The 50,710-nt window shown below is 42.8% G+C and carries 48 protein-coding genes (1 of these 48 only partly in view); 31 read left to right on the top strand and 17 right to left on the bottom strand.

Annotated features, from left to right (window positions below):
* Positions 1-178 precede the first annotated feature (178 nt).
* On the bottom strand, positions 179-718 hold the full coding sequence (locus RB622_RS06730) for a hypothetical protein (protein WP_308045781.1): 540 nt from the start codon (positions 716-718) through the stop codon (positions 179-181).
* A 252-nt stretch (positions 719-970) separates the two neighbouring features.
* Between RB622_RS06730 and RB622_RS06725 the strand changes: the two genes are divergently transcribed.
* Entirely contained in the window at positions 971-1,393 is a 423-nt protein-coding gene (locus RB622_RS06725; RefSeq protein WP_308045780.1) for an OsmC family protein, read from the top strand.
* A gap of 145 nt (positions 1,394-1,538) precedes the next feature.
* Here the strand turns inward: RB622_RS06725 and RB622_RS06720 are convergent, their stop codons facing one another.
* The gene (locus tag RB622_RS06720) at positions 1,539-2,036 is read right to left on the bottom strand and encodes a DinB family protein (RefSeq protein WP_409021418.1); all 498 of its coding nucleotides are present in this window, start codon (positions 2,034-2,036) and stop codon (positions 1,539-1,541) included.
* 383 nt (positions 2,037-2,419) lie between these two features.
* Here RB622_RS06720 and RB622_RS06715 point away from each other — a divergent pair, with 383 nt between their 5' ends.
* Positions 2,420-3,889 carry a choice-of-anchor A family protein gene (locus RB622_RS06715; protein WP_308045778.1) on the top strand — a complete coding sequence of 490 codons (1,470 nt, stop codon included), beginning with the start codon at positions 2,420-2,422 and terminating at the stop codon, positions 3,887-3,889.
* A gap of 79 nt (positions 3,890-3,968) precedes the next feature.
* On the opposite strand, the gene hemW is transcribed toward RB622_RS06715, so the two are convergent.
* Both hemW and RB622_RS06705 read right to left on the bottom strand, forming a co-directional pair.
* Entirely contained in the window at positions 3,969-5,096 is a 1,128-nt protein-coding gene (hemW, locus tag RB622_RS06710; protein WP_308045777.1) for a radical SAM family heme chaperone HemW, read from the bottom strand.
* Between the two features lie 159 nt (positions 5,097-5,255).
* A complete protein-coding gene (locus RB622_RS06705; protein ID WP_308045776.1) occupies positions 5,256-7,322 on the bottom strand; it encodes a TonB-dependent receptor domain-containing protein in 2,067 nt (688 codons plus the stop codon).
* Between the two features lie 276 nt (positions 7,323-7,598).
* Between RB622_RS06705 and RB622_RS06700 the strand changes: the two genes are divergently transcribed.
* Positions 7,599-8,057, top strand: coding sequence for a hypothetical protein (locus tag RB622_RS06700; protein WP_308045774.1), 459 nt, complete (start codon positions 7,599-7,601; stop codon positions 8,055-8,057).
* A gap of 64 nt (positions 8,058-8,121) precedes the next feature.
* Here the strand turns inward: RB622_RS06700 and ctlX are convergent, their stop codons facing one another.
* The gene (ctlX, locus tag RB622_RS06695; protein ID WP_308045773.1) at positions 8,122-9,078 is read right to left on the bottom strand and encodes a citrulline utilization hydrolase CtlX; all 957 of its coding nucleotides are present in this window, start codon (positions 9,076-9,078) and stop codon (positions 8,122-8,124) included.
* Positions 9,079-9,148: 70 nt separating this feature from the next.
* Positions 9,149-10,600 carry an arginine deiminase family protein gene (locus RB622_RS06690; RefSeq protein ID WP_308045772.1) on the bottom strand — a complete coding sequence of 484 codons (1,452 nt, stop codon included), beginning with the start codon at positions 10,598-10,600 and terminating at the stop codon, positions 9,149-9,151.
* Between the two features lie 264 nt (positions 10,601-10,864).
* Here RB622_RS06690 and sufC point away from each other — a divergent pair, with 264 nt between their 5' ends.
* From sufC to RB622_RS06650, 9 genes are all read left to right on the top strand, one after another.
* Positions 10,865-11,632: a Fe-S cluster assembly ATPase SufC gene (gene sufC, locus RB622_RS06685; RefSeq protein WP_308045771.1), complete on the top strand. Its 768-nt coding sequence runs from the start codon at positions 10,865-10,867 to the stop codon at positions 11,630-11,632.
* Between the two features lie 85 nt (positions 11,633-11,717).
* Positions 11,718-13,037 carry a Fe-S cluster assembly protein SufD gene (gene sufD, locus RB622_RS06680; protein ID WP_308045770.1) on the top strand — a complete coding sequence of 440 codons (1,320 nt, stop codon included), beginning with the start codon at positions 11,718-11,720 and terminating at the stop codon, positions 13,035-13,037.
* Between the two features lie 86 nt (positions 13,038-13,123).
* Positions 13,124-14,350, top strand: a complete 1,227-nt coding sequence (locus RB622_RS06675; protein ID WP_308045769.1) for a cysteine desulfurase — start codon at positions 13,124-13,126, stop codon at positions 14,348-14,350.
* Between the two features lie 62 nt (positions 14,351-14,412).
* Positions 14,413-14,601, top strand: a complete 189-nt coding sequence (locus tag RB622_RS06670) for a hypothetical protein (protein WP_308045768.1) — start codon at positions 14,413-14,415, stop codon at positions 14,599-14,601.
* Positions 14,589-14,879 (top strand): type II toxin-antitoxin system RelE/ParE family toxin, encoded by a 291-nt coding sequence (locus tag RB622_RS30305; protein WP_409021417.1) that lies wholly within the window; start codon positions 14,589-14,591, stop codon positions 14,877-14,879. The genes RB622_RS06670 and RB622_RS30305 overlap by 13 nt, the downstream gene beginning before the upstream one ends.
* 2 nt (positions 14,880-14,881) lie before the next feature.
* The gene (locus RB622_RS06665) at positions 14,882-15,301 is read left to right on the top strand and encodes a SufE family protein (RefSeq protein ID WP_308045767.1); all 420 of its coding nucleotides are present in this window, start codon (positions 14,882-14,884) and stop codon (positions 15,299-15,301) included.
* Between the two features lie 59 nt (positions 15,302-15,360).
* Positions 15,361-15,672, top strand: coding sequence for an SUF system Fe-S cluster assembly protein (locus RB622_RS06660; protein ID WP_308045766.1), 312 nt, complete (start codon positions 15,361-15,363; stop codon positions 15,670-15,672).
* 144 nt (positions 15,673-15,816) lie between these two features.
* Positions 15,817-16,245 (top strand): BrxA/BrxB family bacilliredoxin, encoded by a 429-nt coding sequence (locus RB622_RS06655; RefSeq protein ID WP_308045765.1) that lies wholly within the window; start codon positions 15,817-15,819, stop codon positions 16,243-16,245.
* A 94-nt stretch (positions 16,246-16,339) separates the two neighbouring features.
* A complete protein-coding gene (locus RB622_RS06650) occupies positions 16,340-17,449 on the top strand; it encodes a VWA domain-containing protein (protein ID WP_308045764.1) in 1,110 nt (369 codons plus the stop codon).
* Positions 17,450-17,499: 50 nt separating this feature from the next.
* Here the strand turns inward: RB622_RS06650 and RB622_RS06645 are convergent, their stop codons facing one another.
* Together RB622_RS06645 and RB622_RS06640 are read right to left on the bottom strand one after the other, a co-directional pair.
* Complete coding sequence (locus RB622_RS06645) at positions 17,500-19,977, bottom strand: PIG-L family deacetylase (RefSeq protein WP_308045763.1); 2,478 nt, start codon at positions 19,975-19,977, stop codon at positions 17,500-17,502.
* Positions 19,978-20,011: 34 nt separating this feature from the next.
* Positions 20,012-20,635, bottom strand: a complete 624-nt coding sequence (locus RB622_RS06640) for a 4'-phosphopantetheinyl transferase superfamily protein (RefSeq protein WP_308045762.1) — start codon at positions 20,633-20,635, stop codon at positions 20,012-20,014.
* A 90-nt stretch (positions 20,636-20,725) separates the two neighbouring features.
* On the opposite strand from RB622_RS06640, the gene RB622_RS06635 reads away from it, so the two are divergent.
* From RB622_RS06635 to RB622_RS06565, 15 genes are all read left to right on the top strand, one after another.
* Complete coding sequence (locus RB622_RS06635; RefSeq protein WP_308045761.1) at positions 20,726-22,411, top strand: C45 family autoproteolytic acyltransferase/hydolase; 1,686 nt, start codon at positions 20,726-20,728, stop codon at positions 22,409-22,411.
* A 48-nt stretch (positions 22,412-22,459) separates the two neighbouring features.
* Positions 22,460-23,719 carry an AMP-binding protein gene (locus RB622_RS06630; RefSeq protein WP_308045760.1) on the top strand — a complete coding sequence of 420 codons (1,260 nt, stop codon included), beginning with the start codon at positions 22,460-22,462 and terminating at the stop codon, positions 23,717-23,719.
* Positions 23,720-23,748: 29 nt separating this feature from the next.
* A complete protein-coding gene (locus tag RB622_RS06625) occupies positions 23,749-24,357 on the top strand; it encodes a hypothetical protein (protein WP_308045759.1) in 609 nt (202 codons plus the stop codon).
* 42 nt (positions 24,358-24,399) lie between these two features.
* Positions 24,400-25,029 (top strand): hypothetical protein, encoded by a 630-nt coding sequence (locus RB622_RS06620; protein ID WP_308045758.1) that lies wholly within the window; start codon positions 24,400-24,402, stop codon positions 25,027-25,029.
* A 143-nt stretch (positions 25,030-25,172) separates the two neighbouring features.
* Positions 25,173-25,895 carry a YdcF family protein gene (locus tag RB622_RS06615; RefSeq protein ID WP_308045757.1) on the top strand — a complete coding sequence of 241 codons (723 nt, stop codon included), beginning with the start codon at positions 25,173-25,175 and terminating at the stop codon, positions 25,893-25,895.
* 8 nt (positions 25,896-25,903) lie between these two features.
* A complete protein-coding gene (locus RB622_RS06610) occupies positions 25,904-26,965 on the top strand; it encodes a methyltransferase (RefSeq protein WP_308045756.1) in 1,062 nt (353 codons plus the stop codon).
* A gap of 59 nt (positions 26,966-27,024) precedes the next feature.
* Entirely contained in the window at positions 27,025-27,507 is a 483-nt protein-coding gene (locus tag RB622_RS06605) for a hypothetical protein (protein WP_308045755.1), read from the top strand.
* Between the two features lie 72 nt (positions 27,508-27,579).
* Positions 27,580-28,491 (top strand): hypothetical protein, encoded by a 912-nt coding sequence (locus RB622_RS06600; RefSeq protein WP_308045754.1) that lies wholly within the window; start codon positions 27,580-27,582, stop codon positions 28,489-28,491.
* Complete coding sequence (locus tag RB622_RS06595; protein ID WP_308045753.1) at positions 28,491-29,633, top strand: beta-ketoacyl-ACP synthase III; 1,143 nt, start codon at positions 28,491-28,493, stop codon at positions 29,631-29,633. Before RB622_RS06600 ends, RB622_RS06595 begins: the two co-directional genes overlap by 1 nt.
* A gap of 35 nt (positions 29,634-29,668) precedes the next feature.
* Positions 29,669-30,067 (top strand): hypothetical protein, encoded by a 399-nt coding sequence (locus tag RB622_RS06590; protein ID WP_308045752.1) that lies wholly within the window; start codon positions 29,669-29,671, stop codon positions 30,065-30,067.
* A gap of 4 nt (positions 30,068-30,071) precedes the next feature.
* Complete coding sequence (locus RB622_RS06585) at positions 30,072-31,103, top strand: BtrH N-terminal domain-containing protein (protein ID WP_308045751.1); 1,032 nt, start codon at positions 30,072-30,074, stop codon at positions 31,101-31,103.
* A 31-nt stretch (positions 31,104-31,134) separates the two neighbouring features.
* Entirely contained in the window at positions 31,135-31,884 is a 750-nt protein-coding gene (locus RB622_RS06580; protein WP_308045750.1) for an ABC transporter ATP-binding protein, read from the top strand.
* A 1-nt stretch (position 31,885) separates the two neighbouring features.
* Positions 31,886-33,166: an ABC transporter permease gene (locus tag RB622_RS06575; protein WP_308045749.1), complete on the top strand. Its 1,281-nt coding sequence runs from the start codon at positions 31,886-31,888 to the stop codon at positions 33,164-33,166.
* Between the two features lie 5 nt (positions 33,167-33,171).
* Positions 33,172-33,438: a phosphopantetheine-binding protein gene (locus tag RB622_RS06570; protein ID WP_308045748.1), complete on the top strand. Its 267-nt coding sequence runs from the start codon at positions 33,172-33,174 to the stop codon at positions 33,436-33,438.
* Positions 33,422-34,639, top strand: coding sequence for a beta-ketoacyl-[acyl-carrier-protein] synthase family protein (locus RB622_RS06565; protein ID WP_308045747.1), 1,218 nt, complete (start codon positions 33,422-33,424; stop codon positions 34,637-34,639). The genes RB622_RS06570 and RB622_RS06565 overlap by 17 nt, the downstream gene beginning before the upstream one ends.
* On the opposite strand, the gene scpA is transcribed toward RB622_RS06565, so the two are convergent.
* Together scpA and RB622_RS06555 are read right to left on the bottom strand one after the other, a co-directional pair.
* On the bottom strand, positions 34,636-36,777 hold the full coding sequence (gene scpA / locus RB622_RS06560; protein ID WP_308045746.1) for a methylmalonyl-CoA mutase: 2,142 nt from the start codon (positions 36,775-36,777) through the stop codon (positions 34,636-34,638). The two genes, RB622_RS06565 and scpA, sit on opposite strands and share 4 nt — an antisense overlap.
* Before the next feature lie 25 nt (positions 36,778-36,802).
* Positions 36,803-38,188: a methylmalonyl-CoA mutase family protein gene (locus RB622_RS06555; protein WP_308045744.1), complete on the bottom strand. Its 1,386-nt coding sequence runs from the start codon at positions 38,186-38,188 to the stop codon at positions 36,803-36,805.
* A gap of 239 nt (positions 38,189-38,427) precedes the next feature.
* Between RB622_RS06555 and dnaA the strand changes: the two genes are divergently transcribed.
* Both dnaA and RB622_RS06545 read left to right on the top strand, forming a co-directional pair.
* Positions 38,428-39,882, top strand: a complete 1,455-nt coding sequence (gene dnaA / locus RB622_RS06550; RefSeq protein ID WP_308045743.1) for a chromosomal replication initiator protein DnaA — start codon at positions 38,428-38,430, stop codon at positions 39,880-39,882.
* Positions 39,883-39,890: 8 nt separating this feature from the next.
* On the top strand, positions 39,891-40,895 hold the full coding sequence (locus RB622_RS06545; protein WP_308045741.1) for a GNAT family N-acetyltransferase: 1,005 nt from the start codon (positions 39,891-39,893) through the stop codon (positions 40,893-40,895).
* Here the strand turns inward: RB622_RS06545 and RB622_RS06540 are convergent.
* The 3 genes from RB622_RS06540 to RB622_RS06530 form a co-directional block, all read right to left on the bottom strand.
* Positions 40,861-41,655: a DUF3108 domain-containing protein gene (locus RB622_RS06540; RefSeq protein WP_308045740.1), complete on the bottom strand. Its 795-nt coding sequence runs from the start codon at positions 41,653-41,655 to the stop codon at positions 40,861-40,863. The two genes, RB622_RS06545 and RB622_RS06540, sit on opposite strands and share 35 nt — an antisense overlap.
* 15 nt (positions 41,656-41,670) lie before the next feature.
* Positions 41,671-42,708 (bottom strand): aminopeptidase, encoded by a 1,038-nt coding sequence (locus RB622_RS06535; RefSeq protein WP_308045739.1) that lies wholly within the window; start codon positions 42,706-42,708, stop codon positions 41,671-41,673.
* Positions 42,709-42,969: 261 nt separating this feature from the next.
* The gene (locus RB622_RS06530; RefSeq protein WP_308045738.1) at positions 42,970-43,716 is read right to left on the bottom strand and encodes an acyl-CoA desaturase; all 747 of its coding nucleotides are present in this window, start codon (positions 43,714-43,716) and stop codon (positions 42,970-42,972) included.
* 359 nt (positions 43,717-44,075) lie between these two features.
* Between RB622_RS06530 and RB622_RS06525 the strand changes: the two genes are divergently transcribed.
* A complete protein-coding gene (locus RB622_RS06525; RefSeq protein WP_308045737.1) occupies positions 44,076-45,446 on the top strand; it encodes a hypothetical protein in 1,371 nt (456 codons plus the stop codon).
* Between the two features lie 244 nt (positions 45,447-45,690).
* On the top strand, positions 45,691-46,761 hold the full coding sequence (recA, locus tag RB622_RS06520) for a recombinase RecA (RefSeq protein WP_308045736.1): 1,071 nt from the start codon (positions 45,691-45,693) through the stop codon (positions 46,759-46,761).
* An 80-nt stretch (positions 46,762-46,841) separates the two neighbouring features.
* Here the strand turns inward: recA and RB622_RS06515 are convergent, their stop codons facing one another.
* The 4 genes from RB622_RS06515 to RB622_RS06500 form a co-directional block, all read right to left on the bottom strand.
* Entirely contained in the window at positions 46,842-48,374 is a 1,533-nt protein-coding gene (locus tag RB622_RS06515) for a sigma 54-interacting transcriptional regulator (protein ID WP_308045735.1), read from the bottom strand.
* 16 nt (positions 48,375-48,390) lie between these two features.
* Positions 48,391-49,962: a ribonuclease Y gene (gene rny, locus RB622_RS06510; protein WP_308045734.1), complete on the bottom strand. Its 1,572-nt coding sequence runs from the start codon at positions 49,960-49,962 to the stop codon at positions 48,391-48,393.
* A 168-nt stretch (positions 49,963-50,130) separates the two neighbouring features.
* The gene (gene zapA / locus RB622_RS06505) at positions 50,131-50,442 is read right to left on the bottom strand and encodes a cell division protein ZapA (protein WP_308045733.1); all 312 of its coding nucleotides are present in this window, start codon (positions 50,440-50,442) and stop codon (positions 50,131-50,133) included.
* On the bottom strand, positions 50,439-50,710 hold the 3' portion of the coding sequence (locus RB622_RS06500) for a hypothetical protein (RefSeq protein WP_308045732.1). Its footprint extends 73 nt past the window's final position; the window shows 272 of its 345 coding nt (coding positions 74-345); its start codon lies off the right edge, out of view; it ends in the stop codon at positions 50,439-50,441. Before RB622_RS06500 ends, zapA begins: the two co-directional genes overlap by 4 nt.

The following is a 50,710-nucleotide window of genomic DNA, read 5'->3' as shown; positions in this document are numbered from 1 at the left end:
AAAGTAGGTTGTCTGCGGCCCATTTTTCCTGATTTGCTTATAACTAAAGATAATCAATTCTGAAAAAATAAACAACACTATATACGCAAAAAAAGAGACTGCCCTTTTGAGACAGCCTCTTTATTGGCATTGTCAAAAAATGTGCCGCGGCAATAATCCGTTCCTGCAGGGATAGAAATTAGTTGGCCGAGTACTTTATTATTTTACTGTCATCCAAATTGAACTGCGCTTTTACGGCTTCATAATTGCTGTAATCAACTTCTGCGCTTTTTCTTGCTGTAAAGTCAGATGGGATGACAACGATACGGAAAGTTTGGTTTTGAGTATATCTGTTTGGAAGTGTCGCAAGATTAAAGTTTGCATCTTCTGCTTCAAGAAATACACTGAAATCTATCGGAGAATAGTCGAACTTGTATTGTACACCTCGCACATCCAAAATCGACTGAGGCATCAAACGCCATACGGGAGTTTGAGAATCAATTGTTTCCCAAAGAACGTAAACGAGTACTGCGTCAGATTCCAAAACCTTAACTTTTGTTACATCCGTAAATTTCAGCGTTAGGGCAAATTTATTAGCCGTATTGAAATTTACTTTCTCTACTTCAATGGTGGTTCCTACAACGTTGACGCCATCTGCACCGGGGGCGCCGTCGTCTCCTTTACAGCCTGCAAAAAGAACCGAAATGATAAGCAGCAGGGGAATGAGTTTTTTCATCATGAGTATATTGGCTATGTGATTTTTACTGGTTACAAACGTATGGTATGTTTTTTAATTGCCCTAATAAATTTAGACCGTTAACTTTTCATTTACAAAATAAATTAACCGGGAATGTTCATCAGGCTCTATATCTGGGAGATACTGATCCTGTAAATCATTAATGATTAATTAATTTGCAATGATTAGAGTAAGATGTTATTTTTCAGTCTTGTAATATTAAAGCAATTCATTACTTCAAAAATAAGCAAAGATATGATCAATCGCAGAGCCAATGCCGTTTGGAAAGGTACAGGAAAAGAGGGTGTCGGGGTGATGAGTACACAAAGTACTGTCCTTGACAATACACAGTATTCTTTCAATACACGTTTTGCAGAAGGAAAAGGAACAAATCCCGAGGAATTGGTTGCGGCTGCTCACGCAGGATGTTTTGCCATGCAGCTGAGCTTTCTTTTAAATGAGGCCGGTTTTACAGCAGACGAACTGAATGTTTCTGCCGTGATCACGCTTGATCCTTCTCAGGGTGCAATTACCAAAAGCGCGCTGGTATTAAAGGGTAAAGTGCCTTCGATTACTGCGGAGCAGTTTGACGAAATAGCACACGCAGCGAAAGAAAAATGCCCTATTTCTAAACTGTTGAATGCGGAGAAAACTTTGGAAGTTGAGCTGGTCGCTTAATTTGATCAAAATTTCATAAAAATACCGGATTGAAAGTGTGTAAAACTTTCGGTCCGGTATTTTTTATATAAAGTAGTTGATTAAGCTTACATACCATCCCTTCGGGATTACCTATAAGTTTGAACAACGTCAATAAAAAGTATATTTAAAAGCTCATATCATCGGCACTCGGACCGTAACTGCCCGGTATCGGCACATCTAAAAGTCTTAGAAATACACCCATCTGTGCCCTGTGGTGTACGATCTGGCAGTACGTCATGCGGATAACCTCTGCTTTTGAGGTGTTACTGTAAATTTCCTCACCGTTTCGTAACGTCCAGAGATCATCCAGTTGCTCTTCCAGGGCGCCTTGTAAGGATTCTTTTGCCTCTGAAAGAGTTTTTTCAAAATACTCAAGCAACGCAGGAGTATCCGCAATAACCTCAGATTTGTATGGATTGCTAGCAAAATCAAGTTCATCAGTTGTCAGGGTCATAGGTATCCAGGATGGTAATTCGGCAATGTGCGTGGCCAGTTGCTGCACGGTCATGCTTTTCGGGTGTGGCCGCCAGTCGTAGTGGTCGCTTGGTATTCTGGACAGCATCTTTCGTGTGGTTTGTGCTTCGAGTTCCATTTCTTTCAACAAAATCGGGATCAGTTTCATAGTTTCTTTTTTTTAGTGACGATGCAAATCAAGCATGGTCTAGTGACAACCCTATGTCAGTTGGTTTGAAAAAATTTTAGAAAAGTAAATAAACTACATGGCTTGTAATGGTTACACTACATAATATTTGTGTCTGTCAAAATACTTTATAAGTACAATTGCAATACCTTCTACGAAACGGTTTTTTTGATCTTTTTTCATTAGAAAACAGTGTTTTTTAATCATATGCAAGTGTATATTTGTCGTGTGTAAATCATTACATGTAAGTAGTTTGTGATTTGTAGAAGTGTTTTCCTGAAAATAATTGTCTGTTTAGAACTAATAATTTCAGGTGTAAGATTTTTTCTACAAAATTGAAATAATACAATTTTAACCCATACTCTATGCAAGCTTTTTTTGAAAAATGTACACTTTGGTATTTAAGTTTTATTCTTATTTTTTCTTTTACGCAAATTTCAGCTCCGGCTTTCTCGCAATGTTCAGCGACTGTTGCCCTGACCGTTCCCAATTCATATTTCGGTCCGGGTTTTGTCGGTAATGGGAATTTTAATGCTATCATTTTTGGTGATCTTAATGCGCTGGGGGGAGATACAGAAGGAAGATTGGCCGTTGGGGGTAATTTTAATGCGCCAAACAGTTATAGCGTAGGATCTGCTCCCGAAGGACGCAGCACGACTCCCGGCACCGATAACCTTATTGTGAACGGAAACTTCACAAACAGGAATAACTGGGGAATGATCGGTAATTTTATTTACAACACGCTGAATGCAGGTTCGCAGCTGCCTACCCATCCCGCCGGAACAGGTGTAAACACGGGCGGTATAACGGGACGCCTTTCATTTACGAATCTTAAGACTTATTATGAAAACCTGTCTGCAACACTGGATGCGAAAACCACGACAGGAACGGTAGTTTATAATGTGTATGGAAATTACGTAGAGATCCTTCTGAAAGGTACGGATGCTGCAACCAATGTATTTTCGTTAACCATTCCGGATGGTAAAACTTTTGATCTTAAGTTTCAGAATATCCCGGTTACGTCCGAGGTGTTAATCAATGTGACCAATAAAATTGTAGGGATTAACGGTGGTTCTATCACAACCGGCGCTACTTACCGGGCTAAAACGGTATTCAATTTCCCGAAAGCCACCAGTATTTCATTGGCTAGTTATGCATTGGAAGGAGCTGTTTTGGCACCCTTTGCAAATCTGACGGGTTCTGGCGGCAATATTAACGGGCAAACCATTATTGGTGGTCATGTAGAGCAAACAAATGGTTTTGAGTTCCATAACTTTTGTTCTGCTTTTTTACCGCCTTCCACGACGCCACTTCCGGTAACATTAACTTCTTTCACTGTCAGTAATGAAGGAAATCAGGCTGTTTTAAACTGGGAAACGACACTTGAAACAAACAGCGACCGTTTTGAAATTCAGCATAGCACAGACGCGAAACAGTGGAATTTTGTTGGGACGGTTGTGTCAAAAGGCGAAAGCAAAGAGCTGGCCCATTACCAATTTGTGCATAGCAACCCTGTTAACGGAAAAAATTACTACCGTTTGAAAATGACAGATCTTGACGGGACTTATGCTTTCAGTCGTGTGCGCGATGTTTCCGTAAATGGTGTCGCGGCATTGGCAGTTTATCCGAACCCGGTTATCAACCAGGCAACGATCGCAACGCAGGATTGGAATAATGTGAAAGAAATTTATCTGATCAATGCAGCCGGGAAGCGCATGGCATTGTCAGCTTCTTCTGATAAAATTGATTTGTCGCAAGTAGGAGCGGGTATTTATGTTCTTCAGGTTAACCAGTTGAATGGGGCCACCAGCACTGCTAAAATTGTGAAGCAATAAAGAATTTACCTAATCTAAATTGAACCTGTTAATCAAACCGGGGTACGTAAAATCTGATTTTATGTGCCCCGGTTGATTTTTAATCTTCAAGGAACAATTCGCTGGCAATACGGTCGGCAAACAACTTGCCTGCCTGGGTAAGTAATATTGTTCCGTTATCTACATACAGCCAGCCTTTTTGCGTCATTTCCGACAGCTCAGCTCTGTTTTGTAATTCAAACTTACTGTTTGACATTTGGCTTAGTTTGGCAAGATCGCAGCCCCATTTGGTGCGGAGCCCGGTCAGTAAATATTCATTCGTCTGATCCGAGGATGTGAGAATTTCAATCGTTGCGGGAATATTGTTTTCCTGGATAGTGGCAAGATATTGCGCATTGCTGGAGACATTGTATTGTCTGCTGACCTGGTTATAGGAGTGTGCGCTTGGCCCAACGCCCAGGTAGGAGCGTTGTTTCCAGTACGAACTGTTATGCCGACTATACTGTCCGTTTCGTGCAAAGTTCGAAATCTCATATTGTTCGTAACCCTTGTCTGCTAAACCCGCGATCAGTATCTCAAACTGCTGTGCGGCAAATTCTTCGTCGATCGGCTTGATCTTTTTCTTCTTCAGCCAGCTGCCAAAAGCCGTCTGAGGCTCTATGGTAAGACAATATGCTGAAATATGTGATACATTCAGCTCAAAAGCCCGCTGCAAATCCTGTTCGAGAATACCGTGATCGGGTGCCGGAATGGCATAAATCAGGTCAATGGAAATATTATTGATACCTGCATCCTGCGCAAGTTTTACACAATTCCCGGCCTCAAACGAATCATGGACCCGGTTAAGGAATTTTAAATGAGGCTCATGAAATGACTGAATGCCGATGCTTAATCTGTTAATTCCTGCTGCGCTCAATTGCGCCAGTTTTTCTTTATTCAGGTCATCTGGATTGGCCTCCAGCGTAATTTCAGCACCCGGATCTACCTGGAAATGGGTGTTTATCGTTTCCAGTAGCAAAGAAAGCTCAGAGGCATCCAGTAAAGAGGGAGTGCCGCCGCCAAAATAAATGGTTTGCAATGCGTTTGTCTGCAAGTAGTCTTTTCTCAGAACAATCTCCTTTGCGATGGCCTCCACAATAGCACGTTTGTTTTTCGTATTGGTGCTAAAATGAAAGTCACAATAGTGACAGGCTTGCCTGCAAAAGGGAATATGGATGTAGAGATGCAATTTTTAATGGTTAATTGTAAACGATTCATTGTAAATGACGGCCTGGGAAAACAAGGAAAGGAAATCTGAATCAACGCCAAGCCAAGTCATAATTACAGCCAATAGGGGAATTAAGTTTCAACCTGCCATCATTTACCCCTAAGAACGAACCCTTAACAATTACTTCTTTCCCCATTCCCAGCCAACTTTCACACCCACCCACAGGTTCTTTTTGGGGGCGGAGTTGTAATAACGGCTTCCGAAAGCATTCAGATCGTAGCCTAAACTGTAAATGGCCGCGTTAACTTTTTCAGCAGATGCCGACAATTCACTGTAAAAATGATTTCCCCAGCTTTTTTTCCAGGAAGCACGGGCGGTGAATTGGTTGTATGGCGTGTTTTTAACTGTATTGGCGTCGTTCAGGTAGAGGGAGCTGCCGTGCTGATAAGTTGCATAAAGCGAGAAACCATATCTGAATAAGGCGTCAACGCCCGTTGTCTGGATAAAACGGGGAATGCCCGGAATCAGTTTACCACTTAAATCGACGTCCGCCTGCTGATAATTTTGATAGGAGTATTTTGTATAGGTTCCTGAATCCCAAATGCGTAACGCAACCGGAGATTTCGGGTTCGAAATAATATCATAACCCAGGTTCCATTCCAAACCAATTTGTTTGGTTTTTCCCGCATTGACAAAGAATTCCGAGCCGGCTTCATTCGATCTTCTGACGATGGTTTCCTTCAGGCCAAAATGATAAACATTAATTTCTGCGGTAACGCGGTTGCTTATTTTTCTAATGCCAATTTCTGTATTCATGCCGCGCTCTGCTTCCAGGTCCTTACGAAACCCACCTGCCGACGGACGAACTTCCTGCAAAGTAGGAGGGGAGAAACCGCTGCTGTACGAAGCCGTAACGGCCCAGGTTTTGGCGATAATCTTGTTAATAGCAACTCTTGGAACAAAAATTCCGTCGAAGGTTTTCTGCTCTTTGCTATAAGGAAGTGCGAAAAAACGCTCGTATTTATATTTTGAGGTATTATAGCTTAAACCTACGGTTGCCGTCAGGTCCTTGAAAAGTATCGCTTCCAGTTGGCTGAAAACGGTTAAATTGCTCGTGCGGACATCTTCCACCGTTTGTTGCTTGCCCGGCGTTCCTCCGTTATTATCATAGTTTCTCTGCGCCGATCGTGCGTATTGCCATTCAAAACCGGTTGTCCAGTTTGTTTTTACGTCGCCGATTTGCGAAATGTTTTTCCAGATATTTCTGCCGCCAATACCTTGCTCATCCCGTTTTTCGTAGTTGCTGATAAACGGGTTGGCGAAATCGTTTGTTGTTAAATATAAAGCCGTGCTTTGTGTCCAGTTGTCAGACAAGGCCAGCGAATAATTTCCACCCAAAAGTGCAAACTTGGTATAAATAGCCGCATGCTGGGCCTCGCTTCCCGGAACTGTCGGGGTAGACTGGCGCGCCAGTGTCGGATCTTTCTGATATTGGGCCAGATTTATGCCGCCCGGTGTTTGGTAAGACAGGTCGGAATACATGCCGAGCAGGGATAGCAGCCCTTTCTCTCCGATTTTAGCGTTTGACGAAAACCGGATTGCATCACGTTTCATGCCGCTTTGCTTGCGATATCCGTCCTGTTCCTGATGACCATACTGAATGGAAATATCGCCAATTTGTAACGTTGTATTTCTGCTTTGGTAGCCATATTTGCCATACCCAACACTTTGTTCTACCCGGTTCATTGCCGGATTATCGGTGCGGCTTTGCATTAAAACAACCCCGCCCGTTCCTGCTCCGTACAAGCTGCTTCCCGGGCCTTTGATCACTTCCATGCTTTGTACGGCACCGAAGTCAAGAGAATTCAATGGCGTATTGCCACCCGCATCGGTAAAAGGGATGCCGTTCCAGTAAAACTTAACATTGCGTATGCCGAAAGGTGATCTGATTAAACTGCCGCGAACAGAAAACCGGTAACTGCCCGGAGATCTTTCCTCCATTCTTACACCGGGAATGGCATTTACGGCGTTCGTCCAGGTGGTGGCGGAAAATCGTTCTATGGATTTTGGCGTCAGTAAGCCGACTGTTGCCGTGGTTGATAACCGGTTTGTTTTTGTCTCAAAAGCGTTGACCGTAATTTCATCAAGCTGATTGGTTTTCAGGGAGTCGCTTTGCAGACCGGACTGGCCAAAACTTTCAAAAACAACCAGACATGTTAAAGCAGAAAAGGATAAATTTCGAAGCATACTTTTTGGAATAGGAATATAGGACAAAGCTCTCTATAAATGAGGATACAAGCAAGTTGGAAATAACTCTGAAAGGTAGTTATGTTTCATTTTATACTATCACAGCAATGAAATGGTAACGAATGAATGCACATCAAGCCTGAAAATGGCTTTACTGCGTACTAATTTCCACAGTGTTACCGCGGAACGACGGGGATAATCCCTGGTTTGATATTTTCTGCTATTTGGAAAACTGAATGCAACTAATTTCAAATTATTAATTTAAACACAAGAAAAATGAAAAAGATAACCTGGCTTGTGGCATCCATGCTCACACTTGGAATGTTGACTTTTAGCAGTTGTTCAGACAAAACAAAGGATTCGGCAAAAGATACCGTTGAGGGAGCGAAAGAGGATGCAGAGGAGGCTCTGGATAAAACAAAAGACGATTTGAAAGACGCCGGCGACGATTTTAAAGCCAAACTTAACGAGGATAAGGAGGCGTTAAAAACCGAGATTGATGGCGCAATTGGTAATTTGGATAAGAAAATAGAAGAAGCCGACGCGAAAATGGACAAGGCAACAGCCAAGGAAAAGGATAAATGGAAAGAGCGCAAAAAAGAACTTCAAAAAGAAAAGGAAGACCTGAAAGTTTCTCTAAATAAATTACAGGCCGAGACGGACGAAAAGTGGGATAATTTCAAATCGGATACCAGAACTAAGATTGATAAAATCAAAGCGGATTTGAATAATTAAGTATAAATAGCTGAATGCAGCATGTAAAAGCGGATGCCGGTTTGGTTATCCGCTTTTATGTTTTCTATCGCAAGGGCAGGTGGATTTCCGTCATCATGCAGCGCGCCGAGCCACCGCCGTTTCCTTCTATTACGGAAAGATCTGTATGGATGATTCTGGCATAATCCTGTAAAGAATTTCTTTGGGTTTCTGTTAGCGAGTCAAAAGCCTGCGTTGACATCATTAAAAACTTGTCTCCCTTCAGATTACGGACCATCAGCATATTACCTGCAAACTGCCTGACCTGTTCCAGCGATATTTCAACAATGTACTTATTGGTCTCTTCCAGAACGGCTCTGACCATCTGGCGTTCATCAGGATTTTTTATTGCTTCAAGACAGACAATCGCAAAAATATCGCCAACGCACATCAGGACATTGGTGTGGTATATGGGTTTGTTATTTTCATCAGAAGCGGAAAAGGAGACAACTTCATAACCCAGGGCCTCCGCGAAAGCGTCAAGAACTTCCGGGTGTGTTCGTGGAGAAAGACAGGCATAGGCAATTTTATAGCGTCTGTCTAAAACCATGCTTCCGGTTCCTTCCAAAAACTTGCCTTCTTTTTCAAAATGCGTCAGATCGATTACTTCTTCAACCAGGAAATCTTTTTTCAGATTTTCGATGATATCAGGCCTGCGTTCGGCTCTCCTGTTTTCAGCCATCATAGGGTACAAAACCACTTTTCCGCTCTGATGGAACGAAACCCAGTTGTTGGAAAAAACTGCGTCCGGCCGGTAAACCGCGTCGTCATCATCAAAAATATGCAGGTCAAGGCCGGTCATCTGAAGCTGGGAAATCATCAGATCGAATTCCTCTCTGGCTTTTTCCTGCACAATCTCGTTCGTTTTATCGGCAAATTCCTTTTGCTGAAACTCATTGCTTCCGGCAGTTTCTGTGTTGAAACCAAACTGCACCGGGCGGATCATCATAATCCGTGCCGTGGATTGCGGCTGGGTGTGGGTGGAAGTGGATATCGTGCGCATAGGAGTAAATGATTTCTGTGTTGGAAGTACATGCAATTTACAACTGAATTGGTCGGATTGCAACGGCCTTTCAATCTCTTAATATAGGCATGCTCATACAATGTGATCCCCCGCGGGCTCTGGAAAGTTCTGCGGAAGGCAGTGTAATAAAAGTATTGGTTAATGTGTCGGGAGAAAGCTCATCTGCTTCAAATTTGGCGATCAGATCCTTTGCTTTGATAACCCGAAACCCTTTCTTACGAAAGGCATCCAGCGTTTTATCGTTCCTGTCATAACCGATCACCACCCCATCTTTTACCGCCAGCAAATTACAGGAATCCGTCCATTGTTCCCGTTCACCATAAGGAAACTGGTTATTCCCCGAGTAAATAAACTGCACCTCTTCATTACAGCCAAGGTCATTCCGGCTGATATCGGCCAGCAGGTCTTCGAGATTTTCTATTTCAATCGGTTTATGTTCCAGTCCCTTAATAAATTGAAGGATCTGAAATTCTGGATTGCTTTCTTTTGGGGCAAAAAAGTGCAGGACATCTTTCTTTTTCGCTTCGTCGCCGAGGCGTCCCAGGCTGTTGAGCAGTACCCAGATATTCTTTTTTACCTGTGTGAAAATGGTGTCAATGTGCATGTAATCCCGTTTCTTCGGGATTTTGATAATCGTGATGGTGTCAACAATATTTTTCTCAAACAAAATTTTCATCACCTGTTGGGCTGCATAAAGCGTCGTGCGCTCGCTGCATCCGATCAGCAAATGTTTTGGTGAAACCATCATTACGTCCCCGCCTTCAAGCGTGCAGCGGTGGTAATCGCTCGCTTTTTCATCATCGGGAAGTAAAAAATGCCGTTCATTTTCAGGGATTTCAATGATGTTATCCTTCAATTTGGCAAACATCGGATGATGGAAGAAAACAAACTGCGCTAAAATGGATTCCCGCGTACGCGCTGATTTTGCCGGTTTGTTAAGCAAAATATGGTCATTGATCACAATACCGATATCACGCATGAAAATCAGGTTGGGCAATGGCGCAAACAACATGCGTTTGTTCGAAAGAGAGCCGGAAATGAAAATTTTTGCCAGCTCATTCGGGTCAAAACCATTTAATTCATTTTGTGTGGCATAAGAACATCGTTCAATACCACAAATGGCTGCGGTGAGTTTTATCCTGATATTTTCGTCCTGCAAAATTTCTCCCAGCAGTTTTTGGATATCAACAACGCGGTCCGAGTTAAAATAATTATCCGAACCCGGAATATAAAATGAGCGGGTGGTATCTGCATCAATTTCTTTTAATTTCCCCTTGATCTTTTCCGGATCAAGGAAGTACAGAAGCAGTTTTACATAAAAATCGTATTCATCCTTACGCATGGTGTCCAGGTGGACGATATCTTCAAAAAGCCAGTCCTGTGCCTTGGAAGGGACTACTTTGCCAAGTCCGCGGTCGGGACTGTGAATCAGCAGCCTTCTTAATGTGCCTACTTCAGAGGAAACGTGGATCGCTGAGGAAAGTAATTTATTTGTTTTCATATGCTGTAAAACTAAGAACTCCGGTCGCAAAGTAATGCGGATATTTCATAATAAAGTGATTTGTTAACAGCTTTATCTGCTTTAATAAAAAGCGCTGTTTCAAATTATCGGGATTTATGGAACATACCTGTCGGGAAAAAGGTTGTTAATGATGTATTAGCAGAATGTTCGGTTTGCACGGGGAGGTTATTTTCATATACGACCAAAGCTTACTACTTTTGCGGTAAATTACCACGAACTACATATACAAGTATAAATTTAGTTATGCTCTCAATTAATGGATTACGCGCCTCAATCGAAGGCAAAGAAATACTAAAAGGCATCAATCTGGAAGTGAAACCAGGTGAGGTTCATGCCATCATGGGGCCAAACGGATCGGGAAAAAGCACTTTGGCATCTGTTTTAGCAGGAAGAGAAGAGTATGAGGTTACAGGAGGAAATGTAATTTTTCAAGGAAAAGAGTTATTGGAACTTGCAGCCGAAGAAAGAGCGGCAGAAGGAATTTTCCTTGCATTCCAGTATCCGGTTGAAATTCCTGGTGTAACGACCATCAATTTCCTTAAAACGGCTGTTAACGAAATTCGTAAATATAACGGCGAAGAGCCTTTGGACGCTGCTCGTTTCCTTAAAATGGTACGTGAAAAAGCTAAATTGGTAAGGATGAATGATTCTTTGCTGAAGCGTGCCTTGAATGAAGGTTTTTCGGGTGGAGAGAAAAAACGTAACGAAATATTCCAGATGGCGGTTCTTGAACCGAAACTGGCTATTTTGGACGAAACGGACTCGGGGCTTGATATTGATGCGTTGCGTATTGTAGCAGAAGGCGTTAACTCACTTCGCTCTCCTGAGCGTGCGACCATCGTCGTTACGCATTACCAGCGTCTTTTGGATTATATCGTTCCAGATTTTGTGCACGTACTTTACAAAGGAAGAATCGTTAAATCCGGTCCGAAAGAATTGGCATTTGAATTGGAAGAAAAAGGTTATGACTGGATCAAGGCTGAGGTAGAAGCTGAGGAAGTAAACCAATAGTCTGTCATTTTTAACTTTCAGGTTATTGTTGGATTAATCGCCAACGGTTAATCAAGTAACATCACTTTCAATACCAAAAAAAGGAATGAGTACCGAAACCATAGATTTAAAAACGAAGTTAATCACTGATTTTCACGCACGGGAATCCGTGATGAATGGTGAGGCCAGGTCGGCTTTTTATCAGAAAAAACGTGCTGCGCTTGCTCAATTCGATGAATTGGGATTTCCAACACCTAAAAACGAGGAGTGGAAATACAGCAACGTACGCGATCTGATCAGTGCTTCTTATAATTTCAATACAAGCGATACGCTGTCGGCAGAAGATCTGATCGATCTTAAAATGCCGGAGCAGGCTGCCAATATTCTGTATTTTGTAAACGGCCACTACAACGCCGAATTATCTAAAATGGCCTCGTCTTCGGATCAGATCATTATCGATTCTTTACAAAATGCTTATAAAAAGAATCCTGAGCTTGTCAATTCATATTTTGATGAACTGGTAAAGGATGATAATGATGCTTTTACATCGTTAAACACGGCCTTCGCACATGATGGTGTGTTTATCCATGTGCCGGATAATCAGACAGTTGAACATCCGGTTATCCTGCGTTTTGTGAGTGATGCCCGTAAAGAAAACATTGGCAGCCAGCCCCGCAATATTATTGCGGTTGGCAAAAATGCACATGTGAAAATTGCGGAAGCTTTCAGGACAATCGGTGAGGAGCGGTCATTTACCAATGTGGTTACAGAAATCAATGTGGGTGAAGAAGCGGGCGTGGAATATTATAAAGTGCAGAATGAAAGTGAAAATGCCTATCATATCGGAACCACACAGGTGCGTATGCTGGACAGATCACATTTTTATGCGGCCACAGTTACTTTGAATGGAAAGTTTACGAGAAATAATCTGAACATTGTGATTGACGGGGAACGTTGTGAAGCGCATATGTATGGCCTTTACTTCCCGGATGGAACGCAGCATGTGGATAACCACACCGTTGCGGATCACCGTAAACCGAATTCCGAGAGTAACGAGTTGTACAAAGGGATTTTGCGCGACAAGTCGAAAGGAGTTTTCAACGGCAAAATATTTGTTCGTCCCGACGCTCAGAAAACCAACGCATTCCAGTCTTGCAAGAACATCGTTTTGTCTCCCGAGGCAACCATGAATACGAAACCTCAGCTTGAAATTTATGCTGATGACGTGAAATGTTCACACGGAACGACAACGGGGCAAATCGACGAGGAAGCATTGTTCTACATGCGTTCACGCGGAATTTCTAAACCAGAAGCCATGTCATTGTTGATGTTTGCTTTTTGTGCCGATGTGGTTTCGCAAATTAAGATTGATTCAATTCGTGAATATCTTGAAAATGTAATTGCAGAGAAGCTTTCTGAAAAGTAGTTTCCCGTTCTGTTTTACAATATATTTTTTTGTAATGCCCAACCTTCTCTTCAATTGGGTTGGGCATTTTTCTAAATACCGGTATAATGACTAATTTCCCAGATATCGCGTCCATCCGTAATGATTTTCCTATTCTTAATGAGGTAATTGGTGGAAAACAACTTGTGTATTTTGATAACGCCGCAACAACTCAAAAACCTCGTATTGTACTGGATGCGTTGTCGGGTTATTACGAACATTACAATGCCAACATTCACCGTGGCATTCATCATTTAGCTGAAAAAGCAACGGCTGCTTTTGAAGATTCCCGCCGCCGTGTTCAAAAATTTATCAATGCCCCTTTGGCCGAAGAGGTAATTTTTACCTACGGAACAACCGACAGCATTAACCTCGTCGCGCAGACATACGGGCGTAAATTTTTGAAGGAAGGTGATGAAATTATCATTACCACGATGGAACATCACTCCAATATTGTTCCCTGGCAAATGCTTTGTGAAGAAAAAGGTTGTGTTTTGAGAGTGATCCCGATTAATGATGAGGGCGAACTTTTGATGGATGCTTATGAAAAAATGCTTTCAGAAAAAACAAAACTCGTTTCTGTTGTGCATGCTTCCAATGCTTTGGGGACGATCAATCCGGTTGCAGAGATTATTAAAAAGGCACATCAGTTTGGTGCAAAAGTGTTGCTGGACGGTGCGCAGGCGAGTTCACATTTAACGCTGGATGTTCAGGTACTTGACTGTGATTTTTACGCATTGTCGCTGCACAAGATTTACGGCCCGACCGGTATGGGGATTTTGTACGGTAAAAAAGAGCTGCTTGACGCCATGCCTCCTTACCGTGGGGGCGGAGAAATGATCAAGGAGGTAACGTTTGAAAAAACGACCTACAACGAATTACCTTATAAATTCGAAGCAGGAACGCCCAATATTGCGGATGTGGTTGCGGCTAAGTATGCATTGGATTACGTGGATACACTGGGCAAAGAAAATATCGCGAAATACGAACATAGCCTGCTTACATACGCAACCGATGCCGTCAGAGAAATCCCGGGATTAAGAATTATCGGTCAGGCAAAGGAAAAAGTAAGCGTTTTATCCTTTGTTATTGAAGGTGTCCATCACCAGGACATCGCGGTTTTGCTGGACAATCAGGGAATAGCGGTTCGAACAGGCCATCATTGCACGCAGCCGTTGATGCAGCGCCTGGGCATACTAGGAACCAGTCGCGCCTCTTTTGCTGTTTATAATACGGTTGAGGAAATTGACAGTCTGATTAAAGGGCTTCATAAGGTGAAGAAAATGTTGGGGTGATCATAATCGCGTGCTGATTATTTGTATATTTCACAAGCTCAAACTATTTAAATATTGATAAGATGGAAACTATTCCTAAAAATATATTGATAGAGTCGCTTGAAGGGATGCCGGATAATTTGGAAGTCGAGCAGGTTATAGAGCAGGTTATCCTATTGTCGAAAATTGAGCGATCAAGAAGACAGATTGATAACGGAGACTTTCAAAATCACGAAGATGTGAAAAACGCCTACAAAAAATGGCTCGAATAGTTTGGTCTAACGAAGCCAGGCAAGATTTGGATGCGATTTTTTTTCGATTGAATTCAGAATCTTTATCATATTCTCAAAAATGGATCAACGAAATTTTCAATAAGATTGAGCTCCTTGAGAAATTTCCAAATATGGGTCGAAAGGTACCTGAAATAAAAATAAACAGTATCAGAGAAATTTTTGCAGGTCGGTACCGTGTTATATACAATATTTGCAAAGACGGGACTGTCGAGATTATGGCAATCAGACATTTATCTCAGCCATTATCAGAATTTTAATTATGACAATTAAGGAAGCACAAGACGAACTAATCGAGGATTTTGAATTGTTTGATGATTGGGAAAGCAAGTACGAGTACATCATTGATCTCGGAAAACAGTTCCCTCCTTTGGAAGAACAATACAAAACCGAAGAAAATATAATTAAGGGTTGCCAGTCCAGAGTATGGTTAAATGCGTACATGGATGGTGATCTTTTAAAATTTGAAGCAGATAGTGACGCCATCATCGTGAGAGGTTTGGTGAGTATGCTGGTGAAAGTTTTATCTGGCCATACGCCTGAGGAAATCGCGACATCGGAGCTTTATTTTATGGAAAGAATCGGTTTGCATCAGCATTTGGCACAAACCAGATCCAATGGATTGGCATCCATGCTGAAACAAATGAGAACGTACGGGCTGGCTTATCAGGCTACAAACTAAAAAAATATTAAAAGTGAAAAACTAAGACTCTTCACTTCATGTTATAACCAGAAAAAGAAATGACTGAATCAGAATTGCGTGAAGAAGTTGTCAAAGCGATTAAAACGGTTTATGATCCGGAGATTCCGGTTGACGTTTATGAGCTTGGCCTGATATATGATTTAAAAATATTCCCGGTAAACAATGTTTTTGTTTCCATGACCCTTACCTCGCCTTCGTGTCCGTCTGCGGGTACTTTGCCGGGGGAGGTTGAACAAAAAATCAGGGAAGTTGAAGGCGTGAATGACGTAAGTATCGAACTTACTTTTGACCCGCCTTATACAACAGAAATGATGTCCGAGGAAGCGAAACTTGAACTTGGATTTATGTAAGTTTAGCTGTTGGCTATTCGCTTTTAGCGATTCGCTTCCGGTTCGAATTCATTACAGAAAATTTTATAATACCAATATAAGCTAAACGCCTAACCGCTAATAGCTAACAGCTAATCAAATTGTAACTTTAAACATTAAAAAAATATGTATCCCCCACAATTAGTAGCGCCTATGAAGGCGGAGTTGACTAATGTCGGTTTTCAGGATTTGACAACTGCTGCTGAGGTAGACAACTTCATGCAGAATATGAAAGGTACTGCCTTGGTCGTGATCAATTCAGTATGCGGTTGCGCGGCTGGTGCGGCACGTCCGGGTGTAAGAGCTTCTTTGGAGCGCAGTGAAGTTAAACCTGATCAATTGGCGACGGTTTTTGCCGGTTTTGATTTGGAAGCTGTGTCCAAAATGCGCGAGTATACTTTGCCTTATCCTCCATCATCGCCTGCAGTGGCACTTTTCAAAGATGGTGAGTTGATCCATTTCGTAGAACGTCATCACATCGAAGGCCGTTCAGCAGAAATGATTGCGCAGCACTTACAAATGGCTTACGAGGAATTTTGCGGCGAAGAAGCTTAATCAGTTTCTTTTATAATATTTTAAACGGCTACTTTCAAAATCAATCGAAAGTAGCCGTCTGTTTTTTGTAGATTTATTTTCAAATCTGAATTTTATGCGGGGACATCGTTTCACCAAATTTATACCAGCAGAGCAAACCGGAAATAATAAGTTTGATCAGCTTTTCGATATTTTTCAGCAGCTTCTGCTGATGACATCGGGTGACGTGAGCGAGGCTATGTCGTGGTTAAGTGAACTTGACAGGCAGTATAACCTGACCAATGATTCTTACGGGATCGGTGATTTTTTCGATGATTTGAAGAAAAAAGGATATATCACCGAAGAAAAACGTGAGGGAGATGGTAAGCTGATCATGACACCCAAAGCCGAAAAAAGTATCCGTAAGAGTGCATTGGACGAGATTTTTGGAAAGTTGAAAAGATCGAAATCGGGAGGGAATCATCATACGCCGTACATGGGAGCGGGTGATGAGCTGAGCAGTGATATCCGCCAGTTTCAATTTGGAGATACGCTGGATCAGATTGCGATGACTGAATCAATAAAAAATGCGCAGGTCAATCACGGAATCGGTGATTTTATGCTGTTGGAAAATGATCTTGAGGTCGTGGAACGTGAGCAGAAAACCACGACGGCTACCGTTGTCATGATCGACATCAGTCATTCGATGATTTTGTACGGAGAGGACAGGATTACACCGGCGAAAAAAGTGGCCCTGGCTCTTGCTGAACTTATCAGGTCAAAGTATCCGAAAGATTCTCTTGATATTATTGTTTTTGGAAATGACGCCTGGCAGATTCAGCTGAAAGATCTTCCTTATCTGGACGTGGGGCCTTATCATACCAATACGGTCGCCGGTCTTGAACTGGCTATGGATATTTTACGCCGCAAGAAAACCCGCAACAAGCAGATTTTTATGATCACCGATGGTAAACCTACTTGTTTGAAAGAAGGGATTAAATACTACAAAAACAGCTTCGGACTGGACCGTAAGATTGTCAGTAAAACGCTGACCCTGGCTGCGCAATGCCGCCGCCTGGAAATTCCGGTCACTACTTTTATGATCGCTACGGATCCCTATCTGAAACAGTTTGTGCAGAATTTTACGAAGGTCAACAATGGCCGGGCTTATTATAGCAATCTTCAGGGATTGGGCGGATTTGTGCTCGAAGATTTCCAAAGAAACCGCAGAAAGAATATGAAATAACCGGTTGGACCGCATAGGTTGGACCGCACAGGCCGCAACCGGTTACTTTTTTATTTTTTACCTACTGAAATCATATTGGCGAAAAGGCGGTATGCGCCTGTAACACCTGCGGGCAGTTCGCGGAAGAATGAAAGTCCTGTATAAATATAATGCCCTTTGCCGTATTTAGCATACAATACACTTCCTTCTTTCAGGCTTTCGTCGGTGTCGTTGCTTGAAAAAATCGCTTCATAATTTGTTTTATCCCAGTCGCTGGCAAAGTATAAACCACGCTCCTGAATCCAGCCGTTGAAATCTTTCTGAGTTATTTTATTGGGATAGTTAAGCAGCACGTTATCTGGTTTTAGGAACCGGATTTCTGCATCCTCTTCCGCAACCCGATCATGACTCAACTGAATCGGATAGGGGCCGACCTGTTTCACCAGTAAGCGCGCAGGAATTGTATACTGCACCACCATAGTCCCGCCATTTTTTACATAATCCATCAGTTTTTCCTGATAATAGGTCAGGCGGCTTTCCGTGTTGTATGCGCGTATCCCCACAATAATGGCTTCATATTCGCTTAAATCCTTGGAGAGTGCAGCTTCGTTTAACATCGTCACGGTACAACCCATCTGCCTCAAAGCCATCGGGACGTCATCGCCGGCTCCGGCGATATAGCCAATTTTTGTCACCGTTGTTTTTACATCCAGCTTGGCGAGTTTTGCTTCCGAGGGCGGAAATAATGTCTGGCTTGGAATATGGCGGTAGCTGATCGTCTTAATCGCCCTGTCATAGTTTTTCCCGTTGACCGTTGCCACGGATCTAACAACCGCTTCTTCGTTTTTCGCCGGAGGTGTTATGGTGAAGGCGTAGGTTTGTTCCTGATATTTGTCGGCCATATCAAAATTGACGCTCGCTGGTTCTGATTTCCATCCTTTGGGCAGATCAAGTTTTAAAACTCCCTTAACCTGCTTTTTCTGTGCTTCCACCATCACACTTATTACTTTGGGTGTTGCATCGGCAAAAATGAAAACAGGCTCATTAATATTGGTCGTTACAGTCGGACGGATTTCGAACGGTCGATAAATTTCACCACTGGCCGGATCCGTGAATTTGTAAGCCCAGGCGCGGGAATAAGTGAATTTCTGCCCGTCTATTTCAAAGACAAAAACGGTATTTGTTTCCGGTCTGTTTTCCGGATAACCAATGTTAAGCTGGTTGTCGATCTGAAAAATACCTTTGTCGATCGGTTTTTCCAGCCAGTACGGCTGCGTGATTTTCAGGTTTTCCGGTAAATGCGCTTTGATAGCAAAAGCATTCATTTCGTTTGAACCCAGACTCAGGTTCATAACACTGTCCGATTTAACACCCGTCCAGTTTAAAGAAGTCAGTTTTACAGGATATTCGGAGCGTTTCACCACGGATATTCTGATATCGGCCAGATCCCCTGCCACAGCAGAAAAGTCGCCCGGGTTTGTTTCAAAGAACAGACCGACACACTGTACGAGCAAATCACAGATTTCCTGTTTTTTCGCTTTTACATAAATGTTAGCCGTATCCAGCTTATTGAGTTCCTGATTAATTTTCAAAAGCGCGGGTACCGAAGATGATGGGTTTCCTATTTGATAATTCTTTATTGCATCCGTGACAAGCTTCTGCACTTTTTGACTGCCCGAAACCCGGTTCCAGGTAATATCCACGTCATCGAAAAGACTGTTTTTGGCCGGGACACCTTCTTTATGCAGGAAAAAATCAACGCGCTCGCCACGGACCGGTGAGCTTCCAAATCCCTGACTTTTATGCTGGCTACGGCTCTCAGCGGCAATTTCAGTATATGATTTTCCGAGTATTGGGTTATAGCCCCCAATTTCCGCCGAGATAAATGGATTTTTCTCACCTTCCGGTTTTTTGTTGGTAAAACCGGGTGTGAAGGTATTCCAGACCAGACGTTTGGCCTGCCATGGTTTTACATATTTCAGTTGTTCAGGATAGGCGTTGACATCGGCGGCCAGTTTGAAAGCTTCTTCGCCCATATAAGCCGAAGTCTGATGATGCCCGTGGCCTGCCCGTGGATCAGGCGGAAAGCGTGTGATAATGACATCGGGCTGAAACTTACGGATCATCCAGACCACATCACCCAAAACTTTTTTCTGGTCCCAGAAATTTAAAGTTTCGTTACGTGTTTTGGAATACCCGAAATCGTAGGCACGGGAAAAAAATTGCTGGGCACCATCAATTTTACGCGCTCCGAGCAATTCCTGCGTTCTGATCACACCAATGTTATAACCCTGCTCGGCCCCAATCAAATTCTGACCGCCATCCCCACGGGTAAGCGAAAGGTAACCCGTCCGAACCAGCTGGTCTTTGGACATATACGAGAGCATCAGCGTATTTTCATCGTCGGGATGTGCGGCAATGTGCAGGACCGAACCAAGCACGTTTAATTTTTTAATACCCTGATAAATTTCACTGGAAGATAGGGTAGGAACCTGTGCGCGAATTTGAAAGGAAGTAATTAAAAATAAGAGAACGGTAATTTTTTTCATAGAATGTCAGTGGGCTTAGCTTTTCGGTTTCTTTCTACAATGTACGGGTAAGGACGTAATCTTCAAAGACCTCATAGTGAATCGATAGGGTTTCATGATTTTCATCTCTGACGATTACTTCAATCAAACCCTCGGCTTGCGGTTGAAATAAACTGCAAAAAATTTGATTTCGTACATCCAGCTCATGGGACGATACATATTTGAAAACAGATTCTTTACAGGACCACAAAATATTCAGCAGTACAAAGTCTGTCCTATCAACCCATATTTGCTCCTGATTGTTCAGGAAATAATCAATTCCTTTTTCGATATCCGGCTTTATTTTCTGGATGTCAACACCGGCTTTATTTTCTCTGCTCAGCAAAACCGCGGCATATTTTTCAGAGTGTGAAATGGATATGGCATAATCTCCGCTTTGCAGCAGTGGTTTTCCGTGTTCGTTGTAGAAAATTTCGGGGTGAGAGGGACTGATTTCCTTTATAAGGCACCGTGCGGCCAGCCACTCTCTCTGACGTTTTTCGCTTGTTTTTCGAGACAATATTTCTTTGTCTGCAGGCGAAAGATCAGCCAGGGAGTTTAGCTCCTGAAGGGATTCCGAGATTTTCCACAGCCCCAGAATCGAATCTCCGGACAATATCTTTTTGTATACTAAGCCCATTTAATTCGTAATTTTACGTGTTAATGCAAAAGAGACAAGGTTGCCCGTTTGGTAACGCTTATCTCCGAAATTATCATTCCAGCAAAATATATGTGGCCCAAAAATAGATTAACGCGTACCATTTTTAAGTTTCTCGGCATTACATTTCTACTGGCCGGTATAGCGTTCGGAATATTTATCTGGTGTGTAAAGTTACCCACGCCTGAGATAACAAGTACCAAAACCGTTGAAAGTTATAAGCGGATCCAGGTTGGTCCGAATCATTATAAAGTCGATCATTGCTGGCTAAAAAAGAATAAGAACGGGATTTGGGAAATGTATCTTGAAGGCACTCCCTATGAGCGCGGCCTGATTTACGGCATACTGGCAAAGGAGCTTATGGAAAAGCAGGAAGTACATTTTGTTGGCCAGATCAAGGAAATGATTCCCAATGCTTTTTTTCTTCAGGTATTAAAAGGTTTTGTGGCTTGGTTTAACAAAGACATTTACAAATATATCCAGGACGAAAATTTGCAGGAAATTTATGGCGTTTCCCAGTCATTTTCCGATCAGTTCAATTATATAGGTCCCAAATATTACAGGATTTTAAACTACCACGCAGCACATGACATCGGCCACGCGCTGACGGACCTTAACATGGTGGGCTGCACTTCCTTTGCGGTGAACAATTCCCTTTCATCAGATTCTACGCTGCTCATTGCCAGAAACTTTGATTTTTATATGGGTGATGCCTTTGCAGAGGATAAGTTAATTGTTTTCGTCAATCCCGATAAAGGATACAAATTTACATCGTATGCGTGGGCAGGCTTGACAGGCGTTGTTTCAGGCATGAATGAAAAAGGGATAACGGTAACGCTGAATGCGTCCAAATCGGATATTCCCTATGGCGCCAAGGAGCCTATTTCATTGCTGGCGAGGGAGATTTTGCAATATGCGGCCACGGTGGAAGAAGCCCATGCGATTGCCCGGAAGCGGGATACTTTCGTTTCTGAATCGTTGCTAATTGGCTCGGCGCAAGATAATAAGGCCGTGATTATTGAGAAATCACCGCAAAAAATGGACGTTTTTTCTTCGGGAAAAGATTATCTGGTTTGTGCGAATCATTACCAGGGACCTGCTTTTATCAGCGATTCTGTAAATATTAAAAATCTGGATGAAACGGATTCCAAAGCGCGCTTCGATCGGATGAATCAGCTTATGGGAAGAAATTATCCCATGGATGTACACAAAGCCGCGGATATTTTGCGGAACAAGGAAGGGCTGAATGATACATTTATTGGATACGGAAATGCCAAATCATTAAATCAGCTTATCGCGCATCACGGTGTTATTTTTAAACCTGCCGAGAAAAAAGTCTGGATTTCTACACCTCCATATCAGCTTGGTGCATTTATTTGTTACGACCTGAACGACGTTTTTAACCATAAAGAAACATTTCACGCGATTGATTCACTCGCGATCAAAGCCGATACTTTTTTGCTTTCACAGGATTATAAAAAGTTTGAGGCTTTTAAGGTTACGAAGCAAAAAATCCATAAATATGTGATGCTAGGCATACCTTATAAACTTTCACCTGCCGATGAATTTGCGATGGTGACCAATAATCCTGAAAGTTATGTAACTTATCTGGCGTTGGGGGATTATTATCGTAAGGAAAAGGATTTTGACAAGGCCATCGGTTATTATCAGGAATCATTGCAGCATGAAGTCTCTTCAAAAAATGAAATAAAGGCCATCAGAGCGAAAATAGATGCATGCAAAAAGGAAAAGTCGTAAAATGAAAATGTGGTCGGAAAGCTTATCAGTTTAAAAATCATCCCTGTTATGACAAAGGAAATTATCGAGTCGCAAAGCAAAAAGTTGGGTGCGATCCTTCAATATCTCAACAAGCATTCCGCTTACTATCAGCGTATTTTTAAAGAGAGCGGGATTGATATTACTACAATCCGGACGCCGGCAGATTTGACCTGGATCCCTTTCACAACAAAAGACGAGTTGGCACACTACAATGATGATTTCCTTTGTGTGCCCAAAAGCAAAATTTCTGATTTTGTGACCACTTCCGGGACGCTGAGTGATCCGGTTGCTTTTTACCTGACCGAAAAGGATGTGGATCGGCTGGCTGCCAACGAGGCGGAGGCTTTTCGTTGTGCCAATGGCTCGAAGGAAGATATTTATCAGTTGATGACAACCATCGACCGACGTTTTATGGCTGGTCTTGCTTATTGGATGGGTGCAAGAAAAATGGGTGCGGGCATGATTCGGGTAGGTCCGGGTGCGCCATTTTTGCAGTGGGAGTCTATTCAAAGATTCTCGCCAACGGTACTTATTGCCATTCCTTCGTTTATTCCAAGACTTTTAGAATACGCCGAAGCCAATGGAATTGATTATCGGGCATCGTCTGTGAAATCTATTTTGTGCATCGGAGAGCCGATCAGAAATCCTGATTTTACCTATAATGAATTGGGGAAAAGAATTACCAGCCAATGGGACGTAAAACTCTATTCGACCTACGCATCCACGGAAATGGGTGCGGCATTCACTGAGTGTCAGGAGGGAAAGGGAGGACATTTAAATCCTGACCTGTTGATCCTCGAAGTTGTCGATGAAAATGGAAATGTGGTGGGTGAGGGTGAAATGGGTGAAGTTGTCGTGACGACTTTGGGGGTGGAAGGCATGCCATTGCTGCGATATAAAACCGGAGACCTGTGTCATGTATATTATGCGCCTTGCGCCTGCGGAAGGCATTCAACGCGTTTGGGGCCGGTTGTGGGAAGGAAACAGCAGATGATTAAATTTAAGGGGACGACGATCTTTCCGCCCGCACTTTTTGATGTGCTGGATATGGTTCCGGAGATTGACTTGTATCAGGTTGTCGTCTCTAAAAATGAATTTGGAAACGATGAAATTACCATACTCCTGGCCATGAACCTGGAAGGCGCAGCATTCAAGGAAAAGCTACATTCGCTGTTCAAATCCCGGCTTCGGGTTAGTCCGGCTTTGCAGTTTATAACCACTCAAGAACTAAACCACCGAATATTTAAGCAGGAAAAAAGAAAACCTGAAAAGTTGATTTATCTTTGATCTACATTCAAAATAAATTAGTCAATAGCATGAAAAATTCTACATTTACCACATTATTATTAGCTTTGATCTTAACAGTTCAGACTGCTTTTGCTCAAAGAGTAGACCTGAGATCGGGCGACGTTGACGTACTTTCCGGACAGAAATCCATCAATGTTGAATACGATTATTCCCAGTTTGGTGTAGGGAAATTTGCAACGGAAAAAGAATATCTGGATAAAAAATCGGCTGAATATAATGCCAAGGAAGCCGGCAAAGGTGACGAGTGGAAAAAGAGCTGGGTAGCCGACAGAGAAAATAAGTATGAGCCAAAATTTGAAGAATTGTTTAACAAAGGTCTGGCTGAAAAGGGCTTGAAAATAGAGCAGGGATCTGGTGCTAAATATACCCTGATCGTACATACGGTTTTTCTGGAACCGGGTTTCAATGTGGGTGTAATGCGTAAAAATGCGTATCTGAATTATAAAATTGATCTTGTAGAATCGGCAGGAAAGAAAAACGTTGCGGAAATGGCGCTGAGCAATGTTCCGGGAGGTCAGTTCGGCGGTTTTGATTTTGATGCCGGTGACCGGATTGCCGAATCTTATGCCAAAGCGGGTAAAGTGCTTGCAGCCTTTATTGACAAAAAGCTTAAATAATACGATATTCCTTTTACAGTTAACTATCCTACTTCCAAGTGTATGAAAAAGTTATTACTCTTTGTTTTTGCGCTGTTTTTGGCCGGACAGGCTTCTGCCCAACAGACTTTATCTGATTTGTTTGCCGGAAAAGCGAAGCTTGTATTTTTAGGCCTTGATTTCACGCAGGCCAAATACATTGGCAAGGCCGGTTTTATCGATCCGGTTGCGATTAAAAGTCAGCATATGGTGAGCTGGAATAATCTTATCGAGGCGGAACCTAAAAAATTCTCGTTGCAGGATGCGTTTAATTTGAAACCAGATCAGTATGAATCCAAAGTAGGGGATATGATCAAACTGAATGAGTCGGCCAATGTGAAAGACAATATTACAGAGGATGCTTATGCGATCACAGAAGATCAGGTTAAAAAATCAGTAGCGAAATATTCGTTAAGTGAAAAGGACGGAATAGGTCTGGTTTATGTCGTTGAAAGTCTGAATAAAAACGCTGAGAAATTATTTGCCTGGATAACTTTTATTGATTTAAGTACCAAAAAAGTACTTTATACTGAAAAAGTAGACGGTGCCGCAGGTGGTTTCGGATTCCGTAATTACTGGGCGGGTGGCGTTTACAAGATCAATAAAACCATCGATTCCAAGTATTACAAAACGTGGAGTAAGACCCTTAAATAACAGTCCGTTCCCGGAGACTTGAAGTTTTTCTGCGCCATCGATTGGCAGTTAATTTAATTAGCATGATATTGCTTCCGGAAGCTGTGCAAAGCTCTTTAAAGAGGGTTTTGTACAGCTTCCTCCTTAAAAGATAAATCCAGACCTTGAGACGACTAATTATCTTGCTGACTTTGAGTGTATTCCTGCTTTCCGGATGTGCGAAGACATTTTACCGGTCGGCGGAAAAGGCTTTTCAGAAAGGTTTGCAGGATCAACCCTATGATGTTATCATCGTCCCGGGCTTTCCGTATCACGGAAAGGAATGGGATATGGTGCACAAGATGAGGATCCATTGGGCCAAATATTTGTATAGCCAGGGATATACCGAAAATGTTATTTTTTCCGGTTCCGCTGTGGCCACGCCTTATGTAGAAAGCAAAGTCATGGCTTTGTATGCAGAAGAGCTGGGGATTCCAAAGGACCGGATTTTCACAGAAGAGAAGGCCGAGCACAGTACGGAAAACGTCTATTATTCGTACCGGTTGGCCAAAGAACTGGGGTTTCGCAAAATTGCGCTGGCTTCGGATCCGTTCCAAAGTAGTTATATGGGCAAGTTTATGCGGAAATTTGAAATACCTGTTGCACTTTTGCCGACGGTAATCGATACGCTGAAAGTTTTGAACCTGTATGAACCGACAATTGATCCAAGTCCAACAAGGAAAGAAGGGTTCGTAAAACTGTCGGCCAGGGAGAATTTCTTTCAGCGATTTAAAGGCACGATGGGGAAATACATCATCTGGCACGAAGAAGACCTTAAAAAGAAAAAATACAGAAGAAGATTTAAAGACAGAATGGTGCCGGCAACTGCACTTAGCAAAGAACCTTAATCAGTACAATGAAAAAAGAAATTTCGGCGATCGAAGCCAAGTATGAGGCACAAAAAATAGCATTTGGTCCGATGTATTTCCAATCGGTGATTGCGCTTAGGGATTTAGGAATTCTTGAATTTATTAACAATCACCGCAAAGGCGTCGCTATTTCGACCATTATCGAAAAACTGGATGTGTCGGAATATGGTGTCGATTTACTCATTGAGGCCGCTGAAATATTGGGTGTTCTGGAATGCTTTGGTGAAGGAATGGTAAAAATTACCAAAGTCGGATTTTTCCTTTTGAAAGATGAAATGACGAAAGTTAATGTCAATTTCATGAATGATGTGTGTTATCTGGGCGCGAAAGCGATGACCGACAGCATCAGAAATGGCAAACCGGAAGGGCTGAAAGTACTGGGCGACTGGCCGACAATTTATGAAGGATTGTCTATTTTGCCGGAGCCTGCTAAAACTTCCTGGTTTGAATTTGACCATTATTATTCGGACGGAGCCTTTCCGGAAGCGCTGAAAATTGTCTTCAAACATAAGACCGGTACACTTTTTGACATTGGCGGCAATACCGGGAAATGGTCATTTGCGTGCTGTGCGCATGATGCCGATGTGAAAATAAAAATACTGGATCTGCCTGTGCAGCTTAAAGTGGCAAAACAGAATGCTACGGAAAAGGAATTGCTTGACCGGATTGAATTTCATCCGATCAACCTGCTTGATACGGAACAGAAAATTCCTCAGGGAGCTGACGTGATCTGGATGAGCCAGTTTCTGGATTGTTTTTCAAAAGAACAGATTGTCCAGATATTGAAAAATGCCTATCAGGCGGCGTCCACGGAAACCAGGTTATTTATTTTGGAGCCGTTTTTTGATAACCAGAATTATCCCGCCGCACATTTCAGTCTGGTGGCAACTTCGTTGTATTTCACCATTATGGCCAACGGAAACAGTAAAATGTACCGGGTGGAGGTGATGAAATCTTTGGTGAACGAAGCGGGTTTTAAGGTCGTTGAAACATATCCGCTGATCGGCGACAGCTATCACACGATTCTGGAATGCAGGAAAAAAGTATAATTCAGGGAGTTTGACTTAATCAGGCTCATCTTCTGATGTGTAGGTTAAGTATTCGTATTATGGGCGTAAATGTTTTTTTTAGTTTTATCCTGGTGTTTTTCCTTCCTGCAAACGTCACGCGGGAGGTTGATAAGGGAGAGTTTTATAAAGTGTTTTCGAGCACTTCGCAGGAGCGTATTGACGGCATGATTTCAATGCTTGATCAGGAAAAAACGTCGTCGCTGGTTTTGGCCTATCAGGGCGCGCTTTACATGAAAAAAGCGGGTTTTATAAAAGGGGCGGGTGCTAAGGTGAAAACGTTTAAAAAAGGAGCACATTTACTGGAAGAAGAGATAAAAAAGAACCCTTCCAATGCTGAATACAGGTTTTTGAGATTGTCAATTCAGGAACATGCACCGGGGGTACTGCACTACAACAAAAATCTGGAAGAAGATAAGTCGGCAGTTATCAACGGATTTGCTAAATTTAATACTAACTTAAAAACGGTAGTCGCTGCTTACGCAAAAGATTCCAAAGTTTTAAAAGAATCAGACTTTCATTAAAAAGTTATTAAAGCAAACTTAACCCTAACTGAATGGTGAAATTTCATCGTTCCTTTACATGTTTAATAGAATTTGAAAAAGATCCTTGTGGTTAGTTACTCGCAGTCGGGGCAGCTGGATGAAGTTATTAATCATTTTCTGACGCCTTTTAATGCGGTTTCGATCGAGAGAATATATTTGAAGCCGGCAAAACCTTTTCCTTTTCCATGGACGAGTGATGCTTTTTTTGATGCGATGCCCGAGTGCGTGGTTGAAGAAGCGATCGATTTGCATGCATTTCGGTTTGAATCAGAGGATCATGACTTGGTTGTGATGGGTTATCAGCCCTGGTTTTTGTCTCCGTCGCTTCCAATTACGTCGCTTTTTCAAAATACGGCATTCCAGCAAGTGATTAAAGGAAAACCGGTTGTGACGATCATAGCGGGTAGAAACATGTGGCTGAATGCACAGGAGAGTATAAAAGCGTACATTAACAAGGCAGGTGCAAAGCTGGTCGCGAATATTCCGTTGATGGATCGCACGTCGAATCTGCTGAGTGCGGTGACGATCCTGCACTGGATGCTCACGGGAAAAAAGGAACGAAAATGGGGCTTTCTGCCATTACCCGGCGTTAGTCAGGAAGATATTGCGGGCGCGTCGAGATTTGGATCCATTGTAAATGACGCGTTGCATAACGCTGATTATGCAGGTTTACAGGACAAAATTTTAGGACTTGGCCTGATTGCAATTCCAACCGACATCTTGTTCATAGAGGAACGCGCGAAAAAGATTTTCAGAATCTGGGCGGGTTTGATCAAAAAAAGGGGGACTACGCCAGCCAAACGCAAAAGATTTGTTACTTTCTTCAAATATTATTTGCTGATTGCTCTTTTTATGGTTGCCCCGGTATTGTTGTTGGTGTACAATTTACTGATTGTGCCTTTTACGTCTGATTCAATTAAGAAGAAAAAAGAATATTTTTGTGGTTTAGAAACCAAAGCATAATGTCAGAAGCATATATTACGAGAATTTCAAAGTTTTTACCCAATGAGGCTGTTTCAAATGATGAGATGGAGCAATATTTGGGGTATATAAACGGGAAACCGTCAAAATCGAAGGCAATCGTTCTTAGAAATAATGGAATAAAAAGCCGGTATTACGCATTGACGAAAGAGGGAACAGCAACGCATACCAACGCTGAAATGGCCGCTTTGGCAGTAAGGGGATTGTTTGAAAAATCACCTGAGGAATTAGGTAAAATAGATTTGCTTAGTTGTGCCACATCAAGCCCGGATCAGCTGATGCCTTCGCATGGTGTGATGGTGCATGGCTGGTTGCCCGAAACGGATTCTGTGGAAGTGGTTTCTCCGTCAGGTGTTTGTTGTGCCGGGATGCATGCCTTGAAATATGCCTATATGTCGGTGAAGCTGGGAGAAAAGAAAATGGCTGTTTCCTGTGCTTCTGAGCGGTTATCGCCGGTTTTACGTGCAGACCAGTTTGAAGATGAAGTGCAGCAGCTGGTTAAATTGGAGCAAAATCCATATCTGGCTTTTGAGAAAGATTTTCTTCGCTGGATGCTGTCGGATGGTGCCGGTGCATTTTTGGTGGAAGGACAGCCGAATCCGGATGCACTTTCATTGAAAATTGAATGGATCGAAGGGTGTTCGTATGCCAATGAAGAGGAAGCCTGTATGTACATGGGCGCTGATAAGGAGGCCGACGGATCTGTTAAAAGTTACAAAGATTTTACGCAAGAGGAAGTTATCGATAAATCCATATTGAGTATTAAGCAGGATGTGAAACTGCTTGGCGAGAAAATTGTCAAACTTGGCTTTACGAAACTGAAAAATATATTGATTGAAAAAGGTGTCAGTATGAGTGACGTGCAGTACTTTCTGCCGCATTTGTCGAGCTACTTTTTCGAGAAAAAAATTGACGACTTCTTTACCGAAAACGGAATTCCTATTCCAAAAGAGAAATGGTTTACCAACCTGGCCGATAAGGGAAATGTTGGTGCCGCATCGATCTATATGATTTTGGAGGAAGTTTTTAACAGCGGTAAACTAAAAAAAGGAGAAAAGATACTGCTGGCAGTGCCTGAGAGTTCCCGGTTCTCTTACATGTTTTGTCTGTTGACGGTTTGTTGACCTGTCTGAATTCAGAAATATAACATCAGATCACGATGAAAAAGGAAGACCTGCCGCAGGACCCCGGCGCACTGGATAATTTCACGAGAGAAGTTTGCTACGTCAAAAACAAGGACGGAAAGTACGAAACGGCATTAAGCCGCGGTTGGGATGTGAAAAAGGATGCGCTGGATAACGCCTGGGTGGAAGTCAACGGAAGAATTGAAGAGGCCAGACAAGCCGTGATCAATGGAGAAAAAAGTCCCGTTTACTACTTCATGGAGCTGCGTTTGATGGATATTCCCTTGCTTTCAGGATATACGGGTTTTCTTGGGTTCTTCGTGAAAAGACATTTTAAACCTTCCGTTTTTAAAGGATTAAGTGACAGGAAACTGAGCAAATATGCGGCAGCTTTCGACATTACATTGGATGAATTGAAAAATTTTAAAGGTTAAGCCATTGCCATACGATAGTCAGATAGAAGAATTTCATCACGTTCAGACGGCACACTGTGAAAACGGCGTGACTACGGCGTTGCTGCGTCATAACGGTCTTGATTTTATGACCGAACCGCTTGCCTTTGGTATGGGTTCGGGTCTGTTTTATATACAAATTCCGTTTCTTACCGTGAACAATGGTCCCGCTATTTCTTTCAGAACCATGCCGGGCGCTATTTTCAAGAGAACCTGTAAGTCGCTGGGTGTTGAGGTTAAAAGCAAGCGGTTTGGTAGTCCTGAATCTGCTCAGGATTTTTTAGATAAAAAAATACGTGAGCACGTGCCTGTCGGTTGTCAGGTTGGCGTGTTCCATCTCACTTATTTTCCAAAGGAGTACCGGTTCCATTTTAATGCCCATAACATTATCGTTTATGGAAAGGAAGAAAGCAGATATCTGCTGAGTGATCCGACGATGGAAGATGTGACTTTCCTGAGTGCTGAAGATTTGAGTAAGGTACGTTTTGCGAAAGGCACTTTTGCGCCGAAAGGTCATATTTATTATCCCGAAAAAGTTGGGGTTGTGACGGACGACATGATCAGGAAAGGCATTGTAAAGGGTATTCGCAGAAATGTCCGTGATATGCTGCATATTCCCGGAAGTTTCGCAGGTGTGGATGGCATTCGTCATACGGCAAATCATATCAGAAAATGGCGGGATAAACTGGGTATTAAAAAAGCTGGGTTGTATCTCGGACAAATCGTCCGTATGCAGGAAGAAATTGGTACGGGCGGTGGTGGATTCCGTTTTTTGTATGCCGCTTTTTTGGAACAAGCTGCCACTTATTTACAGGATGACCGGTTGATCGGTATCTCCGAAGATTTTACAAAATCGGGTGATATGTGGAGAGCGAGCGCGATTAAGATGGCTGGTGTATACAAAGGGAGGCTTACCGAGCAAAGCAGCTTTGAGGATATCGCTGACAGACTTGTGGAAATAAGGTCTGTGGAAAAGGAAGCTTTTCAGAAACTTTCAAAATTGAATCTGGGAAAATAAGATTCAATTTCCTCATTCATCCATCCTGCGCATGTATACCGGCACTTCCATTGAGATTGAAAATATTACCAAAAGATATAAATCTGCACAGGAGGATAGTCTCCGTGATGTTAATCTAGAAATAAAGGAAGGCGATGTTTTTGGCTTACTCGGACCGAATGGTGCGGGGAAAACTACGTTAATTTCGATTTTGTGTGGCATCATCCCACCAACTTCCGGAAACGTAAATTACTACATAGCGGGTGAAAAAATATCGGAATCGTTGCGAAGAAATCGTGTCGGGTTTGTGCCCCAGGAATATGCCTTTTACCAGGAACTAACGCCCAGGCAAAATCTGGATTACTTTGGGGCCATGTATAATTTGTCCAGAAAGGAGCTTGTTCCCCGCATCGATGAATTGTTGGAAGCACTTGGCCTTTCAAAATCCGGTGATAAAAAAGTCGGGACTTTTTCCGGTGGGATGAAAAGGCGGGTGAATCTGGCGATTGGACTTATTCATGAACCATCGATTTTATTTCTGGATGAACCGACTGTCGGTGTGGATGTGCAGAGCAAAAACGCGATTATCAAATATTTACAGGAAACGAACAAGGCAGGTACGACCATTATTTACACCTCGCACCATATGTCGGAAGCGGAAGAGTTTTGTAACCGTATCGCACTGATCGATCATGGCCGGGTGATTGTGCAGGGAGCATTGCAGGCGTTGATGGCGCAACATGATTCGTCAAGTTTGCAGTCGTTATTTATTAAACTGACAGGAGAGGAGTACAGGGATTAGTATGATGTTCAAGGTTTTTTCGTCCATTCGTAAGGAGTTTCTTCTGCTTGTCAACGACAAAGTAGGGCTGACGCTGATGTTTGTGATGCCGCTGTTACTTGTTTTTATCATTACGATCATTCAGGACAGTGCGTATAAAATCGTGAATGAAAACGAGATTCCGATGCTGGTCGTTAATCATGACAAAGGGCAGCAGGGAGATAAGTTATTGGCCTTGTTGCAGGAATCCCGGCTTTTTAAAATCGATACGCTCAACAATTTGCCGGAAAGTGATTTGAAAAAAGAGTTGCTTGCGAAAGGGAAAATGATCGCTTTGTACATACCTTCCGGGTTTTCGGACGGGTTGGAAAGCAAGGCGGGAGAAGTAAGTCACATCATGATGACCGATCTGGGCTTGGAACACGATTCGACAAATTTGAAGAATAAGCCTATGCCGGCACTTTCGTTTTATCGTGATCCGGTTTTGCAGGAAAATTACAGCGCGTCGGTGATGGGTGTCGTGCAGTCTTACATGAGTGTGATTGAAAATTCGATGATGATCGAAAGGCTTTATGCGGACATGGATTTTGATGCGACTTCCGACAAATTAAAAGATAAAATGATTTCAAACCGGGTTAAAATTAATCAGGTTGTCGCCAGTAACAGCAATTCGGTTGCCGTACCAAATTCCACACAGCACAACGTACCGGCCTGGACGATATTTGCCATGTTTTTTATGGTCGTATCTTTGGGAAGCAACATTGTCAAGGAACGGATCAATGGCAGTTTTTTAAGGCTGAAAACAATGCCTACCAGTTTTATGCTGGTCATGTTTAGTAAAATGAGCGTGTATGTCGTTGTCGCTGTTTTGCAGGTTGTTGTTACTTTTTCGGCTGGTGTTTATATTTTACCAAAGATCGGTTTGCCGGAATTAACGATTCCGGACAACTTTCCTGCCTTTGCGGCAGTGGTTTTTATGAGTAGTATGGCAGCCGTGAGTTATGCCTTACTGATCGGGGCGATGGCCCACACGCAGGAACAAGCAAATGGTTTTGGGGCAATTTCTATTATTATTTTCGGAGCCATCGGCGGGATTTTGGTTCCAACTTTCGTGATGCCCCAGTTTATGCAGTTTGCCAGTAATTTTTCACCTTTGCACTGGTGTCTGGAAGGTTTTTATATATTGTTTCTGAAAGGTGGCAGCTGGCATGAACTTAAAGCGGTTATGCTGTTTTTGGGAGTATTTATTTTGATTTGCCAACTTTGTACATACATTAAACTTAGAATCGAGAAAATTATCTGATCATAATGGAAATTGATAGCTTAAAGCCAGTTTTAAAGGAACAAATAGTACAATATCTTAATTTGCTGGATATAAATCCCGCTGATATTAAGGATGACGAACCACTTTTCGGTGGCGATCTGGGGTTAGACTCAATTGATTCGTTGGAACTGGTGGTTTTATTGGAAAGAGAGTATGGAATTAAAATTACAAATCCTGCCGAGGGAAGAAAGATCTTGGTTGATGTGAACCACATGGCGGATTATATTATTAACAATGCAAAAACAGCGTGAAAGACCTTTAAGGGTGCTTGTTACAGGCATTGGTGTTATTTCTGCGTTAGGTAAAAATGTAGAAGAGAATCACAGGAGTCTTGTGAACGGACGGGCTGGCATTGATAACGCGATGCATTTTGAGTCGCATTATGCCTCCGTTTTGCCCTTTGGAGAAATAAAAATCAGTAATGAGGTTTTAAAGCAGGAATTAAATCTGGATGGTGAACCGGGTTATACCCGCACTTGTCTGTTGGCTGTAAAGGCATTTGAAGAAGCTATTAAGGATGCCGGGTTAACTTCCACAGAACTTTCATCATTTGACACGGCCTTAATTTCTGCCAGTACCGTTGGGGGGATGTGTTTAACCGACCAGCTCTATGAGGACGCCAATCTCAGGTCGGACGGCTCTGAATATCTGGAAGCTTATGGCTGCGGGGCGCATACCTTAATGCTAGCAGAAAAATATCATATCAACGGTTTTACCGACACGATCAACACGGCCTGTTCGTCGTCTGCGAATGCGATTATGCTGGGTGCCAGGCTGATTAAGGCCGGGCGTGCCAAACGCGTGATCGTTGGGGGTGTCGATTCGCTGGCGAAGTATACGGTGAATGGATTTAATGCGCTTAAAATACTGTCAGAATCGCCATGCAAACCTTTCGACGAAAACCGGGACGGGTTGAATTTAGGTGAAGCAGCAGCCTATCTTGTGTTGGAATCGGAAGATATTGTGGGCAATAAAAAGGTTTATGCCGAGATAGCCGGTTATGGGAATTCGAACGACGCGCATCACCCGTCTGCCATGTCTGATGAGGCCGTCGGTGCAATGATTTCGATGAAGGATGCGATCACGTCTGCGGGGATTACACCGAATCAAATTGATTATATCAACGTACACGGAACGGGTACGCCTAATAACGACCGTGTGGAGCTGCTGGGTATTTCAAAGGTATTTGGTAAGGTTCCGCCATTCAGTTCAACGAAATCCTATACGGGGCATACGCTGGGTGCTTCGGGAGCGGTTGAGGCGATATTCAGTATTTTGAGCATCAATTACTCGGAAATTTATCCCAGTTTACACATTGAAACACAGATGGATGGCTTTTTAGCTGCCCCGGTACAGTCGTATCAAAATAACATTTCTGTGAAATACGTACTTTCCAATTCCTTTGGTTTTGGGGGAAATTGTACTTCTTTGGTTTTGGGGAAGGTGAATTAACCTTCCATCAACTCCTTCAATATTTTCTGAGCAGCCACTGAAATAATGGTTCCCGGTCCGAAAATCCCTTTCACGCCTGCATCATACAAAAACTGATAATCCTGGGAAGGAATAACACCACCGGCAACGACCATGATATCCTCTCTGCCTATTTTCTTTAACGCATCAATAAGTTGAGGAACCAGCGTTTTATGTCCTGCGGCAAGGCTGGATGTCCCGACTACATCCACATCATTTTCCGCGGCGTTTTTTGCCACTTCCTCAGGCGTCTGAAACAACGGGCCGATATCCACGTCAAATCCCAGATCGGCAAAGCTTGTTGCAATGATTTTAGCACCGCGGTCATGCCCATCCTGTCCCATTTTCGCCACCAGAATTCGTGGCCTTCTGCCTTCCATTTCGGCAAACTGATCAGACATTTCTCTGGCCAGACGAAAATTTTCATCATCGGAAACTTCCGATTTGTAAATGCCGGATACCGATCGTATTACCGCCTTGTAACGCCCGAATTCCTTTTCCATTGCTTCTGAAATTTCCCCTAAAGTAGCTCTTTTACGGGCAGCATCCACAGCCAAAGCCAACAAATTGGAGTTCATTTCTTTTCCACCAGCCTCGTTGCATGCACGGGTTATGGCCTGCAAAGCTGCCTGTGTTTCGGCTTCATTTCTTTCTGATTTTATTTTATACAATCTTGCAATCTGCGTTTCACGTACGCTCTTGTTATCGATTTCAAGAATGTCAATGGTGTCTTTTGTATCGGTTTTGAATTTATTTACACCTACGATCACATCCCTTCCCGAATCAATCCGCGCCTGTTTTTTGGCAGCTGCTTCTTCAATCCGGAGTTTGGGCAAGCCTGTTTCAATGGCTTTGGTCATTCCTCCCAGTTGCTCCACCTCTTCTATCAGTGCCCAGGCCTTTTCCGTCAGTTCCTTTGTTAAATATTCAACATAATAAGAGCCTCCCCAGGGATCTATGGTTTTGCAGATATCGGTCTCATATTGTAAAAAAAGCTGCGTATTCCGGGCTATTCTTGCTGAAAAGTCTGTCGGGAGCGCGATGGCCTCGTCCAGTGAATTGGTATGGAGTGACTGTGTATGCCCAAAAATAGCGGCCATGGCCTCAATGCAGGTTCTGGCCACGTTGTTGTAAGGATCCTGTTCGGTTAGACTGTACCCGCTGGTTTGACAATGTGTGCGTAGTGCCAGCGATTTATCCGATTTTGGATTAAACTGATTGACGATTTTTGCCCACAATAACCTGCCCGCCCTGAGCTTGGCAATCTCCATAAAATGGTTCATCCCAATGCCCCAGAAAAAGGAAAGCCTTGGCGCGAAGTCATCAATGGCAAGGCCAGCCGCCAGACCGGTTTTAATATATTCCAATCCATCGGCCAGCGTGTATGCAAGCTCAATGTGTGCGGGAGCGCCTGCCTCGTGCATGTGATAGCCGCTGATGCTGATCGAATTGAACTTGGGCATGAACTGTGCCGCGTAAGCAAAAATATCGCGGACAATCCGCATCGAAGGCCCCGGCGGATAGATGTAAGTATTCCGCACCATGAATTCCTTCAAAATATCATTCTGGATCGTGCCGGATAATTTTTCCGGGGTAACGCCTTGTTCTTCTGCGGCAACGATATAAAATGCCATAATGGGGATCACGGCACCATTCATGGTCATGGATACTGACATTTCGTCCAAAGGAATCTGATCAAAAAGTATTCTCATATCCTCTACTGAATCTATGGCAACACCTGCTTTTCCTACATCACCGACCACACGCGGGTGATCAGAATCATATCCGCGGTGTGTGGCCAGGTCAAAAGCAACGGAAAGCCCTTTTTGTCCGCCGGCAAGATTGCGGCGGTAAAAGGCATTGGAATCTTCTGCCGTTGAAAAACCTGCATACTGACGGATGGTCCATGGACGATCAAGATACATGCTGGCATAAGGTCCCCGTAAAAAAGGCGCGGTTCCGGCTCCGAAATTGACATGGCTGTCCTCCGGTAAATCTTCTTTGGTGTAAAGAGATTTGAGCTTTATCCCTTCCTGCGTTGTATATGTTTTTCCGGATTTATTTTCTCCGTCGGCATTTTTAGATTTCTGAAAGGGAATATTTTTGAAATCCGGTTTCATAAGTTTGTTGATTTGACGTAATGGTTCACAGCTTAGCTTCTTTCCAGGATTCTGACAAATTTCGAACCGGTAAAGTTTTTGTCCTTTGTTCTTGATCTCCCGCAGGCGAAACTTGTGAGGGAACCGGCATTGTTTCATGGAAAGCGAACTTGTTTACACCGACCATGACCCGAGCCGCGTGAAGACTGGCTGCTTTTTCAAGCCAGGATTTTTCAATTTCGTCCTGAATGAAACCGGTTTCAAAGCACGCTACCAATCCACCCTTTTCTTCCGTTTGTAAGAAGAGATCCCAGGCGGCATCCGCTAATTTGAGCGAAAGATGCTCGATCAGATAGGAGCCGGCCGCAGGATCAGCCACTCGGTCGAAGTAACTTTCACTGGAAAGTAAGGAAGAAATATTGCCGGCAATCCTGTCACTAAAACCTTTTGTTTCTATAAGTAAATGATCATAGGGTAGAACGGTTAACGCGTCACAGCCCCCGATCACAGCGCTCATGGCCTCGCTCGTTGCACGGATCATGTTGGTTTCAGCGACCTGTCGTGTATTATAAAAAGACGAGGTTTGTGCATGGATAAATGGATGACCAAGTTCATCAGGCAATTGATAGGCCCGGCATATTTTCTGATGAAGGAACCGCAGTGCCCTTAATTTTGCAATCTCGGTAAGATAATCGGTGCCAACCGATACTGAATAAAAAAAACGGTTCAGCGCATGCAGCGTTGATATACCTGCATCTGTTAATTTATCTACATAATGAACAGTTCCGGCTAGTAAAAATGCCAGTTCCTGAACCGGGTCGGCACCTGCGTTGTGGTACATATGGCTTTCGATCATCAAAGGCCGAAATTCACGCATTGTTTTCGTTTTGTGTAAAACGGCACAAACGTCGTCGATAGCATGTTTGTATTCCGTCCCGGATCGCATCCAGTTTGCCAAAGGATCGTTGGCAATACCTCCTTTTAGGTAATATCCGGCTCCTTTAGAAATCTCATCGAATAATTTTTCAGGATTTATTTTGGTCTGGAAAAAAATGCGAGCATCGCTGAGCCTTACCGCATGTAAGGTCTTGGCAAGCTCGGATTTTATCAGCTCGGGTTCCGGCAGGTTAAGTAGAATGGCATCAGCACCTTCTTCCAGTAATGACCTGATCCGCGCGTTCGTTGGCCAGGGTTTATCAAAGTTTATCAGGGGGGTGTTATGCCAGCCTGGGATTTTTTTCTGGCTGTTTTGCAGATCAGCAAATTGCCCGGATTTCATTTCGGCGGCCGTGTAATATGCCTCTACGTGTAAATTAGGGGCAATTTTCCAGCTATTAATTTTGTTTTCACTTTTGCCCAATTCCTTTTTTGCCTGTTCTTTCCAGGTCGTTTTGTCCGAAAAACCAAACTCAGAAAACAGTGAAGCAGGCATATTTTTATAGTGGTTAAAATGTTTTTTCGCTGGCTGTGCTAACCTGACAAAGCTACTAATTTGAGATTACATTTTTTCTATTAGTGTGTTACTGTTCAGGGAAATCAACGTCTATTGGGTAGGATTATTCCAATGGATTGAGTCGCTGGCTTGTTAATGGCAGAGATTGGTTTTAAATTGAACACCGGTTATATCGGCAGAGACCATCTATTTTCGTATCTTTGCCGTCCTTTTGATTTATGATATCTGATTACGCAAGTTTTACATTGGAAAGAGTAACCGCACATAGAGAAGTAGACCAAATATGGGATAGTTGCCTCAGGGTGATTCAGCAGCATATTCCTGAGCAAAGTTTTAAAACGTGGTTCGAGCCAATCCGACCACTGAAAATCTATGGTAAAGTACTAACGATTCAGGTACCAAGTCAGTTTTTTTACGAATGGCTGGAAGATAATTACGTTAATCTTTTAAGAAAAGCGCTGGATTATGCGATTGGCCGGGACGGGCTTCTGGAATATTCAATTATTGTCGATACCGGAAACGAGAAGCATCAGCCGCTGACGATGAATGTCTCGACTGTGAAGTCGCCAAAATATGCAGGACCGGATAATTTTGCGACCGATCCGCGGATGGGTTCGAATCAGAATGTGAAGGATCAGGATTCCATGAATCTGGATACTTATCTGAACCCGAACTATTCGTTTGATAATTTTATTGAGGGAGACTGTAATCGTCTGGCGCGTTCTGCGGGCTTTGCGGTGGCGCAGCGACCGGGATTGACATCTTTCAATCCGTTAATGATGTACGGTGGGGTAGGACTGGGGAAAACGCACCTTGTGCAGGCGATCGGTAACTACATCATGACGCATTTTGATAACAAACAGGTACTTTACGTTTCTTCGGAAAAGTTTACAAACCAGTTTATCAACTCGATTAAAAACAATACTCTTCAGAACTTCACTGATTTTTACATGAAAGTGGATGTTCTGGCGATTGATGACGTCCAGTTTTTATCAGGAAAGGAAAAAACGCAGGACACCTTCTTTCATATTTTTAACCACCTTCATCAGATGGGGAAACAGATCATTATGACCAGTGATCGTCCTCCCCGTGAGCTTGAAGGTTTGCAGGACCGTTTGCTGTCCCGTTTTAAATGGGGGCTTACAGCGGATTTGCAGACTCCGGATTTTGAGACGCGTATTGCCATTATCCAGAAGAAAATTCAGGCCGAAGGTATTCAGATCGGTTATGACGTCATCGAATATATTGCACACAGCGTAAATTCCAACGTCCGTGAGCTGGAAGGTGTTATTGTTTCGCTGATGGCGCAGGCTTCGCTGACACGGCGTGAAATAGATGTTGAGCTGGCTAAAAACACGCTCAAAAATATTGTAATGAATGAAGATAAGGAAGTTACAATTGATACCATTCAGGAAATTGTAGCGGACTATTTCAAAGTCAGTATTGCCGATCTAAAAAGCAAAAGCCGTAAAAAGGAAGTGGTTTATCCGCGTCAACTGGCGATGTTTTTGGCGAAGGAATACACCGATCTACCATTAAAATCAATCGGTTATCATTTCGGGGGACGTGACCATAGTACGGTTATTCACTCCATACAAAGCGTGAATTTGCTGATGGACGAAACGCCGGATGTGGAGGAAACATTGCAGAAACTTAGGAGCTACTTTAAATAAAATCAACTTTGACTGCGCCGTTATTACTTTCAAGATCTGAAATTGATGACAGGCGCTGGAATGAACTGATTGCCAATTCCGGCCAGCAGGTCATTTATGGTTATACCACGTATCTGGACCTGGTATGCGACAATTGGAAGGCGCTGGTATGGCCCGCAGCTGATGAATACCGGATCGTTATGCCGCTTCCTGTAAAGCGAAAATGGCTTAAAGAAGTGGTTCAGCAGCCCTTGTTTTGCCAATATCTGGGGTTATTTTCGACGCAGGCTATTACTGCCATGGAGCTAACGTTATTTCTACGAGGGCTTTCTCATTATTTTTCCTACATTTCTTCTTACCATTTCAATCCGGATAATAGCCTGATTGTAAGAGAAATTTTACCGGATTTCCCAAACTTAATTGCGGAAGAAAATCAAACCCACTGGCTTTCCTTGGAAAATGCTTACAACAAAATCAGAGATCATTACAGTGTGGACAGAAAGGTTAATCTGAAAAGAAGTTCGGCTGTCGATTGGGTTGTTCAGAAGTGTGATAATCCTCAAACCCTTATTGATTTGTTTCAAAAACATCATGCTGCGAAAATTCCCGGTGGCGTTAATTCTTCCGCCTATGCATTGTTACGCCAACTGGTTCAATCGCTGAAAATGAACAACGCTTGCGAGCTTTGGTATGCGGTCAGCGACGGACAAATCCACGCCGGAGCGATATTTGCTCGGTCTGCCGGAAAGATCATCTATCTGTTTAATGCTTCCGATCAGGTGGGGCGTGATGGAAATGCGAGGACATTTTTACTGGATCAGTTCTTTAGGGAAAATGCCGGAGAGTCCATAATTTTCGATTTTGAAAGTCCCGAGATAGCTTCTATCGCTGCTTTTTACAAGAGTTTCGGGGCGGTAAAAACGTCCTATTATGTGATAAAGAAAAACAATTTACCCTTTCCGTTTCGTCAAATTCAGAACTGGCGGGTTAGATATCTGCTCAATACCATTCCAGCTCCTTCCGGAGATTTTTAACCGATTTGATGTCCATTTCAAGGGAGCCTATCGCAAGCTCGACTTCTGCTTTTAGCGGAATTCTGTTGATGTCATCTGATACCCACAGTTTTACAGCGCCTTCGCCTTTAAATAGCTTGTTGTCAGGGATTAGCGGATTTAGGCGTAAAACTTTTATTTTTCCGAATTTGGTTTTAATGACATCCTTTCCGACGTAGCGGATACGCAGTTTGTAAATTTCCCCATCAAAAAAAGTAGGTACTTCAATGACTTCTCCTTCTGCAATTTTTTCAAAATTCAGCGTACGTAAATAGAAATAGCCACTGATGATGTCATGGATATTATCAGGGATCTTGTAGGATTTTGTCTCGTCCTTTATCGTGGAAACGGCCTGATCCTTATCATGGTTGAAAACAACCGTTTCCTCTTTGCGATATCTATTTTCCTGAATATTCCTGTAAAACATCTGGGGCACAATTGTAACGGTATCGACGTAGGAACGCCAGTTATCCCGAACACGCGAAATCAGGTCGAATGCACCGAGCGTCCTGCCTGTTACATTAATTTTGAAACAGGGTTTATTGTTCACCACAGAGAGATTTCTCGCGATTTCAACTTTGGCTTCGGCGGCATTGATAAAGCCATAGTGAACGCGATATTCGACTCTTTCGCCAAAACTGAAACTTTTATTTACGATAACTCTGTTTGGTTCAAACTGTTTAAAAGCGAGCAGTCCGGCAAGGGATAAAACGGCAATAATCGTAATTTTCAATCTCTTCATAATGTTGCTGAATGTCTAGAGAGAGGGATATTTTTGCTTCAAATAAGACAGATACTTTTTGAAATTCCCACCAAATTTGGTTTCAAACTCATGACGAAATAAATTTTGTTTGGACTTATACGTTTGATAGCTGATGAAATAGGCATTGTTGGGAAGATTTTTATCGTTCCAACGGCTTTGGGTTTTCAACGTAATTTTGTTGGCAAACAATGTGTCGGCATCATTAAGTATTTTTAAAATTACCTGTTTTTTTAAAGTGTCCATCGCTATGCTGTCTGTTTTGCAAAGCACAAAATCGGCGTATAGGCTGTCAAGCTTGGAAATCCCCCGTAACATATGCTGGGAATACGCGTCATTATAATTTTTCGAAAATTCGTAAGTTCTTAGTTCTTTGGAATTTGCCCCGTATTTCTGGGTCAAAAAACGTATTGCTCCGTGATCGCCGATGAAACTTGCCAGATTCTCATTCAGTTCGAGGTTGTTCTTTACAAAAAGTGTACCATGCGTCAGTTCGTGGAGGATCAGGTTTGCAAGGCTACCTTCTCTTCTTTTTAGCATGCTCGAAAGAATGGGATCTTTTAGATAACCCAGCGTGGACCATGCGGAAGCCTCACCCATATCCGTATCAAGTCCTGCTTTTATCAGTTCCTTTTCTTCGGTAACGGCTCTGGTTGAATCAAAATAGCCTTTGTAGGGAAATGTTCCGATAATAGGAAACTTCCATTTATACGCTTTGATCTGATGCCGGTCCGATGCGGTCATGACCCACATCAGTGGTTTGTCCTGCTGATCGTAAAAGGTAGTGTAGTTCTCGGATGGGTTTAATCCCAATGAATCCACACCAAATTGCTTGATTTCTTCAATCAGGCGAATACGGGATTTTAAAGAGTCGGGGAAGGTTGGATCGTTTAACACATCTGCCACGTCCCGTACATTCAATAGCATGGTAACCTGGCCTTTTGCCTGCATCCAGCCATAGCTGACCAGATCGCGGTAATAAAATCCCAGAGAAACGAGAATAACGATGAGTGTGATAACTATCTTTTTTAGCACCAGGTTCGACTGTTAATGTGATTTTGTTAATTAAAAAAGGCTGGTTAGTACAACCGGCCTTGCTATGAAACAAAAATACAGAAAACCTTCTGGTTTAATGAATAGTGCAATAATTTCTTAATGTTTGGTTTAAATTCAATGGACAAACCCTTGAAATGGTTCAGTAAAACGGGAGGGCTTCTGGTATAAACCTCTGTATTCGTGGCGGATAATAGTTTTCCGGCCACGAATATCACTTTTGAAAGCACAGAGATCGGAGGGTTACATGTAATTCAGATCGTTATTTTTCTTTAAATGGATGATTTTAAGTTTGTTCAGAAGTAAAATAAAAGGATAGGTCGGGTCAAATTCATGCCATTTGAATCCGAAATTAGCCCTGCCTCCGTATTTGTGATGGTTGTTGTGATAAGACTCGCCCATCATCAGAAAATCGAAAGGGAGCAAATTTTTTGCCGTATCGTCCACTTTGAAATTCACATAGCCGTAACGATGTGCATACCAGTTGATAATCACACCGTGAACGGGACCCATCAGAAAGTGTATCGGGAGTAGGAAAAACATCCACCAGGCGGTTGCAAACTGGATGTAAAACAGCACATACAAACTTCCCCAGCCAATTCTTGAAACCCAGGAATCCCCCAGACGTTCCATAAATTCCCAATGCGGTACTCCCTTTTTGAATTTCCGCTCGATTTGATCTGTGCGATGCACGATATTGTTGTAATAATTTTTTGTTTTCCACATCATATCAATGATGCTATCCGAAAAGCTAGGGGAGTGGGGATCTAGTTCGGTATCTGCGTAGGCATGATGCAGCCTGTGCATGACCCCATAGGCATAGGGGCTTAAAAACGATGATCCCTGAAATATCCAAGTTGCAGTGTAAAATACCTTTTCCCAGGCGGGGCTCATGGTAAACATCTTATGCGCTGCGTAGCGATGCAGAAAAAAGGTTTGCATTAATAACGAGAGATACCAATGCGCAATAAAAAATATTAATATTTCCATGAAGCAACTTCTAAAAGGACAATTGGCATATTGTATGCGTACAAAGTTATTTCGGGAAAATTTAAAGAAAGATGACGCTCGTCAGTTTTTTGAAATAATTGTAGCCGAAGGGAGGGATTGAAAAATAAGTCATTGAAAATCTTCCTGAAATAGGATTGTTTTCGTATTAAAACTGGGATTATTTCTATTTAAGTACTACATTTGGCCGCCATTTAACTTTACCCTAACGTTATAAAACAATGAGTATTCATCTTCTTCGATGTATTACTGTTGGTTATTTACTTCTTCCAAATTTACTCTTCTTTACTTATTGGACCCGGACTTCAGTTGCATTTTTTGGAGTTTTAATGTTGGGGTTTTTGTTTTTTGAAGTAGTTAAAGACAGGGAGTTTAGTAAGACCGATATCCTGAACCAGAAGAGTATCCTCTCTTTGGTGATTGTTGCCCTTGTTGCCACATTGGTTTCCGGCGTTACCGGAATTTGTTTTCAAACGCTGGATCATTGGGCACACAATACAAAAATTAACGAACTTTTTGTTTCAGACTGGCCGCAACGGATTCCACTGAAAGGTCCCGTCGTTTCCTATTATTATGGTTATTATGTGGTGCCGGTTTTATTGTCTAAATGGGTCGGACAGATCAGGGAGGATATCATTTTCATCTGGACGGCTTTTGGCTTTTTTCTTGGCTTCGCCTGGCTTTATCTGGCATTGAACAGGAAAATGATTTTCGTCATTTTAGCCTTGTCCGTTGGCGATACGCCGCGTTTTCTAAAGGTAATATTGAGTAATCTGGTAGGGCAGCCGTATGAGTTCGGCGATTTTGCCATTGAGCCATGGTCCAATTTCGAAAACCTTTTCTGGGTCCCCAATCAGGTTATTCCCACCTTTATTATTGCCGGAATGTTTGTTTACATTCTCAAAAACAAAATAAATGCTGAGTACATGGTTTTGCCTGTGGCACTTAGTTTTTGGTGGGCCGTTTTTCCATCAGTTACCAGTGGCACCATTATCGCTATTGTCGTGCTGAGAAAATGGATAATGAAAAGCTGGAAGCTGGATTGGTCACAGGTTATTAAACTGGTAATATTACCTTTTGTGGTATGCCTTCCTGTGTTACTGTTTTATCTTTCTCATGAACATTTACCTGCTTCCGGATTTGTATGGCAGTTCTCAGGGAGTTTTGGCAACCGAATGCTTGAGTATTCATTAAATATTGGCGTTAATCTGGTACTTTTTACGCTTGTCTATTTTTATTTTCAAAAGAAAATAGTTAGTGTATTACCCGTATTTCCGATTTTTGTTACACTTTGCCTGATCATGCTTTTCCCGCTTTTCCGGATAGGAAAACTTAATGATTTTTTATTCCGGGGGCTTATGCCCTGCCTGCTCGTAGCGGGTATCTATCTTTTCTATCCGATCGCAGCCGTAAGCAATTACAAGAAAAGCTGGGCGCTGATCCGAAGGACGCCTTATTCGTTGGTAATCGTATTATTGTTGGTTTCATCCTCAATGATTGCCGGAGGGCGGCTGGCTAGGGCTATTGCCGTTAACCAAGTGACAACCAGACTGTTCCCTGATAAGGTCGCTTTCAAGCCAATTCCTTATGACGGCTATTCGGGGATTTATGAGGCTTTGCAGGCTAAGTGGACGCAGGAAGAGGCGGATCAGTATTTGGGGAAAAAGGACTCTTTTTATGAGTTAAATGTGTCGCCCCTGAATTCCAGATGATTATTGTAACTTAATTTTTGTATTGATACAGATAATATCATATCTTTGTTACTGATGTTATCTTCTGCCACTTTTGGGATGGAAACTGCGTTGGGAGTTATTCAGCGCAGATTGTATAAAATACCTTTTAATTGCAGTCAAAAAAAGGTAGATTTACGGTTCAGAAATAAGCTGGTAGGAGCGGTTTTTGTAATGCATAAACCGCTATTTTTATGTTCAAACTAAATACAACTTGTCCTGCTTTATGGCACAACCAACAACAACGGATAAAGAAAACAAATTAAAGGCACTTCAGACTACACTTGAAAAATTGGACAAGACTTACGGTAAAGGAACTGTAATGCGTCTGAGTGATAGCAAAGTGTTAGATATTCCTGTGATCTCAACGGGTTCGTTGGGACTCGACCTGGCTTTGGGCGTAGGCGGCGTTCCGCGTGGCCGTGTGGTAGAAATATATGGCCCTGAATCTTCCGGTAAAACAACTTTGTCTATGCACTGCATAGCTGAGGCTCAGAAAAAAGGTGGTCTTGCCGCTTTTATTGATGCAGAACATGCTTTTGACCGTACTTATGCGGAGAAGCTTGGTATCGATACAAGCAATCTTTTGATCTCCCAGCCTGACAACGGGGAGCAGGCGCTGGAAATTGCCGAACACCTGATCAGCAGTGGGGCGGTGGATATCATTGTTATTGACTCTGTTGCGGCACTCGTTCCGCGTGCAGAACTTGAAGGCGAAATGGGTGACAGTAAAATGGGTCTTCAGGCTCGTTTGATGTCTCAGGCATTGCGTAAGCTTACCGGGGTTATTAATAAAACGGGATGTTGCTGTATTTTCATCAACCAGCTTCGTGAGAAGATCGGTGTGATGTTTGGTAACCCAGAGACGACCACAGGTGGTAACGCCTTGAAATATTACGCTTCTGTACGTTTGGATATTCGTCGTGTTGGCCAGATCAAAGAAAGCGCTGACCAGATCCTGGGTAACAGAACACGTGTGAAAGTGGTGAAAAATAAGGTAGCACCTCCTTTCAAGGTGGTTGAATTCGACATCATGTACGGTGAAGGAATTTCAAAGGTAGGGGAGATCATCGACCTTGCCGTTGAACTGGATATCGTTAAGAAATCAGGTTCATGGTTCAGTTATGACGGAAACCGTCTTGGACAGGGCCGTGATGCCGTAAAAGCGCTTATCAAGGATAACCCTGAATTGATGGATGAACTGGAAGCAAAATTACGTGCAAAGGTGAACAATGAGCCTGATGCGCTCATTGATACCAGCGAGCCTAATATCAAGGATGAGGGATCACCAGAGTGATAAATTCAAGGGAATGCATATAAAGTAAAAGCCCTCCGGAAATTTTCCGGAGGGCTTTTACTTTATAACAAGAGGAAGAATTAAAATCTTCCTTTTTCGTCGTCATCATCAAAATCAAAATCTTCATCATCCGGTCCCGAAAACATGCTGCTCACAAGATCCTGGAATTTGATGCCCTGGTCAAGTGATTGCTTTCCGATAAGGGAATATTCTGCCATGCCGTGCAGCGCGAATTCCATCATGAACAGTTTTTCGTCAGCATCACCATAGGCACTTAACATATCGACGAAGTCATCCAGACCGTCGATGGTTTTAAGGCGGGCAATGTATTCACGATCGGCCATATCACCAATCATTTCCATTTCATTGCCTGAACCAAACCACTCGATCACTTTCGCAAACGGATTGATCTTGCTTTTTTTGGATTTTTCAGGATCTGGGAAATAATTCAGGAACTGGGTACGGATTGCTTTTCCAATCAGGTTTTGAGCCACAATAACGGGCCCTTCTACCTCGCCTTCATAAACAAGCTCCACTTTACCGCATATGGCCGGAATAACGCCGTAGAGGTCGGCAATGCGAACATGCGTAGAATCTTCTCCGTTTCGCAACGCGCGTCTTTCCGCAGCGCTCAAAAGACTTTCATAGGCAGAAATTGTCAAACGAGCCGAAACGCCGCTTTTACTATCTACATATTCACTTTCACGAGCCTCAAAGGCGATCTGTTCAATGAGCGTTTTTATCAGCTCATTCACCTTCACAGTTTCCTTTTGTTCCGTTTTTACAACCGCTTCCTGTTCAGTAATTTTTTTACCTACCTCAAGTGTTTTTGGGTAGTGCGTTACGATCTGGCTTTCGATGCGGTCTTTCAATGGCGTTACAATGCTGCCACGGTTGGTATAATCTTCCGGATTGGCTGTAAAGACAAACTGAATATCCAGGGGAAGGCGAAGCTTAAAGCCACGGATCTGGATATCTCCTTCCTGTAAAATATTGAACAGAGCAACCTGAATACGCGCCTGTAAATCGGGTAATTCGTTAATAACAAAAATACCTCGGTGTGAACGGGGAATCAATCCGAAATGGATCACGCGTTCATCGGAATAAGGTAATCGCAAAGTGGCGGCCTTAATCGGGTCCACATCTCCGATCAAATCTGCCACAGAAACATCCGGTGTTGCCAGTTTTTCCGTATAACGTTCGTTTCTGTGGAGCCAGGCGATCGGTGTATTGTCGCCTTTTTCTTCAACCAGATCTTTTGCAAATCTTGACAAAGGTGCCAACGGGTCATCATGCAGTTCCGAATCCTGGATGTAAGGAATATATTCGTCCAGCAAATTCACCATCATACGCGCGATCCGCGTTTTGGCTTGTCCACGTAAACCCAGCAAATTGATGTTGTGCATGGATAAAATGGCACGTTCAACGTCAGGGATTACGGTTTCCTCATATCCCCAGATTCCGGGGAAAACTTCTTCTTTGTTTTTTATTTTTTGAATCAGATTGTCCCGAAGCTCCTGCTTGATCGAACGTGATTTATAACCAGCTTTTTTTAATGCACCAAGCGTGTGAATGCCTAATGTTTCGGGACTTGTAAGCTCTGAATATCTCATGTATCATTAGGCTGTTTTACCGCGCATATGCCACTGAACGCATTTCACGGATTACTGTAATTTTGATTTGTCCCGGATACTGCATTTCTTTTTCAATTTTTTGCGAGATGTCGAAAGAAAGCATTCCTGCTTTTTCGTCCGAAACGTTGTCTGCATCAATAATCACACGAAGCTCGCGGCCCGCCTGAATAGCATAACATTTCTCAACACCGTCAAACGACATCGCCATGTTTTCAAGGTCACGCAGACGCTGGATATAAGATTCCATCATCTCGCGGCGTGCACCCGGACGAGAGCCTGAAATAGCATCACAAACCTGAATGATCGGAGACAAAATACTTGTCATTTCAATTTCATCATGGTGTGCTCCGATCGCATTGCATACTTCCGGATTTTCCTTGAATTTCTTGGCAAGTTCCATGCCCAGGATTGCGTGCGGCAGATCAGATTCTTCCGGCCAAACTTTTCCAATATCATGAAGCAGACCCGCACGTTTTGCCAGTTTGGTATTTAAGCCCAATTCCGATGCCATCGTTGCACAAAGTTTTGCAACTTCACGCGAGTGCTGCAAAAGGTTCTGGCCATAAGAAGAACGGAAACGCATGCGGCCAATCATCTTAACCAGCTCGGGATGCAAACCATGAATACCCATGTCAATCACAGTACGCTCTCCGATTTCAACGATTTCGTCGTCAATATTTTTACGTGTTTTCGCAACAACTTCTTCAATCCGTGCCGGGTGGATGCGACCATCCTGAACAAGACGGTGGAGCGCCAGACGGGCAATTTCACGACGAACCGGATCGAAACCGGAAATTACGATCGCTTCCGGAGTATCATCTACAATAATCTCAACACCGGTTGCGGCTTCCAAAGCACGAATATTACGTCCTTCACGACCAATGATTTTACCTTTGATATCGTCGTTTTCAATGTTGAAAACAGATACACAGTTTTCAATGGCGTGTTCGGCCGCAGTACGCTGAATGGTTTCGATAACAATTTTCTTGGCTTCTTTTGTTGCCGTCAGACGCGCTTCTTCCATGGCGCTTTTCACGTAGGATCCCGCTCTTGTATCGGCCTCGGCTTTCAAAGCATCAACCAATTGTTCTCTTGCCTGATCGGCAGTAAGATTAGCGAGTTTTTCAAGCTGTGAAACCTGCTGGTGAAGCATTTTTTCAGCTTCTTCGCGTTTTTTGGTAGCGGTTTCAAGCTGGGAATTCAGGTTATTCTTAAGTGTTTCAAGTTCGTTTTCACGACGCTTGTTCTGCTCAACAGTCTGCTGAAGGCTTTGCTCGCGCTGTTTAAGCTTTTGTTCGTTGGTTTGAAGAATAACCCTTTTCTTGTTTGATTCCTCTTCAAATTCCGTTTTCAGGCGTAAATACTTTTCTTTTGCTTCAAGGATACGGTCTCTCTTAATGTTCTCGGCAGACTGTTCTGCGTTACGTATTATTTCAACCGCCCGGTCCTGAGCGTCTTTTTCCTTTTGGTCGAAAGATTTTTTGAAAATGTATTTACCTGCAAATACCCCCACACCAAGTGCGATGATATCAGATAGTAGGACAATAAAAATTAAAGAATTTGACATTTCAGTAATGTGTTTACAATAGTTGGGTGCTACCGACTACATGCGCTTAAAATGCCGAACCTATCCGTTGTACGATAATTTGGAGATCTTTTTCTTAATTAAAGGTGTATAAATGTATCAAACCCCATAATTTGTTTGATCGGTTTGTACCGAAGAATATGTGCCGATTCAGTTTGGAATAGCCTCTGTAACATGTACATCCAGGCTGTCTATCCTGTTTTCGAACATTGCCAGAAGGTGGTTAGTCTCCTCTATATTTCTCTGTAATGCCACCAGGCATTCAATAGAAGTTAGTGCTATGGCCTCAATATCGTCGTATCCTTTTCCCTTTTTCTTAAGCTGCTGTACACGTTCCATAAATACCTCATAACCGTCCCTGTAAAATATTTCCTGATCAGCCGGAACACTTAACTTAAAACCCCTGTCGAGCAGTTTTATAAAGACTGAAACGTCAGGATTGGGTATATGATTTTTTTTCATAAGGTATCTTCAAGCAATTCGATGCACTTATCGATCTCTTCAATATATCGTTCAACCGTTTCTTTCAGTTCGGACAAACCGCCTGTTGGTGTCAGTTTACTAGTGACAATTTTAACGAAAGTTTTAGACTTATTAAAGTCTTTTTGTAAAGTAGTGTATTTTTTCTTTATTTCCTTTACTTCTTCTTTTAACTCCGTGTTGTTTGCACGGAGCTCAGTGTTTTCACGTTGCAATTCTGAAACTGACCAACTTAGTTTCTCTTTCGTCA

The organism is Dyadobacter sp. LHD-138 (genome assembly GCF_030929615.1).
In the GTDB taxonomy this organism is placed as follows: Bacteria; Bacteroidota; Bacteroidia; order Cytophagales; family Spirosomataceae; genus Dyadobacter.
The sequence above is the reverse complement of the archived record's forward strand: the minus strand, read 5'-3'. Positions and strand labels throughout refer to the sequence as shown.

Bases quoted from the DNA above. Each gene is read 5' to 3' on its own strand.
- RB622_RS06630 (WP_308045760.1), top strand. From the start codon at position 22,460: ATGACAAAGGAAATTATCGAGTCGCAAAGCAAAAAGTTGGGTGCGATC.
- dnaA (WP_308045743.1), top strand. From the start codon at position 38,428: ATGATATCTGATTACGCAAGTTTTACATTGGAAAGAGTAACCGCACAT.
- sufD (WP_308045770.1), top strand. From the start codon at position 11,718: ATGAGTACCGAAACCATAGATTTAAAAACGAAGTTAATCACTGATTTT.
- RB622_RS06580 (WP_308045750.1), top strand. From the start codon at position 31,135: ATGTATACCGGCACTTCCATTGAGATTGAAAATATTACCAAAAGATAT.
- RB622_RS06725 (WP_308045780.1), top strand. From the start codon at position 971: ATGATCAATCGCAGAGCCAATGCCGTTTGGAAAGGTACAGGAAAAGAG.
- recA (WP_308045736.1), top strand. From the start codon at position 45,691: ATGGCACAACCAACAACAACGGATAAAGAAAACAAATTAAAGGCACTT.
- RB622_RS06640 (WP_308045762.1), bottom strand. From the start codon at position 20,635: ATGGGCTTAGTATACAAAAAGATATTGTCCGGAGATTCGATTCTGGGG.
- RB622_RS06655 (WP_308045765.1), top strand. From the start codon at position 15,817: ATGTATCCCCCACAATTAGTAGCGCCTATGAAGGCGGAGTTGACTAAT.
- RB622_RS06620 (WP_308045758.1), top strand. From the start codon at position 24,400: ATGAAAAAGTTATTACTCTTTGTTTTTGCGCTGTTTTTGGCCGGACAG.
- RB622_RS06610 (WP_308045756.1), top strand. From the start codon at position 25,904: ATGAAAAAAGAAATTTCGGCGATCGAAGCCAAGTATGAGGCACAAAAA.
- RB622_RS06605 (WP_308045755.1), top strand. From the start codon at position 27,025: ATGGGCGTAAATGTTTTTTTTAGTTTTATCCTGGTGTTTTTCCTTCCT.
- RB622_RS06670 (WP_308045768.1), top strand. From the start codon at position 14,413: ATGGAAACTATTCCTAAAAATATATTGATAGAGTCGCTTGAAGGGATG.
- RB622_RS06660 (WP_308045766.1), top strand. From the start codon at position 15,361: ATGACTGAATCAGAATTGCGTGAAGAAGTTGTCAAAGCGATTAAAACG.
- RB622_RS06730 (WP_308045781.1), bottom strand. From the start codon at position 718: ATGATGAAAAAACTCATTCCCCTGCTGCTTATCATTTCGGTTCTTTTT.
- RB622_RS06555 (WP_308045744.1), bottom strand. From the start codon at position 38,188: ATGCCTGCTTCACTGTTTTCTGAGTTTGGTTTTTCGGACAAAACGACC.
- RB622_RS06675 (WP_308045769.1), top strand. From the start codon at position 13,124: ATGACTAATTTCCCAGATATCGCGTCCATCCGTAATGATTTTCCTATT.
- RB622_RS06645 (WP_308045763.1), bottom strand. From the start codon at position 19,977: ATGAAAAAAATTACCGTTCTCTTATTTTTAATTACTTCCTTTCAAATT.
- ctlX (WP_308045773.1), bottom strand. From the start codon at position 9,078: ATGCGCACGATATCCACTTCCACCCACACCCAGCCGCAATCCACGGCA.
- RB622_RS06715 (WP_308045778.1), top strand. From the start codon at position 2,420: ATGCAAGCTTTTTTTGAAAAATGTACACTTTGGTATTTAAGTTTTATT.
- RB622_RS06690 (WP_308045772.1), bottom strand. From the start codon at position 10,600: ATGAAAACAAATAAATTACTTTCCTCAGCGATCCACGTTTCCTCTGAA.
- RB622_RS06540 (WP_308045740.1), bottom strand. From the start codon at position 41,655: ATGAAGAGATTGAAAATTACGATTATTGCCGTTTTATCCCTTGCCGGA.
- RB622_RS06700 (WP_308045774.1), top strand. From the start codon at position 7,599: ATGAAAAAGATAACCTGGCTTGTGGCATCCATGCTCACACTTGGAATG.
- sufC (WP_308045771.1), top strand. From the start codon at position 10,865: ATGCTCTCAATTAATGGATTACGCGCCTCAATCGAAGGCAAAGAAATA.
- RB622_RS06590 (WP_308045752.1), top strand. From the start codon at position 29,669: ATGAAAAAGGAAGACCTGCCGCAGGACCCCGGCGCACTGGATAATTTC.
- RB622_RS06595 (WP_308045753.1), top strand. From the start codon at position 28,491: ATGTCAGAAGCATATATTACGAGAATTTCAAAGTTTTTACCCAATGAG.
- RB622_RS06565 (WP_308045747.1), top strand. From the start codon at position 33,422: ATGCAAAAACAGCGTGAAAGACCTTTAAGGGTGCTTGTTACAGGCATT.
- RB622_RS06635 (WP_308045761.1), top strand. From the start codon at position 20,726: ATGTGGCCCAAAAATAGATTAACGCGTACCATTTTTAAGTTTCTCGGC.
- RB622_RS06570 (WP_308045748.1), top strand. From the start codon at position 33,172: ATGGAAATTGATAGCTTAAAGCCAGTTTTAAAGGAACAAATAGTACAA.
- RB622_RS06665 (WP_308045767.1), top strand. From the start codon at position 14,882: ATGACAATTAAGGAAGCACAAGACGAACTAATCGAGGATTTTGAATTG.
- scpA (WP_308045746.1), bottom strand. From the start codon at position 36,777: ATGAAACCGGATTTCAAAAATATTCCCTTTCAGAAATCTAAAAATGCC.
- RB622_RS06530 (WP_308045738.1), bottom strand. From the start codon at position 43,716: ATGGAAATATTAATATTTTTTATTGCGCATTGGTATCTCTCGTTATTA.
- RB622_RS06650 (WP_308045764.1), top strand. From the start codon at position 16,340: ATGCGGGGACATCGTTTCACCAAATTTATACCAGCAGAGCAAACCGGA.
- rny (WP_308045734.1), bottom strand. From the start codon at position 49,962: ATGTCAAATTCTTTAATTTTTATTGTCCTACTATCTGATATCATCGCA.
- RB622_RS06575 (WP_308045749.1), top strand. From the start codon at position 31,886: ATGATGTTCAAGGTTTTTTCGTCCATTCGTAAGGAGTTTCTTCTGCTT.
- RB622_RS06705 (WP_308045776.1), bottom strand. From the start codon at position 7,322: ATGCTTCGAAATTTATCCTTTTCTGCTTTAACATGTCTGGTTGTTTTT.
- RB622_RS06515 (WP_308045735.1), bottom strand. From the start codon at position 48,374: ATGAGATATTCAGAGCTTACAAGTCCCGAAACATTAGGCATTCACACG.
- RB622_RS06720 (WP_409021418.1), bottom strand. From the start codon at position 2,036: ATGAAACTGATCCCGATTTTGTTGAAAGAAATGGAACTCGAAGCACAA.
- RB622_RS30305 (WP_409021417.1), top strand. From the start codon at position 14,589: ATGGCTCGAATAGTTTGGTCTAACGAAGCCAGGCAAGATTTGGATGCG.
- zapA (WP_308045733.1), bottom strand. From the start codon at position 50,442: ATGAAAAAAAATCATATACCCAATCCTGACGTTTCAGTCTTTATAAAA.
- RB622_RS06625 (WP_308045759.1), top strand. From the start codon at position 23,749: ATGAAAAATTCTACATTTACCACATTATTATTAGCTTTGATCTTAACA.